The sequence below is a fragment of the Granulicella mallensis genome (genome assembly GCF_014203225.1).
In the GTDB taxonomy this organism is placed as follows: Bacteria; Acidobacteriota; Terriglobia; order Terriglobales; family Acidobacteriaceae; genus Granulicella; species Granulicella mallensis_A.
In genome coordinates this window covers 115,344-159,040 of record NZ_JACHIO010000016.1, presented here as the reverse complement: position 1 = coordinate 159,040, position 43,697 = coordinate 115,344, and the positions used below count along the sequence as shown (strand labels likewise).

The window sequence follows — 43,697 nt, the reverse complement described above, 5'->3', positions numbered from 1 at the left end:
ACCGCGTTACACCCACAAAAGCAAAGGCTGAAAAACCCTCTTCCTTCATTACAGGAACAAACACGCAGCGGTAACACCCTTTTTCCGCAGCCTGTGAAACCGTGCCGCCAAAGCATCATTCAAAGGCGCTTCAACTCTGCCGAAGGCTGGAGTGAAGCCCGCAGGCGTAATGACCAAATTGCCTTCTTTGGTCATGGCGAAACAAGCCGCGCCGGCCACGGATATATCCCGGTGAGCCCCTCGCAGTCTTGACGGCATAGAGGAGGGCAATTCAGTTGCTTCGGCTACGCCTATGCTCCGGCCTTCGGCAGAGTGGAAGGGGATCGTGCCTCACTCCTACGGCCTGGCTGAAGCCAGGCCCTTCCGGTTCTTCCGGCAAGAAGCGATTTGCACGGCTCGATCCCCATCCCGAATGGCCGTTTGAGACATTGCCTAGTCTGGCAATTTTGCTTTGCCTTTCTGCCTCCCTGTTGGGCGTGACAAAAGAATGACAAAAACAAAGGCACCCGCCGGGCAACTTTCCCTTCTCCCTGTTCGTCCTCGAAACAACCGTTAGCTTCGCTCTATCGAAGAGAACCTTTTCGGAGGTATGCTCTCTGGCATAGCGTTGATTGTTGTTTTTTCAAGGAGTTCCATGCGCACGTTTGTTCCTGCCTGTCTGCTCGCCCTGGCCGCTCCACTGTGTTTGGCCCAGAACCTTGCTAGCGCCGATGCTTCTTCCGGCCCGACCGCTGCTCCCAAGAAACCCATCAGCTTCGATGTCTCGGCTATCGATAAGACCGCCGATCCCTGCACCGACTTCTACCAATACGCCTGCGGCAACTGGAAGAAGGACAATCCTATTCCCGCCGACCAGGTACGCTGGGGACGCTTCAACGAACTCTCCGATCGCAACAACTATCTGCTCTATACCGAGCTGAAGGTTGCTGCCGATGCGCCGAAGACGCCGCTGCAGAAGAAGTACGGCGACTATTTTGCCGCCTGCATGAACGTTGCCCTGGTCGATAGTCTTGGTGCCAAGCCCTTGCAGCCTGAACTGGCCATGATTGAAGGGCTCAAGAGCAATAAGGAGCTTGCGGCACTGAACATCGCTCTCTTCAAGGAGCACGGCGGCGGCGAGCTGTTGGGTGTGGGCGTCAGCCAGGACCAGAAGGATTCGAGCAAGCAGATCCTGAGCACCGGCCAGGGCGGGCTTTCTCTGCCCGACCGCGACTACTATCTGAATCCTGACGCGCGTTTTGTGAAGATTCGTGCGCAGTACGTCGACCACGTGACGAAGATGTTCGTGCTGCTGGGCGACACTCCCGAAAAGGCGGCTACGGAAGCCGACAATGTGATGCGCATTGAAGTCGCGCTGGCCAAGGGATCGATGGACCGCGTTGAGATGCGCGATCCGGCCAAGCGTTACCACATCATGACCATCGCCGAGATGCAAAAGCTCACCCCGGACTACAACTGGCCGCAGTTTCTTGCGGGCATCGGCATGGGCAGCGTTCCGACGGTCAATGTCAGCTCGCCCGGCTTCTTCACGACTGTGAACACCGTTCTCGACACCGAGAGCCTCTCTTCGCTCAAGAGCTACCTGCGCTGGCACACGCTGCACGGTGCGGCACCGCTACTCTCCGCTCCGTTCCAGGAAGAGAACTTCGCTTTCTTCAGCGCTACCCTGCAGGGACAGAAAGAGGAGCAGCCGCGTTGGAAGCGCTGCACGCGCCTCACGGACGGCGCTCTCGGCGAGGCCGTTGGCCAGGACTGGGTGAAGCAGAACTTCCCGCCTGATGCCAAGGACAACATGGAGAACCTCGTCCATGCACTCGAGGCGGCTCTGGCGCAGGACATCGCGCAGCTTCCGTGGATGAGCCCCGAGACCAAGGTGGAGGCCAAGAAGAAACTCGATTCGATCCGCGACAAGATCGGCTATCCCGCGCACTGGCGCGACTACTCGAAGCTTGAGGTCAAGCGTGACGACCTGCTGGGCAACGTCCAGCGCAACGAGATCTTCGAATACAACCGTAATCTTTCCAAGTACGGTAAGCCCGTCGATGAGACGGAGTGGGGCATGACACCGCCGACCGTCAACGCTTACTACAACCCGCCGCAGAACGACATCAACTTTCCCGCCGGCATTCTGCAGCCTCCGTTCTTCGATAACTCGAAGGACCCGGCTGTGAACTTCGGCGCAATCGGTGTGGTGATCGGCCACGAGATGACGCATGGCTTTGACGATCAGGGCGCCAAGTACGACCTGCACGGCAACGTCAACCAGTGGTGGACGAACGACGATCTCGCCAAGTTCAAAGACCGTACCGAGTGCGAGGCCAAGGAGTATGACGGCTTCGAGGTCGCTCCGGGACAAAACCTGAACGGCCATCTGACGCTCGGCGAAAACACTGCTGACAACGGCGGCATCCGCATCGCCTTCCAGGCGTTGCAGAGCGTGCTGGCGAAGGAAGGCAAGGATGCCGAAGAGGCGAAGATCGACGGCTATACACCGGCGCAGCGCTTCTTTATCTCCTTCGGCCAGGTATGGTGCGAGAACAAGACCGAGCAGGCGGCACGCGTGGGCGCCAAGACCGATCCTCACAGCTCCGGACAGTGGCGCGTGAAGGGGGTAGTGCAGAACTTTGATGAGTTCGGCAAAGCCTTCGGTTGCAAGGTCGGTCAACCAATGATGCCCGCCAGCGGCGGTTGCCGCGTCTGGTAAGAAGCAGGAAATAGGAAACAGGTACAACAGGGCCACCGAGTGATCGGCGGCCCCTGTTGTTTAACTGTTTGCCGTTTCCTACTTCCTGTTTCCTGTCTTTGCTCTTTCCTGCTATGAAAATTGGCATAAAGGCCGACTACCTTCTACAATCAGACGAAGGTTCGTACTCCTCCCCGAGACGGTTTCCCCGGATCTCGAACGCTCTAACCGGCGGCGAGACGGGTGATGAAGGAAGCGCATGAAGTTGAGTTTGTATGGCCGTTTAGCGATGGCCTTGTTGGCATCGGTGGCGTTAGGATTAGGCATGACCGCCTGTGGCGGCGGCACCATCGGATACGTCTGGGTTCTAGGGCAGCAGTTCAACCAGATCGCTGGCTTTAAAGTGGACGATTTTACCGGCAACCTGACCTCGATTGCTGGCTCTCCAGTCTCGTCGAACGGAACGAATCCCGTCATGATGGTGGTAAAGTCTGGCGGACGGTTTGTCTATGTGATTAACCAGGGCACAGGCGGAAGCCAGGCTGGCAAGGGAACTTCCAGTGGCATCTCGGTGTTCTCTGTTGGTGGTGACGGCGCGCTGACCTACCTCTCGAACTATGAGAGCCAGGGCTTTGTTCCCATGTGGGCGCAGTTCGATGGTGGTGGTACCTTCCTGTATGTGCTCGACAAGTACTCACCGGGTCCTGTTGATAGTTCTGGTGTTCCGACTGCTAATACAGATGGCACCGGTTCGATCACGGTCTTTCAGTCTGACCCGAACACGGGGCGCCTGACGCTGATTCAGAATACGCAGTCGATTCCTCCGGGTAGCGCTGCGCCGACCTTCTTCAAAGTGGGCGTAGCTCCTATCATGATGAAGACCACGGGCAGTTGCCTTCTTACCTTGAACACTGCAGACCAGACGGTCTCGCCGTATAGCATCAATAGCTCGACTGGACAGCTTAGCTTCACTGGACCGCAGACTCAGACGACTGGCACGCTTTCCGCCTCCTCCATCAACGGGAATGGTCAGTACACCTATATAACGGACACGGATAACGGTGCTGATGCGGGGCGTGTCTTCCCATACACCGTTGGCACGAACTGCAATCTGAATTCCGTTACCGGTGGTATTGAGCCGAACTTCGCTGGAACTTTGAATCCGGACTACTCGCTCGTCGACATCAGCGGCAAGTATCTGTATGTCCTGAATCAGTCCACTACCAACACGACTGTGGGTACGGCCTTCAGTTCGATGTCGGCATTTACGATCAACACGACGACCGGCCAGTTGTCCCCGATTGCCGGTGCCCCCTTCACGACGGGGTCTGGGCCGGTCTGTATGGTGGAGGATGCATCGAGTCAGTACATCTATATCTCCAACCACAACGATGGCACTGTGACTGGTAAGGTGATTGATCCGACTACAGGCAATTTGAGTGCCCTGTCTCGAGGCTCAACCTTTACGGCTACGGGGCAGGCGACGTGCCTGGGATTCAGCGGCGCAGTCAACTAAAGAGAAAGACTCTACGGCAGGCCTGGCCTGCCGTAGAGAAATTTAAGTTCCCCGGTCTTTAAGGCCGGTATTCAACAAGGGGCCGCTACGGCGGCCGGACGCAAGGGAAGCCCCATGAAGTTGAAAAGCATCGGTCGCGCGGCACTGGCCACGGGAATGTCACTGGCAATAGGGCTTGGCTCTACAGCGTGCAGCCGCGACTACACCGTGGCGTATGTCTACTCCATCTCATCGCAAAACGCGACGGTTTCAGCCTATGCTGTCGATTACCAGAGCGGAGCCCTGACGCAGATCAATGGTTCCCCGTTCTCAGGAACGGGCACCAATCCGGTAGCTGTGGCCGTTACTCCGGACGGCAATTTCTTGTATGTTGTCAGTCAGAGAGACAGTGTTGTAACGGAGTTCGCCATTGGTACGGACGGCAAGCTCTACGGACAGAACACTTATAATCTTACCGGCAGCTTCGGGACAGCGGCGGCCATCGACTCTACCGGATCCTATCTGTATGTGACCTATCAGTTTCAGACGGGCTTCGGTTCGGCTTCGCCCGGACCAGGCGGCATCACAATCTTCCCGATCACCCAGTCGGGCAGCGACGTTGGCAGCCTGGGTACGGCGATCAATGTAAATGTTGGTAATAACCCGGTTTCTATCGCGATCTCGAATCCGACGATCCTGAGCGGCGCTACCAGTTCCAGCGTGTACGCCTATGTCGTCGATGCGGAAACATCGACAACAGGCCCCTCGGTGATTGGCTTCCAGGAGAACCAGACAAATGGTGCTTTGACCCTGCTGCCTGGTTCCAGTTGCACGACAACTTCTCCAACTGCCTGCACGGGCGTTAAGGCGGGCGTAGAGCCGAGTTCTATCGTGGTCGAGCCGACTACAAAGTACGTGTATGTAACAGACAAGGCCTCGAATGCAATCCTCGGTTATGGGATTAATGGAGCTGGGCCAACCGCGGGTGGTTTGACGCCGCTGGTCACCAGCCCCTTCAGCACTGGCACCGGCACTGGACTTTTCCCTGTAAACCTGACCATCGAGCCGCGCGGCAAATTCATCTATACCGCGAACCAAAACTCCAATACGGTGAGTGCTTTCGCCATCAACATTGGGGATGGTTCGCTTAGCGGTGTAGCCACTACCGGCGCTGCGACTGTGGGTACTTCTCCAACCTGCGTTACAGTTGAGCCGGCGCTAGGCCTTTACCTCTATACGTCGAACTTGCGCGATGGCAGTATCTCGGGTGAGAAGATCGATGCGAACACGGGTCAGTTGTCGGGTATCGACAACACCCCGTTCCCGACCGGAACTGATCCTTCCTGCGTTACAGCAGTGGCCAATGGCAACCATGCCCATGCGCAGTCGGTCATTGTCAACTAGAACAGAAAGCCGCAAGACAAACGCCCCAGCCGTAGGCTGGGGCGTTTGTCTTGGTTGCTAGAGTCTGTCATCAAACTGCTTCTGAAGCGAAATCGAACCGTGCAAACAGTTTGTTGAGGCACGGAGCGGAAGGGCACGGTTTCAACCGTGCCGTAAACCTCGAGTCGAAGGCCCATACCTCTCTGCCGAAGGCTGGAGCGAAGCCCGCAGGGCGCAACGACTGAATTGCCTTCTTTGGTCGTGGCGAAATCGCCCACCCTCGCCACGGATACATCCCTGTGAACCCTGAACAGTCTTGGCAGCACCAAAAGCAATTCAGTCGCTCCGGCTACGCCTCCGCTTCAGCCTTCGGCAGAGTGGAAGAGGGTTGGTGTCCCACGTGTGCGGCCGGGCTGAAGCCGGGCCCTTCCGATCCGAGCCACAGCAAGCTATGTGCACGGCTCAAGCTCTAACCCAAAATAATAATTAGAGGACATGCCCTAGTGTCTGACGAATCGACGACTACGTTTTTGCTGTTGTCTCTGAGATAGGCCCGGGCTTTAGTCCGGGCATGACGGGACGAATACGGAGGGGCTTCAGCCCCTGGGACAAGCTTTCCTCTCTCGCTTGGCATTTCTGCCTGCGGTGAGGAAAGCCTATCCCAGGGGCTGAAGCCCGGACCTATCTCAGAAGCAAAGACAAAAGCAAAACCCGCTATCTCGGATTCGTCAGACACTACCTAAAGCCCAATTCTTGCCTGCCCTTAATTCCGTGGCCTAAAGGCGGTTGCCTCCCTTACCCTCCGCCCCACGACGCTGAAGCGCACGGGGTGCGCTTCAGCGCTACGAGGAATGACTCATCAAGCTACCGCACGCCGCCCAGTAGATCGACCAGCCGCCGGAACCCGGCTGCTCGCGCTGCGCTGTTAGGTGCGTTGGCGTCGGGAGCTTCGCCTGCGCGCATGAAGCCGTGTCCTGCACCATCGTAGGTCACCGGTTCATAGGTCTTGCCTGCGGCCTTCATGTCGGTCTGGGTCTGCGGAATCGTTGCGGTGATGCGTGCATCGTTGCCCGCGTAGAAACCGTAGACCGGAGCGGTGATACTCGGCATCGCGTCGGCTGGTGGCGGAGGGCCATAGAACACGAAGGCTGCGCTCAGATCCTTGCGATGTGTCGCGAAGAGAAATGTCTTGCCGCCACCCCAGCAGAACCCTGCCACATACAACTTGCCGTTCGCCGAGGGCAGTTTCTTGCCATAATCAGCAGCCGCATCGAGGTCGCCTGTCACAACATTCGCGTCGAGTGCCGACACTGCTTTTACGACTGCATTCTGGTCGGGAAACGCCGCGGTACCACCGGGCGACATCGCCATGTAGGCTGCTCCCGCTGATGGCGCGGGCATGTTCATGTGGGAGTGATCCTCCGCTGCTTGTGCGGATGTCCCCTTTGCCGCAGCGGTGGCTCCGGCAGCCTGGGTAGACTTTGCCGCATCGGCAGGCACGCCTGTCATCGGAGGGCCAAAGCCGCTCAGCAGGTCCGGCTCCACGACGATGTAGCCTGCGCCTGCGAGTTCGTCGGCCATCTCTTTGGCCCAGTCGCTCTGTCCAAAGATCTCGTGGATCAGGACAACAACGGGGGCTTTGTCCTTGACCTCGGGGTACACAACAAACGCCTGCAGCGCTCGGCCATTGGACTCTTGAATGGTGACGTACTCACCGTGCCGAGGGCTCTTGGCAAGCATGGTTTTGGCCCAGTCCTGGGACACACACGGAACAGCACACGCGCCCAACAGGGCGACTGTTAGACCAGTAGAGAAGGAGGGGAGGAGTCGCATCATGCCAGCGAGTCTACTTGGCCCTTCTTGCAACTGCAATGGCGATTTATCGAAAGGCTCTTCCAGAGACGGAAGTCGCGGCGGTAGCTGCCGTGCTAATCCAAACTGCAAACGCGGAGTGCGCAACGTACGCTAAGTCTGCGCAGAGTTTCCTTTGCGTCAACCTAGCGTACTCGCCGTACTCCGCGTTTGCAGTTTGATGGCACACCCTAGACCCGATAGCCGGACTGCTGGGCTGCGAAGTCGCCGATGACCGGAAGCTTGAATACGCTACCCTGCGACGCTTTGATGATGCAGAGCAGCCAGCACACGATCACTGCGAGATTGCCGATTCCTCCGATAACCCAACCGAAAACCGGAATGACGAAGATGAAGCCAATGCAGAACCATACGAGCGCCAGACCAAGACACTGAAAGGCATTGAATTTGATAAAGGGCTTCTGGTTATAGGGAGCCACTACGAGGAAGAAGATCGCCGGGATGATCGTGACGTAGGCCAGTGCTCCGGCCATGTTGTCGCTCAGGCCCTCGGCTACGGGTTGAACCGGTGAGTACTGCGCGGATGGGGGCGGATAATTGGGGTTGGGGGCTCCCCAGGAAGGGTCGGTACCGGGATCTTGAGGCTGGCCGTTCGGTGTTTCATCCATGACGTGCTCCTCTATTATTTTTATTGGTTTGTAACAAAGCGTTTGATGCAAATTGGGCCAGATCTGTGGCCACAACGTATATCAAATTCCCTCGTTCAAAACAGCGTTGGGCCAAGATCTCTCGCTATCGATTGTTGTCCAGCAGGGACCCAACGATTCCTCCTACAACTCCTGCTGTGCCGACGCGCCGGTCGCTGCCTTCGCTCGAGAGATAGGGTTGCAGGGCATGGGCCATGTTGGAGAGCGGCAGCGTCTGCAGCCAGATGCGTCCCGGGCCGGTGAGAGCCGCGAGGAAGATGCCATCGCCGCCGAAGAACATATTGCGAATGCCCTGGATACGCGTGATCTGGAAGCTCACGGATGCTTGAAAAGCCCCGACGTGGCCGGGATGCACACGCAGCGTCTCGCCGGGCTGCAGGTCGCGAATGACGACCTCACCGCTGAGTTCCAGCCAGGCCGTACCGTAACCCGCGACCTTCTGCAGCAGGAAGCCGTCGCCGCCGAAGATGCCCGCGCCCAGGGACTGCTGGAAGCCGACGCCGAGCTGAATCTGCGGTGTAGCACAGAGAAAGCCGTGGCGATGGATCATGAACTCGTGCCCGGGGCCGACTTCGATCGGTACGATGTGCCCGGGGATCTTGGTCGCGAAGGCGACCTCGCCGGGGTAGCCCTGCGCGGTGTATTCGCTCATGAAGAGCGTTCCGCCGCCGGCCATGCGCTTGATCGCGCCGAAGAACCCACCGCCGCCCGCCATCTGCGTGTGTGTCGACATCGCGATGCTCTGGGTCATCCAGCTCAGCTCGCCCGCTTCGGAGATGAGCGACTCGCCCGGCTGGAGCAGCGCCTCCAGCACCGGCATGGTGGTTCCTATAATCCTGCTTTGCATCGTTCCAGTTCCTTCCGTCTGCGTAGGATTTTGTTTGTTGCACAACATCCTACGCCAGGGAACAGGGCCCAGGGAACAGGGCTCAGGGTTCAGAACGCCTTCTGTGTCCTAAACCCTAAGCCCTGGGCCCTAAGTTTTATGGATAGTCCGTAACCTTCGGGGTCACGCGCGGGGCTGTCGAGGTCGCTCCGCCTGTTTTGTTGATGACATTGCTGATTTCGCCCAGCTTGTCCAGGGCAACCGTGATCATGTGGTGAAACCGTACGCCTGGCTGTTCCGGCACTTCAATGGCGCGCGTCAGGATGACGTTGGGCTTCCTGAACACGCTGTAGATGCCCAGTCCCCACGCCTCATGCGATGTCACGTTGTCGGCAACCTTGTAGGAGGCCCAGCCATTCGTGCCCGGAGCGCTGGTATAGCTTTCCTGGGTGGGCGGGTCGTACGGAATTTCGGACTGATAGAAGTACGTCCGTCCATGGTTGCCGTTCCAGAGCACCTGGTACTCCTGGTGATGCTCGACGAACAGACCGTAGATCGTTACACGGTCGCCGTTGACGATCAGGCCGTTCGCACTGAGATTCTTGTCCCAGCCGACCCCGGAGCCGTGGTCTGCGCGCCAGATCCAGGTATGGTCGACGATCGTATCGTTGCTGTTGATCGTCAGGTTGCTCGAAGTGCTCCCCACCGCTGCGCCGCCCACACGAAAGAACACGTCGTGCAGTGAGATCGGGTTCTGGGCGTGGCTCGCCTTGCTGCCTGCGGGACCGACTTCCAGCAGCACGGGAGACTTTGCGGTCCCTGCGTCGAAGAGCAGACCGGCGAGGATGATGCCGTCTGCGTCCGAGGTGGTCATTGCCGCGGTGCCTTGCGTCGGGCGGAGGGTTGCGAACCCCAAACCCAGCACGACCGTGTTCGGGCGGGTCACGTGCAGGGCTTCGGTCAGCTCATAGATGCCGGGAGTCAGCAACAGGTTCTTGCCTCGGGCCAACTGGACATTGATCGTCGCGGCGGTGTCGCGGTCCGGCCGAGCGATATAGAACTTCTGGAGAGGAATGTTCCTGCCCGGCGTTACGCCGGCGTGCCACGTGATGCCGGCGCTGTCCTTCCGCAGCTCCGGCACGCGTACGCTATAGTTGCCCTTCGCGTCGACTTGCAGAAACGGCTTCTCGCGGACGATGGGGGTCTGGGCGATCTTCGTGAACGGAGGCTGAGGCCACTCGCCATCCGGCGCATGGGCCATGCCGACGAACACCATGTTCCAGTTCGATCCCGTCCAGTTGCGCCACTCACTGTTTCTTGCGATCCACTGCTGCTGCGGACCGGCGGCTACGGTGCCGTCGATCAGGTCATCGGCCATCCAGCCGCCGCTGGCCCAACCGCCATTCTTGTGCAGCACCATGTCTCCGCGAATGTGCATGCGCCGGAAGGGTGCGGCCTGAGAGACGGCCCAGCGCATCGTGCCGCCCTCCGGGGTCACGCTGAATCCTTCGGCGGTACGCCAGAAGGTTACCGTCGCGTTGTTGCCGCGCACGGGTTCGGCGCGTACATCGCCGGCGATGCGTACGTCATCGGGAGAGGCTCCCAAGCCGATTACCTCGGTATAAAAGCCGATCGGGACGTTTACCTTGTAGTCGCCGGGCAGAAAGAGCAGGGCATTGCGCTCCGGCCCGAACTCATTCCGCTGTTGCACGGTGTAGACCTTGTCTATTTGGGCTTGTATGGCCTCAGGCGTCATCGACGGGCTGAACACCATGACGTTCGGCCCGAACTCGGGCTTCGCCTGTTGTGCAACCGCGAACCCGCCAGCCCAGGTGAGGGCACTTAATATGCATCCGAATCCAGCTACTCTGCGCATGATCATGCCAGACATTCTAAGGGCATGAGGCAAGAATGGGATATAGGACAAACGATAGTCTTACGGGGCTATCATCTTCCCGGCCTGAAATAGGGGCTTAGGAGAGATGTGGCCTTTAGACCCAGGCCTTCTTTCAGTCGCGATCAAACGGCCCGGGGCTAAAGCCCAATTCTTGCCTGGCCCTTATTCCGTAGCCTGAAGGCTACGGCTCCCTCCGTCTCCGCGACGCTGAAGCGTCACGGAACGCGCTTTGCGCAATTCGCAACATTCCCGTTCTTTTTTACGACTCCCCAGCACTGGCTGGCTACCCGCCACCTAGTACACTTTGTAACAGAATGTATAAGAGAATCCTCCTCAAGCTATCCGGAGAAGCCCTGGCCGCCGGCCGTGGTTTTGGCGTCGACGCTGTCTTTGTAAGCGCAATCGCGAATGAGATCGCCGAGGTCGCCCGCAGTGGCTGTGAGATCGCGATTGTCGTCGGCGGCGGCAACTTCTTTCGCGGCGTCGCCGAACAGGCCGTCCACATGGATCGTGTCGCCGCCGATCATATGGGCATGCTCTCCACCGTCATCAATGCCATCGCCTTGCAGGACGCCATTGAGAAGACGGGCCTCTTCTGCCGGGTGATGTCGGCTATTGCGATGCACCAGGTCGCCGAGCCTTACATCCGCCGCCGCGCGATTCGGCACCTCGAAAAGGGGCGCGTCATCATCTTTGCCGCGGGCACCGGCAACCCGTACTTCTCCACCGATACCGCAGCCAGCCTGCGCGCGATGGAGATCGGCGCCGAGGTCCTGCTCAAGGCCACCAGCGTCGATGGCATCTATACCGCCGACCCCAAGATAGACGCTGATGCCGTCAAGTTCGAGCAGATTACCTACATGGACATCCTCAAGCTGGGCCTCAAGGTCATGGATACGACCGCGGTGTCGCTGTGCAAGGACAATAACCTGCCGATGATCATCTTCAGCATGCGCGAGAAGGGCAACATCGCCCGCGTGGTGAAGGGCGAAAAGCTGGGCTCGCTGGTGACCGCGTAGCGGAAACAGCAGGCCAAGGGCCGTACCGCTCGCTGCGAATTTTGCGTAAGCCCTGATCCCGCTCTATCTTTACTTTTTCGTGCTGGTAGTTGCGGGCTCTTTTGCGAGAAAGCCTGTCGTGTGAGCATAGCCGTCGAAGAGCGCGGAGAACGTCTCGTTCGAGGCGGCGTTGGTCAGCACGTAGTGGCCGGAGTCGACGGCGGTGGACCATCTGTCCGCGCCTGTGGTGGCATCGACCGTCACTGTTCCCGGCGCGCTCTGCGTGAAGTAGGTTGTCCCCTGATAAGCCAGGCCTCGCGCCGCGAACAAGGCGGAGAGCATGTCCCACATGGGACGCTGATCGGTCTTGGCAAGCTGCAGTCCATAGCGTGTGGGATTGACCGCGGGCGACGCCTTGGCCGGCGCTCCGGCCAGAATGTAGAGGCCGTTTGCGAAGCCGTTCAGGTAGACCGGCGGATAGCCGTGCTGGCGAGTCCACTGCGCGAAGAGTGCGTGGAAGCCGGGGGCGTCGCATTCGAAGTTCCACTCGGTTCCCGCTGGATACTTGCCTCCCATAACCGAGAGCAGCTTTACCTTCTGTTTGATTAATTCTGCTCCGCTCAGCGGACTGACAGCATCGGCGGGGCTGGCTAAAAGGCGATTGAGGCATGTCGCGAATCCCGTCGCTACGATGGCTACGCTGTGTGGTGGTTGTTTTGACAGAGTGCTGCGATAGACCTCGACGCAATCAGGATAGTGACTGCGCGTGTCGCCGGGATCAAAGCGTACGACGAGTTTCTCCGTCCATTGGCTCTCGTTACAGGCGTTCTTCCTGCATAGTGCGTTGGAGGGATCGCGGCTCTGGTTCGCACCGAAGGGCATCTGCGGATGGCCAGCGTAGTTGGCGAAGAGTTTGAGCGTAGGTGCCGAAAGAGGGTTGGCCGAATTGGCGACCATGGCGAGGATTTTGATCTCGCCGCGGTCGGCGAGCGCGTGCAGAATGGGCAGCGTGGCTACGCAATCGACGTCCTGCGAGCAATCGTCGTCATAGATAAGCCGCTGCTGCGCCGAGACCGGCGTGCGGAAGAGCAGAAGGAAACACAGGGCAATCCAAACGCGCATACGTGCATTTTATGGCTTGTTTCGCCCCGACCAAAGAAAGCAATTCAGTCGTTGCGCCCTTCGGGCTCCACTCCGGCCTGCGGCAGCGAGGTACGCGTCTTCGACGCTGGACTTGCGGCATGGCTGAAGCCATGCCGATCTGTGCCTCAACAGCCTGTTTGCTGTTTGGCTTCACTTTAGACCGTTGCTGCCGCGCTCTCTTTTTGTGCTGCCCGTTTTTGCTTCCACCAGGCTCCGATCGCCAATTGTGCCGGGTGCTCTACAAACTTTCTCACCGACATGGCCAGAAGTACGACGAACACATAAGAGATCCACGGATCGAATCTCGCTACATGCAATCGCTCCGGCACATGGTTCTGGTGGAGCAGGATGAACACGTTGAAGTGCAGCAGGTAGAGGCAGTAGGTCGAAGTGCCGATGGCTACCAGGGGTCGAATGGAGAACACACGGGCCAGGGGGCTGGGGCCGGAGAGCCCGAGGATGATGGCTCCGAAGATCGGGGTCAGCAGGCCGCCGTGGATCATGATGTAGGGCAGCCGCGTCGCCAGATGATAGGTCACAAACCAGGCTGCCGCGAAGCCGCACAGGCCGACGATCATGCGTCCGCGAACGCCGAGTTTTGCCGCCTCGTGCAGGCGTCCCAGCGTCAGCCCCGCGAGGAAGGTGCAGACATAGGGCAGTGGCGTGTACTTCAGGGTGTTGATCCAGAAGCCGTCGCTGTAGCGGTCGGCCATATGGCCGAGCTGATCGGGGTCGTGCAGCACGTAGATGGAGTGCGGAATCATTCCGATCACCCACAGAATGGCGAGCATCACCAGGAGCTTGCCCCAGCTCCGCGGCCAGCGCAGCCGCATCAGCCAGGGAAAGGCGAGGTACAGCATCACCTCGCAGGAGAGGGTCCAGGTGACGGTATTCCAGAACGTGGCCAGCCGGGGGAAGCAGCCCTGCAGCAGCAGCGGCGTCAGCACGACGCCTTCGTAGAACTGCGTGTGCGAGCGGACGTGCCACTCCGCGATGAGCATCGGGATGGAGACGATGAGCGTCAGCACGTAGACCGGATAGAGCCGCGAAAAACGCGCCATCCAGAAGTCGAGAGGGTTCAGCGGCGTGGGCCGGTCCGCGTAGTTGTAGGAGAGGATGAACCCCGAGATCAAAAAGAAAAAGCTGACGAAGACGTAGCCGATATCGATCAGCGGATACAGCGACAGCCAGGGATGGGCCTCCCAGCGCAGTCCCGCCGGCGTGAAGTGGAAGAGCAGAATGGTCAGGGCCAGCAGCGTGCGGAGACCTGTAAGCGCGGGCAGGGGTGGCTTGCGTTCGCTGCGTACGGGAGTGGGTTGCAGAGTTGCGGCTGCTTCTCCTGTCGAGGTCGGAGCGGGTGGAAAAGCGATGGAAGCGGTCGGGGCCGAGGCTAACTGTGTCATGCAATGCATCCCGCAGGATGTGGGTGATACGCTCTTGCGCCAGGCAAAGTTTCGAGGGCTCGCGGCACGGTTTCGAGGGCTTGCGTCGCGGTTTCGAGGGCTTGCGTCGCGGTTTCGAATACTCGCGCCGCTGACTTGGAGATTCTCACGCGCTACTTCACCTCGACGTGCTCGAAGCCGAGGCCTTCGAGCATGGCTGTTACCGTGGACCGCGCGTTTTTCGACGCGGCGTCGAGGATGCCGTCGGAGAGGGCGGCTGTCTGCAACTGCTGCTGTGCCTTGGCCCGTGTCTGGCTTTCGAGATTGGGATCGGCTGCGACGAACAGGCCTGTGTCGCGTGCGTAGACGCGTGTATGCGCGTTGTCGATGGTGGTAAGAAAGACCTGCGAGGGCGGCAGGGTGAGCTTGATCGAACGGTCGCCTGCGCCTTCGGTAATCTGCACGTCCTCGGGCTTCATCTGGCCCATATCGACGCCGGCGATCGTCTGCCCATGCACGATCATCAGGATGCGGTCTCCGGCGAGCGCGTCGGGGAGGACCGGACTTGATTTATCGCCTTCAACCACGGTGTCCAGCGAGTAGACGACGCTCTCCAGGCGGCTCAGCCGCTGCACTTTCTCGATCACCATGGGCGCGGAGACCACATTCAGCGGTCTGCCGGTGATCATCGACGCCAGCTTGCCGGGGAAGCCCTGACGTGCGTGGTGGACGAACATTCCAAGCACCACCGCACCGAGTACGAGTGCCAATACCAGGCCAGAGAACATTCCCGGTCCGCGCCGGCCATAGTCGTACTGCGTCGTCATCCAACCTCCGAAGTTACTGCTTGCATCATCCGCAATAGTATCGCGTTGGGTTGGGGTAGGCGTTTGATTGCGCAATCGCCGCCGCACATCCAGCCTGGTCCGCGCGCATCGGCAGAGTCGTTGCGGCACTCTCCGTACTTACAACTGAGATGCTGCTTAAACAGATGACGGCAGCCGAAGCTGCCGTGATCTGTTCATAAGGGAGAACTAACCGGCGATCTTGTTGAAGACGAAGAACAGGCAACCGGAGAGCAGTGCCGCTGCGGGGAGGGTGAAGACCCACGCCAGGGCGATGTCACGGACTGTCGACATCTGCAGGCCGCTGCCGCTGGAGGCCATCGTTCCGGCGATACCGGAGCTAAGCACGTGGGTTGTACTTACCGGGGCACCGTAGGTATCGGCAAGCCAGATGGTGATCATCGCGGTGATCTCGGCAGAGGCGCCCTGGGCGTAGGTCAGGTGCGTCTTGCCGATCTTCTCGCCGACGGTGACGACGATGCGCTTCCAGCCGATCATGGTGCCCATACCCAGAGCCAGGGCGACTGCGACCTTCACCCAGGTGGGGATGAACTTGGTCGACTTGTCGAGGAAGGCCTTGTAGTTGGTGATGACCTTGGTGTCGTTATCCGAGAGCTTGGGACCGAACTTGGGCAGGAGGGTGATAGCCGCGCTGGTGAGGTACATCTGGTTACGGACGTTGGCCTGCATCCCGGCGGGGACGTTGCCCAGCGAGCCGTAGTTGGTGGCCTCGTTGCGGATGTCGGTGACCATCTGCTCGAGGGCGAGCATGGTCTGTGGCTGGTACTTGTGGTCGGAGACGAAGCGCTCGAGCTCAGCTCCCGTGTCGCCGACGGTCGCGGTCGGATCTACATAGTTGTGCAGCGCTCCGGCTACCTGAGTGGAGACGGCGGCGAAGGTCTGAACCTCGCTCCGGCCGACGGTGTGGTTGAGCGCGTAGGCCGTGGGGACGGTACCGACGAGGATGAGCATGATGAGGCCCATGCCCTTCTGTCCGTCGTTCGATCCGTGGAAGTAGCTGACGCCACCGCAGGTAAGGACGAGCAGCGCGCGAATGTAGAACGGTGGCGGCGCAGTGCCTTCGGGAGCTTTGTAGAGGCGTGGGTCACGAGCGACCAGCTTGAAGAAGAAGAAGAGCAGGGCGGCCATGCCGAAGCCCACCAGGGGCGAGATCAGGAGAGCCTTGAAGACCTTGATGACCTGATCCATATCCACGCCGCTGAGGCCCGACCGGCCATGAATGAGCTGGTTGGCGACGCCGACGCCGATGACCGAGCCGATCATGGTGTGCGAGCTGGAGGCGGGCAGGCCTCTCCACCAGGTAGCGAGGTTCCAGAGGATGGCGGCAACCAGGAGGGCAAAGACCATCGCGAAACCCGAACCCCTGCTGACCCTCAGGATCAGTTCGACGGGGAGCAGGGTGACGATGGCGTAGGCCACGGTGCCGGAGCTCAGAAGCACGCCGATGAAGTTCATGATGCCGGAGTAGACCACGGCGATATGAGGCTCAAGCGAGTGCGTATAGATGCAGGTGGCGACGGCGTTCGCGGTGTCGTGGAAGCCGTTTACGAACTCGAAGCCCAGCGCGATGAAGAGCGCGATGCCCAGCAGGATGAAAGGGAACACCGAGGCAGAGTGGACGACGGAGAGGTCCGCGCTCAGATGGGTCCCGATGTAGATCAGGCCGATGAGCAGCATGATGCCGAAGGCAATCGCGCCCCATTTTCCAGGGGAAGAGTGCGCGAGCTTGCTGTCGAGCAGGGAGCCTTGCTGGGAGGTGGCGGCGAGAACAGATGGGTCAGATACTGGAGTTGCCATAATGGGTTCGCCTTGCGGAGTTCAATCGAAGATAGATGCTGGTTGATTCCAGCCTAGACCTCAGATTGGGCCCAAAAATGAAAGCTAGGTTAAGTTTCGGCAGCGAAATAGGTGTGCAGCCGGAAGTCGGGAGCGGTCGCGCTGGGTATTCTGATGCATCTGAGAGGCATTGCGCAAGGGAGATTCGATGGCGGAGTTGAAAGTAGTGCGGGGCGACATTACCAGGCTTCAGGTGGACGCTATCGTCAATGCTGCCAACAGTTCGCTGCTCGGAGGGGGTGGCGTGGACGGGGCGATCCACCGTGCTGCCGGGCCGGAGCTTGTAGAGGCCTGCCGAAAGCTGCACGGGTGCAAGACCGGGGATGCCAAGGCGACGCCGGGGTTTCGGCTGCCCGCGCGCTGGATCTTTCATGCGGTGGGGCCGGTTTGGAACGGGGGAGCGCGCGAAGAACCGGAGAAGCTGGCGAGCTGCTACCGGCGTTGCCTGGAACTGGCCCGTGAGAAAGGGGTAAAGACGATGGCGTTTCCGGCGATCTCGACCGGGATCTATGGCTATCCCAAAGAGCCGGCTGCGGAGATTGCCGTGCGGGTGTGTCGCGACCTGGCGGATGAGTGTGGGGTGGAGCGCGTCGAGTTCTGCTGTTTCGATGAGGCTACGGCAGCGATCTATGAACGGGTGCTGGGAGGAGATGTGGGGAGTGTCGTGAGCTAGGGCAAGCTCTTATCCGCCAAGAGGACGAGCAATGAGAGTATTTCTTCTCCCCATTATTAAGATATAGCCCACCGGGGGGCTTGCGGCAAGGCCCGGATCATGACGTAGAGTCGGAACCTTCTGGAATGGGAGGAACGACATGAATGCGTTTTTGACGAAGCATGAACATGCAGTGGTGATCGCCGGGGGCGGTCCGACGGGGCTGATGTTGGCGGGCGAGTTGGCGTTGGCGGGAGTGGACGTCGCCATTGTCGAGCGGCGCGCGAGCCAGGACCTCGTTGGCTCGCGGGCGGCCGGTCTGCATGCGCGCACCCTTGAGCTCCTCGACCAGCGCGGAATTGCCGATCGGTTCGTCTCGCAGGGACAGAGACATCCCTGTGTGCGCTTCCATATCTCCCTGGACATCACCGACTTTCCTACCCGGCACAACTACGTTCTCGGGCTGTGGCAGAACCATACCGAGCGCCTCCTGGCCGAGTGGGTCGGCGAACTGGCGGTGCCGATCTATCGCGAACGTGAGGTGACGGGTTTCGCGCAGGACGATACCGGCGTCGATGTCGCGCTCTCCGACGGTCAGTCGCTCCGGGCGGAGTATCTCGTTGGATGTGATGGCGGCCGCAGCCTGATTCGCAAGGCAGCCGGCATTGAGTTCCCCGGGGGGGACCCGACGACGAGCTGGCTGCTCGCCGAAGCCAGGATGGCTGCGGAGCCCAAGTGGGGGTTTCATGAGGATGCGGTCGGCACCCATGCGATCGGCAAAGGCGAGGGCGGGTCGGTCCGGGTCGTGCTGGTTGAGCCGCAGCTGCGGCTCGACGGCGAACCCACCCTGCGCGACGTCAGCGAGGCGCTCATCGCCGTCTACGGGACCGACTATGGAATTCATAGTCCTGTTTCGATCTCCCGGTTCACCGACATGACACGGCAGGCGGCGACCTATCGCGACCGGCGGGTGCTTCTGGCGGGTGACGCCGCACATGTGCATCCTCCGATGGGAGGACAGGGCCTCAACATCGGCGTGCAGGATGCGGTGAATCTGGGATGGAAGCTGGCCCAGGTGGTCAAGCGGACATCGCCGGAAGAGTTCCTCGATACCTATAACGCAGAGCGCCATCCGGTTGCTGCCCGCGTATTACTCAACACGATGGCACAGAGCGCGCTGCGCCGTTCGGACGAACCTACCAAGGCCCTGGGGACCATCGTTTCCGAACTCCTCGGCACGGACGAGTCGCGCAGACGAGTCGTCGCGGAGATGTCCGGCCTGGGAATTCATTATGACCTCGGCGAGGGTCACCCGCTGCTCGGACGCCGCATGCCCGATCTCGACCTCGTGACCGCCGACGGCCCGCTGCGGGTCTTCACCCTGCTGCACGAGGCTCGACCGGTGCTGCTCAACCTTGGCGAGCTCGGCGGCTTCGACCTCACCTCATGGGAGGATCGCGTTCAGGTGGTCGATGCCAAACACGCGGGCTCGTGGGAGCTTCCGGCGATGGGGGCAGTGGCGGCTCCAGCGGCCGTTTTGATCCGGCCCGACGGTTATGTGGCCTGGGTGGGAGAGGGAGCGCAGGTGGGGCTTGCGGACGTACTAACGAAGTGGTTCGGACCGCCTACTGCGCCGTAGGCGGTCCTATTTTAAGCAGTTCCCGTGATGTAGTGAATTCATCTTTCGAACTCCCTGCAAAATTGTCATCTCGACCGGAGGCGGCGCTCTTTGCCGCCGGAGTGGAGAGACCTGCAGTTTGCTCGTACGAGCGATATTGCCAGCGAGAGCAAACTGCAGGTCTCTCCACTCCGCATGACATAAAACCGTCATGCTCCGGTCGAGATGACACGGTATGGGTAACGTCGAAAGGGTCAAATTCGCCGTCGCCATGCGTGCGTGGCTGTTCAGCCGGCACGATGGCATCTCCTGCTGCTGAGAGAGTTATGTAGAGACTGGACTCAGTTCCCCGGAATCTGGCTGTAGGTTGTGTCCCAGTGCGTCAGGAGGTTGTGCAGCACGGTGCTGCCGCAAAGCCAGGCGGATTCCAGGGCGAGCCTGGTGCCGATGTAAGGCGCGGTCACGGACTCGACCGCATCGTGGCCGGGCCGCTGCATCGAGTAATTGCTGCCGGTACGCAGTACCAGCACGCGGTTCGAATCGACGCGGTGCATCTTGTCGAGGCGTTCGATGGCGTTCATGAAACCGGCATCTTCCATCTCGGTCATCACGAAGGTGCCCTTGCCCTCGGTGTAGAGCTTCACCCAGTCCTCGGCGTACTGGGTCATGATCTTGCCGTGCCAGTAGTAATCGGAGGCGAAGGTGTCGCCCATGATGACGAAGGGCGGCCGCTGGGCATTGGGATATCCCGTAAAGCCTTTGCGGAACTCGGCTACGGTGGGGTCATCGCCCAGCTTGAGGTCTTTGGTCTGCGCAAAGGCCCAGGCGGAGAGCTTCGGGTTCAGCGGATAGAGGTTCGACCGCATCCATTCGGCCTTGGGCACGGTGGCGGGCCTGGGGGCCGTGGCTCCGTTGGGGAAGATACCGTAGGGCCAGTCGGCAGGAGCCTCGCGGGGATCGATCTCGCGGGCCACATCGTTGACGACGTAGTTGGCCCAGGCGGCGGAGCCGATCGAAGCGCTGTGGGGATCGACGCCTGCGATGCCGTTGATCAGGAAATAGGCGTGGCTGAGGTCGAAGCGCGGATCGAGGCCGAGCGCCATCATGGAGGCGGTAGCGTTCACCAGCGTCGTTCCGCTGACCATGCCGAGGATCGTGTGCTCGGGGTTGGTGCGCAGCGGATGCACGCCGCCGGGGAAGTCGACGACCTCCGTCAGGTGCTCGCGCTCTACCCAGAACTGGAATTCGCCGGGGAAATCGCCCGTGTCCTTGCCGACCTCAAAGGTAGCGATGACGACCGCCCGAATCGGCCAGGGTTTGGCTTCAGCATGAAGGGACGGGGAAAAGAGCATCGCAAACAGAAAGAGGATGGCCGGGACGCGAGGGGCGAGTGTGCGCAAATGGAGCTCCTGGAGCAGGGGAGATGAGGTCTTGATGGGTTCAGAGTAACGCATCCCCATCCGTGAACAGGCCGTTAATCGGTGGCCGGAGGGGAAAGGCTGGCATCGAGTGACGCCTCTCAAGCATCTGAAGGTGGCAACAGAGCAGCACCCTGGAGAAAACAATGAGCACTGTACAGAAGACATTCAAGATCGGCGGCGACCTGGAAGTGAACCGCCTTGGCTACGGAGCGATGCGGCTGACCGGCAAGGGAATCTGGGGCGAGCCCGCAGACGCCGAAGAAGCCAAGCGCGTTCTGAAGCGTGCCGTGGAGTTGGACGTGAACTTTATCGATACGGCCGACAGCTACGGCCCGGATGTGAGCGAGCGCCTGATCGGCGAGGCACTCTCCCCTTACGCCAAGGGACTGGTGATCGCGACCAAGGGTGGTTTGACTCGGCAGGGACCGGACCAGTGGCTGCCGGTAGGGCGTTCTGAGTACCTGACCCAGCAGGTAGAGATGAGCCTGCGCCTGCTGAAGACCGACGTGATCGATCTATGGCAGTTGCACCGCATCGATGCGAAGGTTCCGGTGGAGGAGTCCCTGGAGGCGGTTGCCAAGCTGCAGAAGGCGGGCAAGATTCGCCACATCGGTCTGAGCGAGGTGAAGCCGAAGGAGATCGACCAGGCCCGCAAGGTGGTCGAGATCGTCAGCGTGCAGAACATGTACAACGTCGGCGACAGGCAGCATGAGGATGTGCTGGAGTACTGCGAGAAAGAGGGCCTGGCCTTCATCCCGTGGTTCCCCGTGGCGGCCGGCAAGCTGGCCCAGCCGGGCGGCAAGCTGGACGAGGTGTCGAAGCGCCATGGAGCCACCGTGTCGCAACTCTCGCTGGCGTGGCTGCTGCACCGGAGCCCGGTGATGCTGCCGATCCCCGGAACCTCGTCGGTCAAGCATCTGGAGGAGAACCTGAAGGCAGCCGAGATCACGCTGTCGGATGACGAGATGCAGGAGATCGAGTCGGCGGCGAAGTAACGGGACCACCTCCTCGGGGGGTGGATAGGCGTCAAGGCTGAAGGTGCGATCTATCGTGGCGACCCCGATAGATCGCGCCTTCAGCGCTCGAAATCTTCTCTCGACCAAAACCCAGGGCTTTGCGCTGGGCTGGTTCTGTGCCACTCTGCTCAGGATCGTCTCCGAGGCGAGTTTGGGGCTGTGTCTGGCCTGTAACGGCCGGGCCGGGTCTGGTAACTGTTTCTTGCGCATGGTATGGTTCCGCAGAGTTCGTTCTACCCAGGGATCCTGCATGCAAACACGAAATCTTCTCCCCCTCCTCGTGATTCAAACGCTGCTCTGCGGCGCGATTTCAGCCCAGACATCTACAGCCGACCCCAGCGCTTTGCGCGCTGCTGCTACGCCTTCCAGCGATCAAACCTGGTGGAAACATGCGGTCGTCTATGAGATCTATCCGCGTTCGTTTCAAGACTCCAACGGAGATGGCATCGGGGATCTGAATGGCATTACGCAGCGGCTGGACTATCTCCAGAAGCTCGGTATCGACGCGATCTGGATCTCGCCGATGTACCCTTCGCCGCAGGTGGACTTTGGTTACGACATCTCCGACTACGAGAATGTCGATCCGAAGTACGGCACGCTGGCCGATTTCGATCGCCTGATGGCTGAGGCAAAGAAGCGCAATATTCGCATCATGCTCGATATGGTGTTGAACCACACCTCGGACAAGCACCGGTGGTTTATCGAATCGGCGAGTTCGCGCACCAATCCGAAGCATGACTGGTACGTGTGGAACGACGGCGTACCGGGCACAGGGAAGAATGCGCACCAGGGGCCGCACGGCAGCGTGGTGCCGCCGAATAACTGGATTTCGGGATTTGGAGGTTCCGCGTGGGAGTGGAACCCGACAGTCAAGCAGTTCTACTATCACCAGTTCTACAAACAGCAGCCCGATCTGAACTGGCGCAATCCCGAGGTGGAGAAGGCGATGTTTGGCTCCATGCAGTTCTGGCTGGATCGCGGGGTTGCGGGCTTTCGGCTGGATGCGATTACGGACTTGTTTGAAGATCCGCAGTTGCATAACAACCCGGAGACAGGCGGTATCAACGCGCAGGGCGATCCTAACCTGGGAGACACCTATACCAACAACCTGCCGGAGGTGCATGACACGATTCGCCGCATGCGCGCGATGGTGGCGAAATATCCCGGCAACCGCGTGCTGATTGGGGAGACCTATCTCCCGAACACAGCTGAACTGGACAAGTGGTACGGCGGCACGGCCAAGGATGAGTTGCAGTTGCCGATGGATATGATCGTCGGCTTCTCCAACAGACTGAGCGCTTCCAACTTCCGCAAACGAATTGAAGAGGTCGAGACCCAGGTGCACGGCTCGCAGCCGCTGCTGGTCTTCGACAACCACGATAACGGGCGCAGCTGGGAGCGCTATGGCGATGGCGTTCACAACGAACAGATCGCCAAGCTGCTTGCGGCGATGCTGTTCACTACGCGCTCGACGGCGTTGATGTACTACGGCGAAGAGCTGGGTATGGTCACCTCTATGCCGACACGCGTCGAAGATGTGAAGGACCCCATCGGCATCACCGGCTGGCCGAAGGAGAAGGGCCGCGATGGCGAGCGCACGCCCATGCAGTGGGACGGTGCAACCGACGCTGGCTTCAGCACGGCTTCCAGCACATGGCTGCCTGTCGCTTCGAACTATAAAACGGTCAACGTGCAGGCCGAGAGCGCCGATCCGAACTCGCTGTTGAACTGGCACAAGGAGTTGATCCATCTGCGGCGAGATCTGCCGGCCCTGCACGAGGGCGGCATGGTGATGCTCGACCGGACGAATCCGAACGTGTTGTCTTATGTGCGCACGGCTCCAGCAGGCGCAAAGGCGGTGGTTGTCGTGCTGAACATGTCGGCGCAGCCGCAGACTCTCTCGCTCGATCTTGCGGAAGCAGGATTGAAGGGCAAACGTGTGAAGGCGATCCTGACGGATGAATCGTCGCTCAAAGGATTGTCGGCATTGACGAATGTTACGCTGCCGCCGTTTAGCTCCTGGGTGGGTTCGGTCGAGTAAGACTGTTCGGCTTCGCGAGATAGCGACGGGCCAACTCAAGAAAATTATTGGCGAGAGTGGATGGAACGCCGGATCGGACACCAGAGTCGATGGTGGTTCGGTCCGGCGTCTGTACCTCGCGATAGACTGCGCCGGGCATCTCCAGGTTGGTGAGGCACGCAGGTGCGAGCGAGACACCAAGCCCCGCAGCGACGAGGCGGACTACTGTCGGCCACTGGGGCGCGTCCTGAACGATGTTGGGCCGGAAGCCGCTGCGCTCGCAGCAGGCGATCGTGCGATCGAAGGCGAGAGAGCCCATCTGGCGCGCGAACAGCACGAAGGGTTCTGCGGCAAGATCCTTTACGCGTAGCGTGCGCTTGCGGGCCAGCGGATGCGACTGCGGCAGCACGGCGATGTAGCGCTCCTTGAGCAGCGTGGTCATCTCGAGGCCTGGAGTGGGATCGCCGTCGCGCATCAAGGCGAGGTCGAGTGTGCCCTCCAGCAGCGCGGCGATCTGCGCGGAGGTGACGAACTCGCGCAGGCGCAGCTCGACCTTCGGATAGCGATGCCGGAAGCTCTGTATGGCGGCGGGAAGCGGGGTGAACATCACGGAGCCACTGAAGCCAACGGTGAGCGTTCCTTCTTCGCCTCGGCCGATGCGGCGCACCTGCGTCAGGTCGTCGCGTACTTTGTCGAGTGTGCCGCGCGCGCGTTCGGCGAGGAGTTGGCCGGCGGGTGTCAGCTTTACGCCACGAGTGGTGCGCAGAAACAACGGGTGTCCCAACAGCGTTTCGAGCTTGCGAATCTGCTGACTCAGTGGCGGCTGGGCGATCCCGAGCCGCTGGGCTGCCTTGGTGAAGTGCAGTGTATCCGCTACGGCGAGAAAGTAACGAAGATGGCGAAGTTCGATTTCATCATTCATATTGAATCGGTCTGAATCGGCACTTTTCAGCTATTGGACATCCTAAATGCTTCTTCGTAACGTGAAGAAGAAGGAGTAACGGCATGGCAATCTCTGGAACGAAGGACACCACCTGCTTTGTCTGCGGCCCTGATAATCCGCTGGGTCTGCGGGTTCCATTCGCGCCGGACGGTGACGCGGGCAGCACGGCTGTCTATGTGGCGCGCAAGGAGCATGGTGGGTGGAACGGAATTCTGCATGGAGGAGTGACGTTCTCTCTGATGGATGAAGCATTTGGGTGGTGCCTGTACTTTCAGGACATCCCGTCGGTTACCGCACGTATCGAAACGCGATTTCACAGACCGATTCCGATTGGTACGCGCTTGCATATTCGCGCCTGGGTGGTTGGGCAGCGGAAGCGTTTGTTCGATGCGAAAGCCGAGGTGAGAGAGGGCGATGCGGGCGGTACGTTGCTGGCAGAGTCGGAGGCGGTACTGTGCCGCGTTGCGCCTGATGCCATGCCTGAACTGGAGTTGGTGGGAGCAAGCCGGTGAACGACATTGAAGTTCGTGAGTTTCAGGACGGCGATGAGGCGGCGTTTCGTCGACTGAACGAGGAGTGGATCGTTCGCTACTTCAAGTTGGAGGCCAAGGATGAGTATGCGCTTACCAATCCGCGTGAAACGATTCTTGACCACGGCGGCAGAATCTTCTTTGCGGTGCGGGCAGGAGAGTGTGTAGGCTGCTGCGCCCTGCTGGCGATAGGGTCGGGTGAGTATGAAGTGGCGAAGATGGCAGTTACTGCTTCCGCGCAGGGAAGCGGGCTTGGAAAACTTTTATTGCAGAGCACGATCGAGGCAGCGCGCGTAGCGGGAGCGACAAGGCTTTATCTGGAGACAAACCATGCGCTGACGCCGGCGATTCGTCTGTATGAGTCGCTGGGGTTCCGGCATCTTGCGCCTGAGCGGGTGGTGCCTTCGGCGTATGAGCGTGCGGATGTGTTCATGGAGTTGGTGCTGGCGGTGCCAGCCCGTTAGACTGGCCGTGTGCCGACCATCCTGAGATTTCAAGGTTTCAATATCATGATCTATACCTTTGATCATGAACCGGCTCATGTTCATGCCAAAGGACGTGGAGTTGAAGCTATCTTCCTTTTGAACTGTGCTGGTGGCCCGATTGAGGTTCGGAACCGGTATGGGACTACCGCTGCGGAAGAGGCTATGCTGGCTCGCTTTATTGATGAAAACAGAGTTATTCTTTGCAAAGCATGGGAGGAACTGCATGGCAACGCAGAAAGAGCGTGATTGGCTTGACGTCTACGGGCAGGAGAACCGTGAGCGGGGGCTTTATATCGTCGCCGCGTACTATGACGCGAATACAGGTGTCGTCCATGTAAAGCTGAAGGCGGGCATGACCATCTCATTCCCAAAGGAACGGTCACAGGCTTTGGCGAAGGCCACAGATGAACAGCTCAGTGAGCTAGAGGTTAGCCCAGCGGGTTGGAGTGTAGATTTCCCAAGTCTAGATGATGGATTTTCGCTTGAGGGATTACTCTCCGGCCGCTTTGGCAATGATCGCTGGGAACGGGAGTGGGCGGAAAAGCATCAGGAGTTGCAGGCTGCTTAGAGTCGCTGCTAGCTCCAGTCGTCTCTCACTACAGCCTGATCCGCGAAGACCTGCTCGAAGGCATCGGTCTTCTTGACGAGGATATCGCCCAGTTGCTCGGCCTGGCGCAGCACAATCGCCTGTAGACGTACAAGCTCCAGCATCGCGAGAAACGTGCAGATCAACGCGCGCTCGGAGTGCGTGCTGTGCAGCATGCGCCGCAGACTTACGGGCTTGTCTTCCATCAGCAGACGGCGCTTCACGTAGTCGATCATCTGCGCTACGGTGACGGAGTCCTCGTTGATGGAGTGAACGGGACGTTCGCGCAGCCGCTGCAGGATGTCCTGAAACACGCGCACGAGGTCGACGGTATCGGCGGCGATCTCGCGTTCGCCTTCGACGGAGTCCAGGCCCTCATCGTGCAGGAAGGCCTTCAGGCCGGGCTTGGACCAGGTGGCCTCTTCGATCTGCTGCTTCTGCATCAGCATCTGCGCGGCGGCCTTGAAGCGCTCGTGCTCCAGCAGGCGCTCGACAAGCTCGCGGCGCGGATCGTCGTCGACACCTGCAGCAACGGCCAGTGGGTCGCGCGGCAGCAGTGTCTTCGACTTGATGTGGATCAGCAGCGAGGCCACGTAGATGAACTCGCCCGCCGCATCGACGTCGGTCTGTTTCAGGTGGTGCGTGTACTCCAGAAACTGCGCGGTGATGCGTGCGATGGGAATGTCGTAGATGTCGATGTTCTGCTTGCGGATGAGGTCGAGCAAAAGGTCGAGCGGACCGTCGTAGACCTGGCCGACCGTGATGGAGAAGGGGGATTGCGAAGCCTCTTCTCTATCACGGTCTTTCTCTTTCTGGGTCTGCTTTCTGGGCTCAGGCGGAGGCGGCGTTGGCGGGTGTTCGAGGGCGAAAGGCTCTGAAGGCGGGATGATGTCGTCGGACACGGCAGCCGCTTCAGCTTCTGGCGCTGTGTCGTTTCGTTCCTCGGAAGCAGTCTCCGGAGCAACCTGCTCCGGAGCTGTTTCTTCGTTCGCGTCGATCTTCTGTTCGTCCTTCAGCTCATCGCTCATCGTTAGGCCAGTCCCATTGCGAGCTGCACCTCGTGCAGCGTCTCCTGTGCGCGCTTGGCGGCGCGAGCGCTGCCGTTGGCGAGCACGTCCTTGATGACGCCGGGGCGCTTTTCGAGGTCGCGGCGGTGCGCCTGGATCGGCGCGATGGTGGTGACGATCGCGTCCGCAACCCAGCTCTTGCACTCGATGCAGCCGATGCTCGCCTTGCGGCAGCCCTCGGCGGCTTCAGCCTGTACGGTTTCGCTGGAGAAGACCTTGTGCAGGTCGAAGACCGGGCAGACATCCGGATTGCCCGGGTCGGTACGGCGAATGCGCGCCGGATCGGTGACCATCGTCTTCAGCTTTTCGCGCAGGTCGGCTTCGGGCTCGGCGAGCATGATCGTGTTGCCGTAGCTCTTCGACATCTTGCGGCCGTCGAGTCCGGGCAGCTTGGGCGAGGGCGTCAGCAGCACCTTGGGCTCGGGCAGAATCTCGCCGCGGCCAAAGCTGCCGATCTTCTTCGTCTGACCGGCAGCCTCAAAGAGCTGGTGATGGCTGAAGTCCGTGCGGGTCGAGTTCTTCGGCTCTCCGGCGAGTTTTCGGGCTTTCTCGAGGATGGCCTGCATCTCCCAGGGCGCGGCGTCGGGAGCGAGATAGAAGTTGCCGGGGTAGAGCTGGTTGAAGCGCCGCGCGACCTCGCGGGTCAGCTCCACGTGGGCTACCTGGTCCGCGCCGACGGGCACGAAGTCGGGCTTGTAGAGCAGGATGTCGGCGGCCTGCAGCAGTGGGTATCCGAGGAACCCGTAGGTGCTCAGGTCCTTGCTCGTGAGCTGCTGTTGCTGGTCCTTGTAGGTGGGCACGCGTTCGAGCCAGCCGAGCGGCGTGAACATGCCGAAGAGCGTATTCAGACGGTCGTGCTGCAGCACATCGCTCTGGCGAAAGACGACGCAGCGGCCAGGATCGAGCCCGGCGGAGAGGAAGTCCAGCGCGATTTCGAAGATGTTGTCCTGCACGCGGCTGGGATCGGCGTAGTCCGTGGTCAGGGCGTGGAGGTCGGCGATGAAAAAGTAGCAGTCGTACTCGTGCTGCAGACGCACCCAGTTGTAGAGGGCGCCCATGTAGTTGCCGAGGTGCAGCCTGCCGGTGGGTCGCATGCCGCTGAGGACGCGGGGGCGCGGTATCGTTCGTGTTGAAGAGGGGCTCATTGTTTCCGAGGTTAAGGATACATGGCGGAAAGCATGCAGGCTGATTTCGTTGCTTTTAGTTACTCCAGAACTAGAGCCATCGCAAAACCGTCATAGCCCTTGCTGCCTACCGTTTGCAGCGCGGTCGCCGAAAGACGAGGTTCTGCAGCCATCATTTCGAGGAAACGGCGCTGTCCCTGCACATTTTCATCGGTGCTGGATGCGTCGGCAATCTCGCCTTCGCGCACGACGTTGTCGCCGATGAGGAGCGTTCCCTGACGTGAAAATTTGAGGGCCCAGGTCAGGTAATTGGGGGTATTGGGCTTGTCGGCATCGATAAAGATCAGGTCGAAGGGCTCAGTTCCTTCTGCTTCCATCTTTGCGAGGGTCTCGAGCGCAGGGCCAACGCGGATTTCGACGACCTTCGCCAGTCCTGCACGTGCGATGTTGGCGCGGGCGACTTCGGCGTGTTTGGGGCTGAACTCCAGCGTCGTCAGGCGGCCGTCTGCTGGCAGCGCACGGGCCATCCAGATGCTGCTGTAGCCGCCGAGGGTGCCGATCTCGAGGATTCTGCGTGCGCCCCGTAGCTGCACCAGCAACTGCAGGAACTTGCCCTGGTTTGGTGCGACGTCGATGGTTGGGAGTCCGGCCTCGCCGTTGGCCTGCAAGGCGGCGTCGAGCACGGCATCCGAGGGTACGAGTGTTTCGGTGAAGTAGCGGTCTACGGCGGTCCATTGCGTTTGTGACATCGGTGCTCCTGTAAAGCGCTTTTAGCAGGGGGAATGTGGGTGAATGTGACTGCTCTAGGCCCACCACGCTTCAGCGGCGGGTTCGCGGGGAAGGATTTTCTTCAACAGGTCGATGGCGAACCGAACCCCTTCATCGACCGACAGGAGAGGATCTTCATGCTCGATGCTGATCGCGCCGTCGTACTGAACGGTGCGCAGGGCGCTGAGAATCTCGCGCCACTGCTGCTCGCCGTGGCCGAAGCCGACGGTGCGGAAGTTCCAGGAGCGCCCCGCTACATTGCGGTAGCTCTTCGGGTCGAGCACGCCATTGCGGCTGAGGATGTGCTGCTGGAATGCGAGATCTTTGGCGTGAACGTGAAAGATCGAGTCCCCCAGTGCGGCGATCGCCGTAGGAATGTGGACTCCCTGCCAGAACAGGTGGCTGGGATCGAAGTTGATCCCGAGGTTGTTCCCCGCGGCGGCACGCAGGCGAAGCAGCGTCTCCGGGTTGTAGACCAGAAAGCCGGGATGCGCTTCCAGCGCGACGCGAACGCCATGCGTGCGGGCAAACTCGGCTGCCTCGCACCAGTAGGGGATTGCCACTTCTTCCCATTGCCAGGCGAGCAGCTCGGAGAACTCCGGCGGCCATGCAGTCACCACCCAGTTGGGTACTTTGGAGCCGGCGCGGTCGCCGGGACAGCCTGAGAAGGTGACGACTGTCTTTACGTTCAGCCGTTCCGCGAGCAGCACGGTCCGGCGAAAGGTGGCATCGTCGCGTTCGGCGGTGGCGCGGTCCGGGTGTAGCGGGTTGCCGTGGCAGGAGAGAGCGCTGATGCTCATTCCGCTATCGGCGAGGCGGCGGACGAAGGCCTGCGCGCGTGAGGGGTCGGCCAGCAGTTCGTCGACGGGCAGGTGCGGATTTCCAGGGAATCCGCCAGCGCCGAGTTCGAGCGCTTCGATGCCGAGTGCGGCGGTCTTTTTGATCATCTGGTCTATGGATAGGCTGCCGTATACGGCGGTGAAAAGCCCGAGTTGCATTCGATGGTCCTCGCTAAGGCAATCATCCTACATTTGGGATGCGACATGCTTGTCACATAAACCTGCATTCTTTGAAGGGGCGGCGCTTAGACAAAAGCGGCTTTAGCCGCGGAGGGAATGCCGTGTGCCCAGGTGAGGAATCTCTCCCTGAAGGAGCATTCCCTCAGTGGCTAAAGCCACCGTGCATTTGGCTCTGACGGAGGGGCTGAAGCCCCTCCCTTTCAAAACAGAGAGAATCGTGTGTTTAAAATAAAAGTTCGTTCGAGCTTCTATGGGGCGATTCTGTCTTCCCCAGTCAACCGGATTGACAGCAGAACCGGCGGAATGATCTCCTTATGCCGCAGAGGCTCCGCGAGACTATGTCCTTCCTCCCTTCCTGTAATCGACGTGTATTTCTCCAGTCGCTCTCCGCGACCGCATTGCTGACAACGGTTCGTCCTGGGTGGGGAAAGACGATTCCTCCCATCGGGGCGCAGCTTTATACGCTTCGCAAGGAAGTGGTGAAAGACCTGCCGGGAACCCTGGCTGCGGTGCGCAAGATCGGCATTACGCAGGTCGAAGCGTTCCCCGCGATCTATAACCATCCGGCCCCCGAGCTGAAGAGAATCATCGAAGACGCGGGACTCACCTGCCCCAGTGCTCACTTCGACTACGACAAGCTCGAAGAGAGTGTCGACTACGCGAAGGCGCTTGGCCTGTCGTATATGGTCTGCCCCATGCTGCCGAAGGCGATGTGGAGCGCCGATGGCTTTGTGCAGGCTGCGGCGCGGTACAACATGATTGGCGCGAAGGCGAAGAACCTGGGGATGAAGTTCGCTTTCCACAATCACGACTACGAGTTTCTCCCGATAAAACGCTCCGGCCTGCCGGACACTACCGGCTTGCAGTTGTTGCTGGAGCACACAGACCCGAAGCTCGTCTTCTGGGAAGAAGATTGCTATTGGGTCGCGCAGTCCGGCAACGATCCGCTTGCGTTGTTGAAGCAGAACGAACGCCGCGTGCGTCTGCTGCACCTCAAGGATCGCAAAGCCAACGTTCCAGCAAGCTTCACGATGGGCAAGGATTCGGCGTTCTTTACCGAGGTGGGAACGGGCACCATCGCCTGGCCTCCGATCCTGAAGATCGCTCGTGAAACCGGCGCGCTGCTGTTTATCGAGCAGGATGAGACGGCGGGGCCGCCGCTCGAAAGCCTCGCGATCAGCTATCGAAATTTGCGGAAGTATCTCGCCTAGCAGAGTCTCAAAATGAAAAAGGTGATGATGCGTCTTCGTCAGGCTTTCAAGCCGTCTCGCTATGCCCTTCTTCTTGGCGTGATGGTCTTTGCACTCTGCGCGAACGCACAGAGTGCAACTCCGCAACGGCCCCGGATTACGGGCATCTCGCATGTCGGCTACTTCGTCTCCAACCTGCAGGCGAGCATCGCTTTCTGGCATGACTTTCTCGGCTTCGATGAGGCGTATGACCTGAAGAAACCAGGCAGCGATGAGACCCGCATCGCGTTTATCAAGATCAACGACCATCAGCACATCGAGCTCTTCAACGAGACCCCCTCCGATACGCGCAACATGATGAGTCACATCTGCTTCACGGTGGACGACGTGGAGCAGATGCGTGCCTATCTGAAATCGCAGGGGTTTGATGTGAAGCCGGGAAACGGCAGCAAGACCCGCACGGGCGACTATGCGTTCGAGATCAAAGATCCGGACGGCACACTGGTGGAGTTCGTGCAGAGCCTTCCTGACGGGCTCGAGAAAAAGGCTGCAGGCAAGTTCCTGCCGGATACCCGCATCTCGACGAAGATCTATCACGCTGGCTTCCTTGTCGGAAACAGTCAGCGTTCTCTGGATTTTTACGGCAAGATTCTCGGCTTCAAAGAGACGTGGCGCGGAGGCGCTAATCCAGCGGAGCTGAGCTGGATTAATATGCGCGTTCCCGATGGCGACGACTACGTGGAGTTCATGCTCTATCGCAAGCTGCCGACCGACTCATGGGGCGGCAAGAATCATCTGTCGCTCGAAGTGCCGGATGTGACGAAGGCTGTCGAGACTCTCGAGGCGCGGCCTGCCTTCAAGACGTACGGCAAACCACTGACTGTCGCGACGGGCATCAACCATAAACATCAGGTCAATATCTTCGATCCCGATGGAACACGTGTCGAGTTGATGGAGTCTCATACTATCGACGGCAAGCCGGTTTCATCGTCTACAGCACCTCCACCACCGCCTTCACACGACTAAACCGGCTATGCATCGGCGCCGTCTTTTCGATCATCCATCTCTGTATAGAAACGGATCAGGAGAGCGTACGAATGAGGAAGACGGTGCTGATTACTGGAACGTCGTCGGGTATTGGGCTGGCGACGGTGAAGCTGTTTGCCGAGAACGACTGGAACGTCGTCGCAACCATGCGCAACCCGGCGGCGGGCGGCGAATTTGCGGGGCACAACAATGTCCTGGTGGTGCACCTCGACGTGAAAGACCTCGCGAGTATTGAGCGGGCTGTCGTCGCTGGCATCGAGTGCTTTGGCAGGATCGATGTCCTGATCAACAATGCGGGGTACGGCCAGTACGGACTGTTTGAAGCGCTCTCACGAGAGGATATCCAGGAGCAGTTCGACGTCAACGTCTTCGGCGTGATGGACGTTACGCGGGCGCTGCTGCCGCACTTCAGAAGAAACAAGGGTGGCCTGGTCCTGAACGTCGGTTCGGGTGCGGGATTGTTTGCGCTGCCGATGATCTCGCTCTACTGTGCGAGCAAGTTTGCGCTGGAGGGATTCTCCGAAGCGCTGGCGTATGAACTGGCGTCACAGAACATCGTCGTCAAGCTGGTTGAGCCTCATGGCGGCGTGAACAATACGAACTTCTCCGAGCGGTCTGCGGAGTGCAGTGCGAAGGACGATTCGCTGACCGCCTACGACGGCTTTGTCGAGCGCACGCAGGAGGCGTTTGGCAGCATGACGGCATCGCGGACGATCTGTTCGGGAGATGTGGCGAAGGTCATCTTCGAGGCGGTAACCGATGGCACGGACAGGCTCCGGTATCTGGTAGGCGATGACGCGAGAGGCTTCATTCGCGCGTGGGATGAGATGTCGAACGCGGACTATGTGCAGTTCATGCGGTCGAAGTTTTCGGCGGAAGGCTAGGTCGTGCCATCAGACTGCAAACGCAGAGTGCGCGAAGGACGCTAAGTTTGCGCAGAGTTTCCTTTGCGTCAACTTGGCGTACTCAGCGCACTCCGCGTTTGCAGTTTGGATTACAGGCTGAAGAGCAGCTGCTGGAAGATGCCCATCAGCGGTGCGAAGACGATCATGATGAGCGTGAAGCCGAGGAACATGAACGCGAACATCAGGTAGAGCCCAATGCTCTGATAGGTCTGCGCTGCGTTGTAGGGCAGGTAGTGCATCAGGATCTTGCCGCCGTCGAGAAACGGCAGCGGAACCAGGTTGAAGACGAAGAGCAGCAGGTTCATCAGGATGCAGAAGTAGAGAAACAGGATCAGCGGAAAGATAGCCGGCAGGCCTTCCGTGGAGACGCCAAGGTTACGAAACCCCAGCGCAACCGCTGTTCCCAGGGACGCGTTCGCATCGGCGTTGACGTGCCGCAGGACGATCAGCACGATCAGGGCAACGACCGCCGCGAGCAGTTGTGCCCCCGGACCTGCGAGAGTGGCGATCATCTCATCGCGTGAGGGATTCCGGAAGTTGCGCGGCGTCATGGGGACGGGCTTGCCCCAGCCCAGGATCAGCGGGCTGCGGAAGATGTAAATCAGCGGCCAGATCGCCATGCCGAAGAGATCGAAGTGCTTCGCAGGATTCATGGTCATGCGGCCCATCATCCGTGCCGTCGGATCGCCGAGACGGTTGGCCATCCACGCTTGCGCGCAGTCATGCAGTGAGATGGAAAGTACCATCACAAGAAGTTCAAAGATTACGAGTGCACCAGTTAACGGCATAAAGATAGCTTACCGGAGGACAATTTCACGGAGCCTTTAGGTCGCCCAGGGTAGCCTGCCGAAGTCAGCCGTAGTCTGAAAACACCTATTACTCAATGGCATAGACGATCTGCACGGTGGCGGTGCTCTGGACGCGCTGTGCTTCGATGGCGAGTGGAGCAGCTGTCTTGGCTTCGACACTATCACTCATCATGGCAAAGCTTCGAACACGAGGAGCGATGAACCCATTGCTGATGCTGTTGGTCGCATACAGGGGCTTGCCGAGCGTGACGCCCATGCCCTTAGCCAGCTCCGCTGCGAGCGCACGGGCGTGCTCGGTGGCGAGGCGAATGGCTTCGCTGTCCAGCGCGATGTTGTTCTTCATGCGCCAGTTGATGTCACCGCTCTGGTTGGCTCCGGCCTGCACAGCGGCGTCGAGGATGAGTGCGGCGTCCTTTGGATCGACGCTGACGGTCCAACTCTGCTGGACGCTGAACTTCATGCCCTTCTGGGTCTTGATCTCGTAGTCGGTAAGGCGGGAGACGCGCTGGCTCTGACTCTGGATCTCGGAGCGTGTGGCTCCGGCGTCGAGCATGGCCTTGGTGATGCCGTTGGAGCTATCGGAAGCAGCCTTGTACGCGTCCTTCAGCGTGGCGCCATAGACCGTAAAGCCGACGTGGAGATCGGCAACGTCCGGGTCGGCCTCGGCGTGATCCGTGGCGGAGATCGCAATCGTACGGTTGTCCTTGTTGATCTGAACGGACGGGTTGTCAGCTGTTTGTGCCCTTGTGGCGAGTGGCAACGTGGCGGCAAGAAGAACGAGTGTGGCAAAGCGTAGAGTCTGCATTGTTAGGCATCCTTGTCGCCGGTCAACAGGTCGGCGAGAGTCTCTTTGTGCTTCGGTTTAGCGGCGGCTTTTGCTTTGGGGTCGGGCAGTACGCGCTCCGGCGGAGGCGAGCCGAGACGTTCGCGGGCGTTGGCTTTTACGGCCTTTGTTACGGAAAAGACCTTTTTCTTCGTTTTGGCCACGGTGCTGTCTCCCTCTGCGTTTCCCAGCGTACTCCAAAAGTGCGGTCAGTCAGGCGGATAGGCTGTCAGTGTGGCATACTTCGGGATGCCTCGCACGGCGGTAGCATAGAACTCGAAGAGGTCTGGCGCGGAGCAGCGCGCCGGAGGTGCTGAAAATGGAAGAACGCGATTTTTTTGACGAGCAGCCGGAGCAGCGGACGCACACCATGACCTGTCCGCACTGTGGCCAGGCGGGCGAATATCAACTGGGCTGGCTGGTACGGCGCAAGAAGCCGCAGGTTCCTCGTGGAGCCGATGAGCGCGACCGCGCACGCTTTGCCAAGGCCCAGAGCTACATGGTCCGGCGCGACGATATGGTCGGGTGCAAGAATATTCGCTGCCGTAAGCGGTTTGAGGTCATAGGGATACAGTCCGTGGCGGAGCTGCAGGAGGCTGCGGTAGGGCCCACGGAGAACCGCGCCGAGCGGATCAAGGCAGCCTTCAGCCGACGCTCGCAGAGGTGAACCAAGGGAGTTAACCCCACCTCAAGCGTTGGTTTAGGTGTTACCGATTCGGCAATGGCCTTTGTGGTTCACAGGGCAGGTTGTGATTTAATGAGCTTGCAGCGCTCTAACCGCGCGACAAGATTTAGCAGGAGACTTACCATGGCAGCTCTCATCCCCGTAGAAGAACGTAGCCTGACCCCCGCTGAGGTAGCGCACCTGGATCAACGCCGCCGTCGCGGCCACCTGTTTCTGGTGATGGGCTTCCAGTTCCTGCTGGTCAGCGTCTTCGTTCTGCTCTGGAGCGGACAGGATGCAACCTATTCGCCCGGCTGGGCTCACCCTATGGTCTATTGGGACATGTTGGTATTCACCTGCGCCGTGACCTTCCTGATCAAGGGTCTCCGCATGCGCCGTGGCGTCAACGAGTTCTTCTCTTACTAGAGAGTGGTTTTTGGAATAACGAAACGGCGAGCTTCGGCTCGCCGTTTTTGTTTGGTGTGCCTAGGGTGTGTCATCCAACTTTGCGTCAGGATTTGGCCAGCCTTTGGCTTTGAAGGGGCGGGGCTTCAGCCCCACCGTTGGGACAACACAGGGAATAAAGCGGCTTCAGCCGCGGAGGGAACGATGTCTATCGGGGCAGTGACTCCATCCCTTGGAAGGTCTTTGCCTTTCAGAAGCGTTTAGGTTTGCCCAGGCATCGTACCCTCAGTGACTAAAGTCACTGTATCCGGCGGTTCCTACTGGCGGGGCTGAAAGCCCCGCCCTTTCAAAACGGAAAGAGTTACAGGGCCAGCACAATGGGGGCCCGCATCTGCTATTGTGGCAAGTTCGCTCTTATGCGGAGGCACGAGTGGCTGCTGTTGGTTTCGAGATGAGAGCTTTGGCGGGTATTGTCCTCGCTGAACCGTTGCGTTTTTCGGTTATCGAGATGGTCTTGCTGCTGCTTTTGTGCGCCGCTTCGGCAGCCCTGTTTCTCTGGCGGCTGTGGCCGATTGCCGGCAACATCTGGCGCTCGAAGAAGGATGCGGACTTCTCGTTCGCCCCTGTGGGCAGGCGCGTCTGGGTCTTCGTCTGGGAGGTCCTCTGCCAGGCGAAGGTGATTCGCCAGCGGCCTCTGCCGGGCATCGCGCATGCCTTTGTCTTCTGGGGATTCCTGGCGTTTGCGCTGGTCAGCCTCAACCATCTCGCGACGGGATTGCGCCTTGGATTTCTGCAGCACGCGGGCTTCGTGGGGACGTTCTACTTCGGCTTCGCCGGCATCTGGGCGGTGCTGGTTGCGGTATCGATCGCCGGACTATTCTGGCGGCGTTTCATCTCGCGTCCGCGCTGGCTGGGGGAGAAGGTCTCGGTCGAGTCCGGTGTGATCGCCGGGCTGATCTTTGTGTTGATGGTCAGCTACCTCGCTGCGTTCTTTGTGGCGGACGATAGCGTGGCCGTACAGCTCCTTTGGTGGACCCACACGCTGGCGTTGCTGATCTTTCTGCCGCTGATCCCGCACACCAAGCACCTGCATCTCGTGCTGAGCCCGCTGACGGTCTTCCTCAAGCGCGGCGAGTTCTCGCAGATACCGAAGCTGGAGGGCGACGAAGACTTCGGCCTCGTGGCGGGCAAGGACCTCACGCAGATCATCTCGCTGCAGGCGTACAGCTGCGTGGAGTGCGGTCGCTGCACCGAGCACTGTCCGGCTTCGACGACAGGGAAGGTGCTCAACCCGAAAGAGATTGTGCTGGGCGTGCGCAGCTATCTCAATACCTTCGGCCCGGCCAGCGAGACGCCATTGCTGAACGAGATGCGGGAAGAGACAGCCAATGCTTCGCCGGACAACCCGGCCGCAAATTATCTGTCGATGGAGGCCGCCTTTGAATGCACGACCTGCGGCGCGTGCGAGTACCAGTGCCCGGTCGGCGTAGAACATCTGCCGATCATGGTCGGACTGCGGCGCGGTGCGGTCAACACCGGCGCGTGGGAGGACCGCTACGGCACCAAGCTCTTCCTCGCGCTCGAGAAGCAGGGCAATGCGCTGGGCCTGAGCGCGCTGGAGCGTGAGAAGTTCATCGCCAAACAGGAGTTCCCGATCTTCGATGGCTCGCAGGAGTACTGTCTGTGGCTGGGTTGCATGGGCGGCTACGACCCCAAGGGCCGCGAGATCATCGCCGACTTCGCACGTGTGATGCGCTATCTCGGCACGAGCTTCGGGGTGTTGAAGAAAGAGAAGTGCACGGGTGATCCCGCACGCCGCCTCGGCAACGATCTCGTCTTCGGCTCTCTCGCCGAGGCTGGATTGAAAGCCTTCGAGCAGGCGCAGGTGAAGAAGATCGTCGCCATCTGCCCGCACTGTGTACGCACCATCGCCACCGACTGGCGTGAGTACGGTATTGCGCCCGAGATCGAACACCACTCTGAGTTCATGGCGCGCTTTGCGGACAAGCTGCCAAAACAGAAGGGCGAGAGCATCGTCTACCACGACCCCTGCTATCTGGGCCGCTACCAGGACGTCTACGAAGAGCCGCGTGCGGTCGTTGCTGCTGCGGGTTCGCTGGTCGAAGCCGAGCGCAACCATGAGCGATCGTTCTGCTGCGGCGCGGGCGGAGGGCTGGCGTTTCTCGGCGAAGAGACTGGGGAGCGTGTAAGCCACGTGCGCGCGAAGGAGCTTGTCGCCACCGGGGCACAGACCATTGGCACGGCATGTCCGTTCTGCAATACGATGTTCCGCGATGCCCTGGGTGCGGTCGGTGGAGGAAAGCCGCCGCAGTTGCTGGATATCGCGCAGTTGACGGCGCGAGCGCTGCGTCCGGCTTCTCCCGAAGAGACTGTCGGCATCTAACCGCAGGTGCCTGCTTCCGCTCTAGCGCATATTCTCCTGCCGCTCATCGTGGCGCTCAGCATCCTGCTCATGCTGGTGCGCCCGCGCGGCATTGCGGAGGTCTATTGGATCAGTGGTGGGGCTCTGCTGCTGGTTGCTCTTCGTCTCGTTCCACTGCCTCTTGCGGGACACGCCGTGGCCGAGGGATCGGACGTCTATCTCTTCCTGATCGGCATGATGCTGCTCTCCGAACTGGCTCGCGAGCAGGGCGTCTTCGATTGGGTTTCATCGGTCGCGGTGCGTAGCGCGAAGGGCTCCTGCACGCGGCTGTTCACCATGGTGTATGCCGTCGGAACGCTGGTCACGATCTTCATGTCGAACGACGCGACGGCGGTGGTCCTCACGCCTGCGATTCTGACCGCCATCCGGAAGGCAAAGATTCAACCTCTTCCTTATCTTTTTATCTGCGCGCTGATCGCGAACGCCGCGTCCTTCGTGCTGCCGATCTCCAATCCTGCAAACCTCGTGGTCTTCCATACGGGCATGCCACCGCTTGGACAGTGGCTGGCCTTGTTCGGTGTACCGTCACTGCTTTCGATCGGCGCAACCTACCTTGTGATGCGCTTCCTGTTTCGTAAAGAACTTTGCGAGACGATCGACAGCGAGGCCGAGGACGCGCCTCTCAGTACGAACGGCAAGCTGGTCCTTACGGGTCTGGCTGTGATGATCGCCGTTCTCCTGACGGCTTCGGCGATGAAGAAAGATTTGGGGCTTCCTACCTGCCTCGCGGCTCTGGTGATTACAGCCATCGTTTCGATCAAGGCAAAGAGCAATCCGCTCAAACTGGCTGCCGAGATTAGCTGGGGAACATTGGTTCTCGTCGCAGGATTGTTTCTCCTGGTGGACGCGGTCGAGAGCCAGGGCGCTCTGAAGTTCACTCAGGCGTGGCTGGCCTGGGCGCAGAGCCTTCCCACGGTAGCAGGCGCGCTGGTCGTCGGGTATGCGGTAGGCATTGCGAACAATCTCGTGAACAATCTTCCGCTCGGATTGATTGCGGGGGCGACCTTGCATGTCGCACAGGTGAAGGGCTTGCTCGCGAATGCGGTGCTGATCGGAATTGATCTGGGGCCCAATCTTTCCGTAACGGGATCGCTTGCAACCATCCTCTGGCTGCTTGCTCTGCGGAAGGAAAAGCTGGATGTGAGCTTTTGGGATTTTCTGAAGGTTGGCATCGTCGTTATGCCGGTTGCGCTTTTCGTCGCTCTGGGTGGTGCTATCGCGATGCATCTGCTGCTGCACGGTTCGTAGATCACTCAAGAATGGGAAAACTGGCAAGGGTGTGCCATTCAATAGCCCGGAGGGATTGGCCTTTTTCGGCTGTGAACAAGAGGCCCGGGGCTAAAGCCCAATTCTTGCGTGTCCTTATTCCGTAGCCTAAAGGCTACGGCTCCCTCCGTCTCCGTGACGCTGAAGCGTCACGGAACGCGCTTCGCGCAATTGGATGACACACCTTAGTTCATCCTCTTCATCTATCTACCGGCTTGAGCAGGCGCAGTCTTTGCAGAACGTGTGATTCAGGCGGTGAGCTGAAATCATGAGGAGACTGCCACAAAAGGTGATCCCAACCTCGGCCCAATGACCGGGCAGCCGATCTCCTGCAAAGGCCGCGAAGAAGATGCAGGCCAATCCTGCGGCCATCAGGAGAATCACTCGCGCCCGCCGATGAGTGCGGAATCCCCTGATGAGCGCAATCGTTCCGATGAGCGCGATCATCAGCGCCAGCGACCGATGCGTCCGCTCCTCCGACGGAAGGAAGTGCACAAAGACTGTCGACATCGAAAGCAGGATCGGCGTGATCAGGCAGTGAACGACGCAAAGGACGGATGTCCATATCCCGACGCGGTCGGCCCATGCGGTAGCGGTTGGTTCGAGAACGATTTCAGATTGCAGGCGCATGATGTTTCTAGGGTATCGAGAATGTGCTCCTGTTAGCAATACCTGGGAGTTTTTCTGCGATGCTAAAGGCGTTCTGTCTGATGTATCGGAAAATTTGTTGCATTCAGGCTCCTGCACAAAAGCGCGAAGCGCAAAACGTGACGCTTCAGCGTCGCGGGGCGGAGGGAGCCGTAGCCTTTAGGCTACGGAATTCAGGCTTAGCAAAGATGTGGCCTTTAGGCCCGGGCCTTCTTTCGAATGCGCACAAAAGGCCTGGGGCTAAAGCCCGATTCTTGCCTGCCCCCTTATTCCGTAGCCTAAAGGCTACGGCTCCCTCCGACTCCCGCGACGCTAAAGCGTCAGGGAACGCGCTTCGCGCTATGTTCCTGATTCGCTTCTGATCTGATTCTTTAGGGCGCGAGCGTTGTCAGGTCCTAATGCTTTTCCCGCCCTCCCCACAGCCGATGAGGCAGAACATACGTAAAGCCTGCGAACTCCTCCCAATGCGTCGAGGAAGAGGTCAGGCCATGATCGAAGCCTGCATCTACGACCAGATTCTTCCTGATCGGATAGGAGCCTGCCCATAGGTTACCGACGGCGTTTCCTCTCGTGAGCGGCTGCGTAAAGTGCCAGAGCTCGCCCGAGAGGGTGAACCGGCCCAGCGGGTGAGAGACCGAAAGCGTTTGACCGAATTGCCCGCGACGAACGGTTCCTTCCGCTTGCTCGGAGAAGACACCGTTCACGTCGAAGTGGAATCCGCCGAGATCGTCGCTTACCAGGAAAAGCGCGCTCTGCCGGAAGGTGCCGATGTCGATCTCCGGTGCGGGGCTCTCGTAGAGCCGGCGGATATAGCTAAGGCTCACCGTGGGAGTGTGACCTGTTCCCGATAGAGCCACCGCCTGCAATCCGGCAAAGACCTCGCCGGGGCGGTCTCCTGAGACCTCCGCTCCCGTCGCGTGGACGAACGGTTCGGAGAGCGCCAGCAACTGCAGGCGGGAGGTTACGGCGAGTTTCGTGACCTGGTTGATACCGAATCGCGTTTTGAATTCGGGCGATGTCTGGGCGTAGAGACCGCCGTTTTCAAACTGCAGATATCCCACGGGTGTTAGTGTCGCAGGCGTGGAGACGGTAGGGCGGCCCGGATTGGCCTCTGGTGTTTCCACGGCAGGAGTTTGTGCCTGCATCTGCGCCATGCAGAGCAGGGTAGCCGCCCCGAGAAGGGCGCAGCGAAGTTGTGTCATGAATTTCAGGCTCCAGAAAGAAGTGAGATCGCACGCCGAAGCGTGTGTTGCGATTTCTGTTCTGGGCTAAACGCGGGGAGGCTGGAAAGGTGGCGGGGTATAGTGTGTCGGGTAATGTTCCTTCCACAAGACGGGAACGATCGTCACGACAGCGACGGTAAACAACTGCGTCTGCCGGGGTGGCAGCCAGTGGAAGCCGCAGCAGGAACAGACTCCATTGCAGGTGTCGTTCGCGGGCGGTGCCTGCTTGTCGGCCAGAGGGGCGTGGCTGCTGTGCCAGCCTCCAAGGCCATCGCAGGTGGGACATATCGGCGAGACGATGCTCATCACAACCAGCAAAGCGCAGAGCAGCAGGGCTGCGGCCTTACTGCGGTTTGTGATGGAGCTGTGCATGGCTATTTCAGGATCGCATATCCGCGACGTCGCGCGATCGTACAGAGCGCCGTGAAGTCCTGCCGCGAAAGCTTTGCCATCTTCTTGTTGCCCTCTACTACTTACGAGCGTCTCCTTTGGGTTGGGAGGAACAAGCGAAAACGTGCGAAATCATCGAACTGCTTTCCACGGAGCGATTTTGATTGTCTGGCTATCTCGGTCATGCCATGCTTTGAGCAAGCTCCCTTATGGAACAAGTCACGTCACCGCATCGCGCAGGGCCTTTGTCTCGTCCTCTTCTGCTGGTCTCCTTCGCTGGAGCCCTGCTCTTTCTCTATCTGCGAACCTTTCTGCTGCCTGGGACTCCTTATCTCGCCCAGGGAGACCAGATCCTGTTCTTTGCGCGCGCTGTGCGTGTGGCTCACGGCCAGGTTCTCTATCGTGATTTCTTTGAGCTGGTCACTCCGGGCACGGACCTTCTCTATGCGGCGGCGTTCCGTGTCTTCGGTATTCACGCCTGGGTAATGCAGGCGTGGACCATCGTTCTGGGGCTTGCCCTTTTCTGGGTCGTGCTTCAGATTAGCGGCAGAATCTTTCGTGGTCCCCTCGTTCTGCTTCCAGCCCTGTTGTTTCTGATCTTCGACTTCAACTCGGGCTTGGATGCGACGCACCACTGGTACAGCACGCTCACCGCTTTGATGGCTGTTCTTGTCCTGATGAGAGGCGCAAGTCTTTGGCGGATCGTTGCGGCCGGAGCGCTTTGCGGTATTGCGACACTCTTTACCCAGACGCAGGGAGCCCTGGTCTTCGCCGCTCTGATCGTCTATTTGCTATGGCTCTGGAGATCCGATGAGCAGGGAGATCGAATCCTGGTACGGCTGTCGGCGCTGACCCTGCCGTTTGTGCTGATCGTCACTTCCGTTCTCGGCTATTACGTCTGCAAGGCAGGTCTTCATACTGTCTTCTTCGATCTGGTTCTGGTGCCTGTCCGATATATGTCCTCCGGCGATGTGAATTCACCGCGAACCTATCTGCGGCAGATTCCGTCGGTTCACTCCTTTCCCGAGATCGTTCGTCTGCCTCCGGTTTTATTTATCTATGCCGTCGTGCCTTACGTTTATTTCTTCGGACTTTACAAGCTATGGCGTAAACGCACGGAGCCGGTGGATGCCATTTGGCGGCATCTGGTTCTTCTGCATCTTGCAGGGCTCGCGCTCTTCTTGTCGGTGGCCAGCGCCCCCAGGCTCTTTCGCCTCAGTACGGTCGCTCCTCCCGCGATCATCGTCCTGGTGTGGCTTCTCGATCAGCAACGGCCTTTGCTGAGAGCTGTTCGCAACACGCTGGCTGTCGTTGCGGTGGCTTATTCACTTTTCCTGACGGCGTATCGTCAGACTCATCAGCGCTCTACCTTGACCCTGCCGCTCGGTCGAACCGCGTTTACCGATGTTCAGGAGTTTCATGCGTTTCAATGGATGTCCCAGCATACTCATCCCTCGGAGGGGTTGTTCAACCAGACCTCGTTAGGGCTCTATCTCGCGCTAGACAATCCCGCTGCGACAGAGTTTATCGGTGACGATGGTGTCACCCGCCCCGACCAGGTGGCCGCAGCGCTCCAGGCCTTTCGGCGCGATCCGCCCCACTTCATC

The 43,697-nt window shown here is 59.7% G+C and carries 41 protein-coding genes (1 of these 41 only partly in view); 21 read left to right on the top strand and 20 right to left on the bottom strand.

The window, feature by feature from the left end; all coding sequences use genetic code 11:
- The 4 genes from HDF15_RS25560 to HDF15_RS18410 form a co-directional block, all read left to right on the top strand.
- The coding region (locus HDF15_RS25560; protein ID WP_221314496.1) for a hypothetical protein at positions 1-252 on the top strand (252 nt) is incomplete at its 5' end.
- A gap of 382 nt (positions 253-634) precedes the next feature.
- Positions 635-2,704 carry a M13 family metallopeptidase gene (locus HDF15_RS18420; RefSeq protein WP_184258157.1) on the top strand — a complete coding sequence of 690 codons (2,070 nt, stop codon included), beginning with the start codon at positions 635-637 and terminating at the stop codon, positions 2,702-2,704.
- Positions 2,705-2,942: 238 nt separating this feature from the next.
- A complete protein-coding gene (locus tag HDF15_RS18415) occupies positions 2,943-4,199 on the top strand; it encodes a beta-propeller fold lactonase family protein (protein ID WP_184258155.1) in 1,257 nt (418 codons plus the stop codon).
- 114 nt (positions 4,200-4,313) lie between these two features.
- On the top strand, positions 4,314-5,582 hold the full coding sequence (locus HDF15_RS18410; RefSeq protein WP_184258153.1) for a beta-propeller fold lactonase family protein: 1,269 nt from the start codon (positions 4,314-4,316) through the stop codon (positions 5,580-5,582).
- 843 nt (positions 5,583-6,425) lie between these two features.
- Here the strand turns inward: HDF15_RS18410 and HDF15_RS18405 are convergent.
- The 4 genes from HDF15_RS18405 to HDF15_RS18390 all read right to left on the bottom strand — a co-directional run bounded on the left by HDF15_RS18405 (position 6,426) and on the right by HDF15_RS18390 (position 10,788).
- On the bottom strand, positions 6,426-7,397 hold the full coding sequence (locus HDF15_RS18405) for a dienelactone hydrolase family protein (RefSeq protein WP_184258151.1): 972 nt from the start codon (positions 7,395-7,397) through the stop codon (positions 6,426-6,428).
- Between the two features lie 206 nt (positions 7,398-7,603).
- Positions 7,604-8,041 (bottom strand): DUF4870 domain-containing protein, encoded by a 438-nt coding sequence (locus HDF15_RS18400; RefSeq protein WP_184258149.1) that lies wholly within the window; start codon positions 8,039-8,041, stop codon positions 7,604-7,606.
- A gap of 124 nt (positions 8,042-8,165) precedes the next feature.
- Positions 8,166-8,927: a TIGR00266 family protein gene (locus HDF15_RS18395; RefSeq protein ID WP_184258147.1), complete on the bottom strand. Its 762-nt coding sequence runs from the start codon at positions 8,925-8,927 to the stop codon at positions 8,166-8,168.
- A gap of 136 nt (positions 8,928-9,063) precedes the next feature.
- Positions 9,064-10,788, bottom strand: a complete 1,725-nt coding sequence (locus HDF15_RS18390) for a coagulation factor 5/8 type domain-containing protein (protein ID WP_260331171.1) — start codon at positions 10,786-10,788, stop codon at positions 9,064-9,066.
- Between the two features lie 329 nt (positions 10,789-11,117).
- Between HDF15_RS18390 and pyrH the strand changes: the two genes are divergently transcribed.
- Entirely contained in the window at positions 11,118-11,822 is a 705-nt protein-coding gene (gene pyrH, locus HDF15_RS18385; RefSeq protein WP_014267699.1) for a UMP kinase, read from the top strand.
- Between the two features lie 69 nt (positions 11,823-11,891).
- Here pyrH and HDF15_RS18380 read toward each other — a convergent pair whose 3' ends face one another.
- The 4 genes from HDF15_RS18380 to HDF15_RS18365 form a co-directional block, all read right to left on the bottom strand.
- Positions 11,892-12,923 (bottom strand): nucleoside hydrolase, encoded by a 1,032-nt coding sequence (locus HDF15_RS18380; protein ID WP_184258143.1) that lies wholly within the window; start codon positions 12,921-12,923, stop codon positions 11,892-11,894.
- Positions 12,924-13,099: 176 nt separating this feature from the next.
- Positions 13,100-14,347 carry an acyltransferase gene (locus tag HDF15_RS18375; protein WP_184258141.1) on the bottom strand — a complete coding sequence of 416 codons (1,248 nt, stop codon included), beginning with the start codon at positions 14,345-14,347 and terminating at the stop codon, positions 13,100-13,102.
- Between the two features lie 152 nt (positions 14,348-14,499).
- Complete coding sequence (locus HDF15_RS18370; RefSeq protein WP_184258139.1) at positions 14,500-15,153, bottom strand: DUF4230 domain-containing protein; 654 nt, start codon at positions 15,151-15,153, stop codon at positions 14,500-14,502.
- Positions 15,154-15,360: 207 nt separating this feature from the next.
- On the bottom strand, positions 15,361-16,989 hold the full coding sequence (locus tag HDF15_RS18365; RefSeq protein ID WP_184258137.1) for an inorganic phosphate transporter: 1,629 nt from the start codon (positions 16,987-16,989) through the stop codon (positions 15,361-15,363).
- Positions 16,990-17,176: 187 nt separating this feature from the next.
- Here HDF15_RS18365 and HDF15_RS18360 point away from each other — a divergent pair, with 187 nt between their 5' ends.
- Positions 17,177-17,701 (top strand): O-acetyl-ADP-ribose deacetylase, encoded by a 525-nt coding sequence (locus HDF15_RS18360; protein WP_184258135.1) that lies wholly within the window; start codon positions 17,177-17,179, stop codon positions 17,699-17,701.
- 139 nt (positions 17,702-17,840) lie between these two features.
- The gene (locus HDF15_RS18355) at positions 17,841-19,319 is read left to right on the top strand and encodes an FAD-dependent monooxygenase (protein WP_184258134.1); all 1,479 of its coding nucleotides are present in this window, start codon (positions 17,841-17,843) and stop codon (positions 19,317-19,319) included.
- A 320-nt stretch (positions 19,320-19,639) separates the two neighbouring features.
- Here the strand turns inward: HDF15_RS18355 and HDF15_RS18350 are convergent, their stop codons facing one another.
- Positions 19,640-20,698, bottom strand: a complete 1,059-nt coding sequence (locus tag HDF15_RS18350) for a purine nucleoside permease (protein WP_260331170.1) — start codon at positions 20,696-20,698, stop codon at positions 19,640-19,642.
- Positions 20,699-20,862: 164 nt separating this feature from the next.
- On the opposite strand from HDF15_RS18350, the gene HDF15_RS18345 reads away from it, so the two are divergent.
- The gene (locus HDF15_RS18345; protein ID WP_184258130.1) at positions 20,863-21,714 is read left to right on the top strand and encodes an aldo/keto reductase; all 852 of its coding nucleotides are present in this window, start codon (positions 20,863-20,865) and stop codon (positions 21,712-21,714) included.
- 271 nt (positions 21,715-21,985) lie between these two features.
- Positions 21,986-23,776 carry an alpha-glucosidase gene (locus HDF15_RS18340; RefSeq protein ID WP_184258128.1) on the top strand — a complete coding sequence of 597 codons (1,791 nt, stop codon included), beginning with the start codon at positions 21,986-21,988 and terminating at the stop codon, positions 23,774-23,776.
- Here the strand turns inward: HDF15_RS18340 and HDF15_RS18335 are convergent.
- Complete coding sequence (locus tag HDF15_RS18335) at positions 23,748-24,677, bottom strand: LysR substrate-binding domain-containing protein (RefSeq protein WP_184258126.1); 930 nt, start codon at positions 24,675-24,677, stop codon at positions 23,748-23,750. The genes HDF15_RS18340 and HDF15_RS18335 overlap by 29 nt on opposite strands.
- A gap of 83 nt (positions 24,678-24,760) precedes the next feature.
- Between HDF15_RS18335 and HDF15_RS18330 the strand changes: the two genes are divergently transcribed.
- Genes HDF15_RS18330 through HDF15_RS18315 form a run of 4 tightly spaced genes read left to right on the top strand, consistent with a single transcriptional unit; the run spans position 24,761 to position 26,281 of the window.
- Entirely contained in the window at positions 24,761-25,210 is a 450-nt protein-coding gene (locus HDF15_RS18330; protein ID WP_184258124.1) for a PaaI family thioesterase, read from the top strand.
- Complete coding sequence (locus HDF15_RS18325; RefSeq protein WP_184258122.1) at positions 25,207-25,692, top strand: GNAT family N-acetyltransferase; 486 nt, start codon at positions 25,207-25,209, stop codon at positions 25,690-25,692. Before HDF15_RS18330 ends, HDF15_RS18325 begins: the two co-directional genes overlap by 4 nt.
- A gap of 45 nt (positions 25,693-25,737) precedes the next feature.
- Positions 25,738-25,959, top strand: coding sequence for a DUF4160 domain-containing protein (locus HDF15_RS18320; RefSeq protein WP_184258120.1), 222 nt, complete (start codon positions 25,738-25,740; stop codon positions 25,957-25,959).
- A complete protein-coding gene (locus tag HDF15_RS18315) occupies positions 25,937-26,281 on the top strand; it encodes a DUF2442 domain-containing protein (RefSeq protein WP_184258118.1) in 345 nt (114 codons plus the stop codon). The genes HDF15_RS18320 and HDF15_RS18315 overlap by 23 nt, the downstream gene beginning before the upstream one ends.
- Positions 26,282-26,289: 8 nt before the next feature.
- Here the strand turns inward: HDF15_RS18315 and HDF15_RS18310 are convergent, their stop codons facing one another.
- Genes HDF15_RS18310 through HDF15_RS18295 form a run of 4 tightly spaced genes read right to left on the bottom strand, consistent with a single transcriptional unit; the run spans position 26,290 to position 30,256 of the window.
- On the bottom strand, positions 26,290-27,327 hold the full coding sequence (locus HDF15_RS18310; RefSeq protein ID WP_184258116.1) for a ScpA family protein: 1,038 nt from the start codon (positions 27,325-27,327) through the stop codon (positions 26,290-26,292).
- Positions 27,328-27,329: 2 nt separating this feature from the next.
- Entirely contained in the window at positions 27,330-28,511 is a 1,182-nt protein-coding gene (gene trpS / locus HDF15_RS18305) for a tryptophan--tRNA ligase (RefSeq protein WP_184258114.1), read from the bottom strand.
- 59 nt (positions 28,512-28,570) lie between these two features.
- Positions 28,571-29,239 (bottom strand): O-methyltransferase, encoded by a 669-nt coding sequence (locus tag HDF15_RS18300; protein WP_184258112.1) that lies wholly within the window; start codon positions 29,237-29,239, stop codon positions 28,571-28,573.
- A 54-nt stretch (positions 29,240-29,293) separates the two neighbouring features.
- On the bottom strand, positions 29,294-30,256 hold the full coding sequence (locus HDF15_RS18295) for a sugar phosphate isomerase/epimerase (protein WP_184258110.1): 963 nt from the start codon (positions 30,254-30,256) through the stop codon (positions 29,294-29,296).
- A gap of 359 nt (positions 30,257-30,615) precedes the next feature.
- On the opposite strand from HDF15_RS18295, the gene HDF15_RS18290 reads away from it, so the two are divergent.
- The 3 genes from HDF15_RS18290 (at position 30,616) to HDF15_RS18280 (ending at position 33,398) form a co-directional block, all read left to right on the top strand.
- A complete protein-coding gene (locus tag HDF15_RS18290; RefSeq protein ID WP_184258107.1) occupies positions 30,616-31,488 on the top strand; it encodes a sugar phosphate isomerase/epimerase in 873 nt (290 codons plus the stop codon).
- A gap of 24 nt (positions 31,489-31,512) precedes the next feature.
- Positions 31,513-32,493, top strand: a complete 981-nt coding sequence (locus tag HDF15_RS18285; RefSeq protein ID WP_260331169.1) for a VOC family protein — start codon at positions 31,513-31,515, stop codon at positions 32,491-32,493.
- Between the two features lie 71 nt (positions 32,494-32,564).
- On the top strand, positions 32,565-33,398 hold the full coding sequence (locus HDF15_RS18280) for an SDR family oxidoreductase (RefSeq protein ID WP_184258105.1): 834 nt from the start codon (positions 32,565-32,567) through the stop codon (positions 33,396-33,398).
- Positions 33,399-33,508: 110 nt separating this feature from the next.
- On the opposite strand, the gene HDF15_RS18275 is transcribed toward HDF15_RS18280, so the two are convergent.
- From HDF15_RS18275 to HDF15_RS18265, 3 genes are all read right to left on the bottom strand, one after another.
- Positions 33,509-34,207: a site-2 protease family protein gene (locus HDF15_RS18275; protein ID WP_184258103.1), complete on the bottom strand. Its 699-nt coding sequence runs from the start codon at positions 34,205-34,207 to the stop codon at positions 33,509-33,511.
- Positions 34,208-34,295: 88 nt separating this feature from the next.
- Positions 34,296-35,033 (bottom strand): SIMPL domain-containing protein, encoded by a 738-nt coding sequence (locus HDF15_RS18270; RefSeq protein WP_184258101.1) that lies wholly within the window; start codon positions 35,031-35,033, stop codon positions 34,296-34,298.
- A 2-nt stretch (positions 35,034-35,035) separates the two neighbouring features.
- Positions 35,036-35,215, bottom strand: a complete 180-nt coding sequence (locus tag HDF15_RS18265) for a hypothetical protein (protein ID WP_184258099.1) — start codon at positions 35,213-35,215, stop codon at positions 35,036-35,038.
- 155 nt (positions 35,216-35,370) lie between these two features.
- Between HDF15_RS18265 and HDF15_RS18260 the strand changes: the two genes are divergently transcribed.
- The 4 genes from HDF15_RS18260 to HDF15_RS18245 all read left to right on the top strand — a co-directional run bounded on the left by HDF15_RS18260 (position 35,371) and on the right by HDF15_RS18245 (position 39,811).
- Entirely contained in the window at positions 35,371-35,718 is a 348-nt protein-coding gene (locus HDF15_RS18260) for a hypothetical protein (RefSeq protein ID WP_184258097.1), read from the top strand.
- Between the two features lie 141 nt (positions 35,719-35,859).
- Positions 35,860-36,141, top strand: a complete 282-nt coding sequence (locus HDF15_RS18255; protein WP_014267671.1) for a hypothetical protein — start codon at positions 35,860-35,862, stop codon at positions 36,139-36,141.
- 409 nt (positions 36,142-36,550) lie between these two features.
- A complete protein-coding gene (locus HDF15_RS18250) occupies positions 36,551-38,524 on the top strand; it encodes a (Fe-S)-binding protein (protein ID WP_184258096.1) in 1,974 nt (657 codons plus the stop codon).
- Between the two features lie 6 nt (positions 38,525-38,530).
- On the top strand, positions 38,531-39,811 hold the full coding sequence (locus tag HDF15_RS18245; RefSeq protein WP_184258094.1) for an arsenic transporter: 1,281 nt from the start codon (positions 38,531-38,533) through the stop codon (positions 39,809-39,811).
- Positions 39,812-40,036: 225 nt separating this feature from the next.
- Here the strand turns inward: HDF15_RS18245 and HDF15_RS18240 are convergent, their stop codons facing one another.
- The 3 genes from HDF15_RS18240 to HDF15_RS18230 form a co-directional block, all read right to left on the bottom strand.
- A complete protein-coding gene (locus HDF15_RS18240) occupies positions 40,037-40,459 on the bottom strand; it encodes a MerC domain-containing protein (protein ID WP_184258092.1) in 423 nt (140 codons plus the stop codon).
- A gap of 413 nt (positions 40,460-40,872) precedes the next feature.
- Positions 40,873-41,679, bottom strand: coding sequence for a hypothetical protein (locus tag HDF15_RS18235; protein ID WP_184258090.1), 807 nt, complete (start codon positions 41,677-41,679; stop codon positions 40,873-40,875).
- Between the two features lie 66 nt (positions 41,680-41,745).
- Positions 41,746-42,072: a hypothetical protein gene (locus HDF15_RS18230; RefSeq protein WP_184258088.1), complete on the bottom strand. Its 327-nt coding sequence runs from the start codon at positions 42,070-42,072 to the stop codon at positions 41,746-41,748.
- A gap of 227 nt (positions 42,073-42,299) precedes the next feature.
- On the opposite strand from HDF15_RS18230, the gene HDF15_RS18225 reads away from it, so the two are divergent.
- Positions 42,300-43,697 carry the 5' portion of a hypothetical protein gene (locus HDF15_RS18225; protein WP_184258086.1) on the top strand. The gene runs 180 nt beyond the window's last position, so only the first 1,398 of its 1,578 coding nucleotides appear in the window; the start codon lies at positions 42,300-42,302; its stop codon lies off the right edge, out of view.

Coding starts and splice junctions, on each gene's coding strand:
- HDF15_RS18355 (WP_184258134.1), top strand. CDS start 17,841: ATGAATGCGTTTTTGACGAAGCATGAACATGCAGTGGTGATCGCCGGG.
- HDF15_RS18375 (WP_184258141.1), bottom strand. CDS start 14,347: ATGACACAGTTAGCCTCGGCCCCGACCGCTTCCATCGCTTTTCCACCC.
- HDF15_RS18340 (WP_184258128.1), top strand. CDS start 21,986: ATGCAAACACGAAATCTTCTCCCCCTCCTCGTGATTCAAACGCTGCTC.
- HDF15_RS18400 (WP_184258149.1), bottom strand. CDS start 8,041: ATGGATGAAACACCGAACGGCCAGCCTCAAGATCCCGGTACCGACCCT.
- HDF15_RS18405 (WP_184258151.1), bottom strand. CDS start 7,397: ATGATGCGACTCCTCCCCTCCTTCTCTACTGGTCTAACAGTCGCCCTG.
- HDF15_RS18270 (WP_184258101.1), bottom strand. CDS start 35,033: ATGCAGACTCTACGCTTTGCCACACTCGTTCTTCTTGCCGCCACGTTG.
- trpS (WP_184258114.1), bottom strand. CDS start 28,511: ATGAGCCCCTCTTCAACACGAACGATACCGCGCCCCCGCGTCCTCAGC.
- HDF15_RS18255 (WP_014267671.1), top strand. CDS start 35,860: ATGGCAGCTCTCATCCCCGTAGAAGAACGTAGCCTGACCCCCGCTGAG.
- HDF15_RS18330 (WP_184258124.1), top strand. CDS start 24,761: ATGGCAATCTCTGGAACGAAGGACACCACCTGCTTTGTCTGCGGCCCT.
- HDF15_RS18230 (WP_184258088.1), bottom strand. CDS start 42,072: ATGCACAGCTCCATCACAAACCGCAGTAAGGCCGCAGCCCTGCTGCTC.
- HDF15_RS18310 (WP_184258116.1), bottom strand. CDS start 27,327: ATGAGCGATGAGCTGAAGGACGAACAGAAGATCGACGCGAACGAAGAA.
- HDF15_RS18275 (WP_184258103.1), bottom strand. CDS start 34,207: ATGCCGTTAACTGGTGCACTCGTAATCTTTGAACTTCTTGTGATGGTA.
- HDF15_RS18260 (WP_184258097.1), top strand. CDS start 35,371: ATGGAAGAACGCGATTTTTTTGACGAGCAGCCGGAGCAGCGGACGCAC.
- HDF15_RS18295 (WP_184258110.1), bottom strand. CDS start 30,256: ATGCAACTCGGGCTTTTCACCGCCGTATACGGCAGCCTATCCATAGAC.
- HDF15_RS18235 (WP_184258090.1), bottom strand. CDS start 41,679: ATGACACAACTTCGCTGCGCCCTTCTCGGGGCGGCTACCCTGCTCTGC.
- HDF15_RS18415 (WP_184258155.1), top strand. CDS start 2,943: ATGAAGTTGAGTTTGTATGGCCGTTTAGCGATGGCCTTGTTGGCATCG.
- HDF15_RS18300 (WP_184258112.1), bottom strand. CDS start 29,239: ATGTCACAAACGCAATGGACCGCCGTAGACCGCTACTTCACCGAAACA.
- HDF15_RS18280 (WP_184258105.1), top strand. CDS start 32,565: ATGAGGAAGACGGTGCTGATTACTGGAACGTCGTCGGGTATTGGGCTG.
- HDF15_RS18365 (WP_184258137.1), bottom strand. CDS start 16,989: ATGGCAACTCCAGTATCTGACCCATCTGTTCTCGCCGCCACCTCCCAG.
- HDF15_RS18380 (WP_184258143.1), bottom strand. CDS start 12,923: ATGCGCGTTTGGATTGCCCTGTGTTTCCTTCTGCTCTTCCGCACGCCG.
- HDF15_RS18370 (WP_184258139.1), bottom strand. CDS start 15,153: ATGACGACGCAGTACGACTATGGCCGGCGCGGACCGGGAATGTTCTCT.
- HDF15_RS18240 (WP_184258092.1), bottom strand. CDS start 40,459: ATGCGCCTGCAATCTGAAATCGTTCTCGAACCAACCGCTACCGCATGG.
- HDF15_RS18360 (WP_184258135.1), top strand. CDS start 17,177: ATGGCGGAGTTGAAAGTAGTGCGGGGCGACATTACCAGGCTTCAGGTG.
- HDF15_RS18285 (WP_260331169.1), top strand. CDS start 31,513: ATGATGCGTCTTCGTCAGGCTTTCAAGCCGTCTCGCTATGCCCTTCTT.
- HDF15_RS18315 (WP_184258118.1), top strand. CDS start 25,937: ATGGCAACGCAGAAAGAGCGTGATTGGCTTGACGTCTACGGGCAGGAG.
- HDF15_RS18390 (WP_260331171.1), bottom strand. CDS start 10,788: ATGATCATGCGCAGAGTAGCTGGATTCGGATGCATATTAAGTGCCCTC.
- pyrH (WP_014267699.1), top strand. CDS start 11,118: ATGTATAAGAGAATCCTCCTCAAGCTATCCGGAGAAGCCCTGGCCGCC.
- HDF15_RS18410 (WP_184258153.1), top strand. CDS start 4,314: ATGAAGTTGAAAAGCATCGGTCGCGCGGCACTGGCCACGGGAATGTCA.
- HDF15_RS18290 (WP_184258107.1), top strand. CDS start 30,616: ATGTCCTTCCTCCCTTCCTGTAATCGACGTGTATTTCTCCAGTCGCTC.
- HDF15_RS18420 (WP_184258157.1), top strand. CDS start 635: ATGCGCACGTTTGTTCCTGCCTGTCTGCTCGCCCTGGCCGCTCCACTG.
- HDF15_RS18320 (WP_184258120.1), top strand. CDS start 25,738: ATGATCTATACCTTTGATCATGAACCGGCTCATGTTCATGCCAAAGGA.
- HDF15_RS18345 (WP_184258130.1), top strand. CDS start 20,863: ATGAGCACTGTACAGAAGACATTCAAGATCGGCGGCGACCTGGAAGTG.
- HDF15_RS18335 (WP_184258126.1), bottom strand. CDS start 24,677: ATGAATGATGAAATCGAACTTCGCCATCTTCGTTACTTTCTCGCCGTA.
- HDF15_RS18395 (WP_184258147.1), bottom strand. CDS start 8,927: ATGCAAAGCAGGATTATAGGAACCACCATGCCGGTGCTGGAGGCGCTG.